Source organism: Pseudomonas sp. Marseille-Q5115, assembly GCF_916618905.1.
Lineage (GTDB): Bacteria > Pseudomonadota > Gammaproteobacteria > Pseudomonadales > Pseudomonadaceae > Aquipseudomonas > Aquipseudomonas japonica_A.
Genome location: NZ_CAKAKI010000001.1, coordinates 4,252,951 through 4,308,530 on the forward strand (window position 1 = coordinate 4,252,951; position 55,580 = coordinate 4,308,530).

57 protein-coding genes and 1 riboswitch (2 of these 58 only partly in view) are annotated in these 55,580 nt (G+C 62.5%); of the genes, 32 read left to right on the forward strand and 25 right to left on the reverse strand.

Annotated elements, in window-relative coordinates; translation table 11 throughout:
• From LG385_RS19350 to tkt, 3 genes are all read right to left on the reverse strand, one after another.
• Positions 1-167, reverse strand: partial view of a phosphoglycerate kinase gene (locus tag LG385_RS19350; protein WP_225775541.1) — the 5' end (the start) only. Its footprint begins 997 nt before the window's first position; 167 of the gene's 1,164 nt are visible here — the first part of the coding sequence; its start codon is at positions 165-167; its stop codon lies off the left edge, out of view.
• Positions 168-170: 3 nt separating this feature from the next.
• A complete protein-coding gene (gene epd / locus LG385_RS19355) occupies positions 171-1,235 on the reverse strand; it encodes an erythrose-4-phosphate dehydrogenase (protein ID WP_225775542.1) in 1,065 nt (354 codons plus the stop codon).
• Positions 1,236-1,322: 87 nt separating this feature from the next.
• Positions 1,323-3,320, reverse strand: a complete 1,998-nt coding sequence (tkt, locus tag LG385_RS19360) for a transketolase (protein ID WP_225775543.1) — start codon at positions 3,318-3,320, stop codon at positions 1,323-1,325.
• A 186-nt stretch (positions 3,321-3,506) separates the two neighbouring features.
• On the opposite strand from tkt, the gene LG385_RS19365 reads away from it, so the two are divergent.
• From LG385_RS19365 to LG385_RS19380, 4 genes are all read left to right on the forward strand, one after another.
• Positions 3,507-4,502 (forward strand): ArsR/SmtB family transcription factor, encoded by a 996-nt coding sequence (locus tag LG385_RS19365; RefSeq protein ID WP_225775544.1) that lies wholly within the window; start codon positions 3,507-3,509, stop codon positions 4,500-4,502.
• Positions 4,503-4,522: 20 nt separating this feature from the next.
• Positions 4,523-5,713, forward strand: coding sequence for a methionine adenosyltransferase (gene metK / locus LG385_RS19370; RefSeq protein WP_181113631.1), 1,191 nt, complete (start codon positions 4,523-4,525; stop codon positions 5,711-5,713).
• Between the two features lie 91 nt (positions 5,714-5,804).
• On the forward strand, positions 5,805-7,556 hold the full coding sequence (gene ligB, locus LG385_RS19375; protein ID WP_225775545.1) for an NAD-dependent DNA ligase LigB: 1,752 nt from the start codon (positions 5,805-5,807) through the stop codon (positions 7,554-7,556).
• Positions 7,553-7,948 carry a DUF1090 domain-containing protein gene (locus LG385_RS19380; RefSeq protein WP_181113635.1) on the forward strand — a complete coding sequence of 132 codons (396 nt, stop codon included), beginning with the start codon at positions 7,553-7,555 and terminating at the stop codon, positions 7,946-7,948. Before ligB ends, LG385_RS19380 begins: the two co-directional genes overlap by 4 nt.
• Positions 7,949-7,966: 18 nt before the next feature.
• Here LG385_RS19380 and LG385_RS19385 read toward each other — a convergent pair whose 3' ends face one another.
• The 3 genes from LG385_RS19385 to LG385_RS19395 are packed head-to-tail and all read right to left on the reverse strand — an operon-like array spanning position 7,967 to position 9,630.
• Complete coding sequence (locus LG385_RS19385) at positions 7,967-8,353, reverse strand: MAPEG family protein (protein ID WP_225775546.1); 387 nt, start codon at positions 8,351-8,353, stop codon at positions 7,967-7,969.
• 14 nt (positions 8,354-8,367) lie between these two features.
• On the reverse strand, positions 8,368-9,204 hold the full coding sequence (locus tag LG385_RS19390) for an EamA family transporter (protein WP_225775547.1): 837 nt from the start codon (positions 9,202-9,204) through the stop codon (positions 8,368-8,370).
• A gap of 21 nt (positions 9,205-9,225) precedes the next feature.
• Positions 9,226-9,630 carry an acyl-CoA thioesterase gene (locus LG385_RS19395; protein WP_318781407.1) on the reverse strand — a complete coding sequence of 135 codons (405 nt, stop codon included), beginning with the start codon at positions 9,628-9,630 and terminating at the stop codon, positions 9,226-9,228.
• A gap of 129 nt (positions 9,631-9,759) precedes the next feature.
• A riboswitch (S-adenosyl-L-homocysteine riboswitch) is annotated at positions 9,760-9,872 on the forward strand.
• A 22-nt stretch (positions 9,873-9,894) separates the two neighbouring features.
• Between LG385_RS19395 and ahcY the strand changes: the two genes are divergently transcribed.
• The 4 genes from ahcY (at position 9,895) to LG385_RS19415 (ending at position 15,280) form a co-directional block, all read left to right on the forward strand.
• A complete protein-coding gene (gene ahcY, locus LG385_RS19400) occupies positions 9,895-11,304 on the forward strand; it encodes an adenosylhomocysteinase (protein ID WP_225775548.1) in 1,410 nt (469 codons plus the stop codon).
• Positions 11,305-11,399: 95 nt separating this feature from the next.
• The gene (gene metF / locus LG385_RS19405) at positions 11,400-12,248 is read left to right on the forward strand and encodes a methylenetetrahydrofolate reductase [NAD(P)H] (RefSeq protein ID WP_225775549.1); all 849 of its coding nucleotides are present in this window, start codon (positions 11,400-11,402) and stop codon (positions 12,246-12,248) included.
• Between the two features lie 140 nt (positions 12,249-12,388).
• The gene (locus tag LG385_RS19410; RefSeq protein ID WP_225775550.1) at positions 12,389-13,078 is read left to right on the forward strand and encodes a substrate-binding periplasmic protein; all 690 of its coding nucleotides are present in this window, start codon (positions 12,389-12,391) and stop codon (positions 13,076-13,078) included.
• 303 nt (positions 13,079-13,381) lie between these two features.
• Positions 13,382-15,280 carry a DEAD/DEAH box helicase gene (locus LG385_RS19415; protein ID WP_225775551.1) on the forward strand — a complete coding sequence of 633 codons (1,899 nt, stop codon included), beginning with the start codon at positions 13,382-13,384 and terminating at the stop codon, positions 15,278-15,280.
• A 69-nt stretch (positions 15,281-15,349) separates the two neighbouring features.
• Here LG385_RS19415 and LG385_RS19420 read toward each other — a convergent pair whose 3' ends face one another.
• Together LG385_RS19420 and LG385_RS19425 are read right to left on the reverse strand one after the other, a co-directional pair.
• A complete protein-coding gene (locus LG385_RS19420; protein WP_181113656.1) occupies positions 15,350-15,949 on the reverse strand; it encodes a YceI family protein in 600 nt (199 codons plus the stop codon).
• A 36-nt stretch (positions 15,950-15,985) separates the two neighbouring features.
• Entirely contained in the window at positions 15,986-16,537 is a 552-nt protein-coding gene (locus tag LG385_RS19425) for a cytochrome b (protein ID WP_225775552.1), read from the reverse strand.
• 285 nt (positions 16,538-16,822) lie between these two features.
• On the opposite strand from LG385_RS19425, the gene LG385_RS19430 reads away from it, so the two are divergent.
• Both LG385_RS19430 and LG385_RS19435 read left to right on the forward strand, forming a co-directional pair.
• Positions 16,823-18,229, forward strand: coding sequence for an adenosylmethionine--8-amino-7-oxononanoate transaminase (locus tag LG385_RS19430; protein ID WP_225775553.1), 1,407 nt, complete (start codon positions 16,823-16,825; stop codon positions 18,227-18,229).
• A gap of 45 nt (positions 18,230-18,274) precedes the next feature.
• Positions 18,275-19,003 carry a 16S rRNA (uracil(1498)-N(3))-methyltransferase gene (locus LG385_RS19435; RefSeq protein ID WP_225775554.1) on the forward strand — a complete coding sequence of 243 codons (729 nt, stop codon included), beginning with the start codon at positions 18,275-18,277 and terminating at the stop codon, positions 19,001-19,003.
• Here LG385_RS19435 and LG385_RS19440 read toward each other — a convergent pair.
• The 6 genes from LG385_RS19440 to LG385_RS19465 are packed head-to-tail and all read right to left on the reverse strand — an operon-like array spanning position 18,990 to position 27,732.
• Positions 18,990-19,454, reverse strand: a complete 465-nt coding sequence (locus LG385_RS19440; protein WP_181113664.1) for a chemotaxis protein CheW — start codon at positions 19,452-19,454, stop codon at positions 18,990-18,992. The two genes, LG385_RS19435 and LG385_RS19440, sit on opposite strands and share 14 nt — an antisense overlap.
• Positions 19,447-24,267, reverse strand: coding sequence for an Hpt domain-containing protein (locus tag LG385_RS19445; protein WP_225775555.1), 4,821 nt, complete (start codon positions 24,265-24,267; stop codon positions 19,447-19,449). The genes LG385_RS19440 and LG385_RS19445 overlap by 8 nt, the downstream gene beginning before the upstream one ends.
• A 10-nt stretch (positions 24,268-24,277) precedes the next feature.
• Positions 24,278-26,362: a methyl-accepting chemotaxis protein gene (locus tag LG385_RS19450; RefSeq protein WP_225775556.1), complete on the reverse strand. Its 2,085-nt coding sequence runs from the start codon at positions 26,360-26,362 to the stop codon at positions 24,278-24,280.
• Entirely contained in the window at positions 26,349-26,888 is a 540-nt protein-coding gene (locus LG385_RS19455) for a chemotaxis protein CheW (RefSeq protein ID WP_225775557.1), read from the reverse strand. Before LG385_RS19455 ends, LG385_RS19450 begins: the two co-directional genes overlap by 14 nt.
• Before the next feature lie 8 nt (positions 26,889-26,896).
• Positions 26,897-27,262: a twitching motility response regulator PilH gene (gene pilH / locus LG385_RS19460; protein WP_181113672.1), complete on the reverse strand. Its 366-nt coding sequence runs from the start codon at positions 27,260-27,262 to the stop codon at positions 26,897-26,899.
• Positions 27,263-27,318: 56 nt separating this feature from the next.
• Positions 27,319-27,732 (reverse strand): response regulator, encoded by a 414-nt coding sequence (locus tag LG385_RS19465; RefSeq protein ID WP_181113674.1) that lies wholly within the window; start codon positions 27,730-27,732, stop codon positions 27,319-27,321.
• A 206-nt stretch (positions 27,733-27,938) separates the two neighbouring features.
• Between LG385_RS19465 and gshB the strand changes: the two genes are divergently transcribed.
• From gshB to LG385_RS19505, 8 genes are all read left to right on the forward strand, one after another.
• Positions 27,939-28,892 carry a glutathione synthase gene (gshB, locus tag LG385_RS19470; protein WP_225775558.1) on the forward strand — a complete coding sequence of 318 codons (954 nt, stop codon included), beginning with the start codon at positions 27,939-27,941 and terminating at the stop codon, positions 28,890-28,892.
• Between the two features lie 101 nt (positions 28,893-28,993).
• Positions 28,994-29,896, forward strand: a complete 903-nt coding sequence (locus LG385_RS19475) for an energy transducer TonB (protein WP_225775559.1) — start codon at positions 28,994-28,996, stop codon at positions 29,894-29,896.
• A gap of 49 nt (positions 29,897-29,945) precedes the next feature.
• Positions 29,946-30,515, forward strand: coding sequence for a YqgE/AlgH family protein (locus LG385_RS19480; protein WP_225775560.1), 570 nt, complete (start codon positions 29,946-29,948; stop codon positions 30,513-30,515).
• Positions 30,515-30,955 carry a Holliday junction resolvase RuvX gene (gene ruvX / locus LG385_RS19485; protein ID WP_181113682.1) on the forward strand — a complete coding sequence of 147 codons (441 nt, stop codon included), beginning with the start codon at positions 30,515-30,517 and terminating at the stop codon, positions 30,953-30,955. The genes LG385_RS19480 and ruvX overlap by 1 nt, the downstream gene beginning before the upstream one ends.
• Positions 30,956-30,994: 39 nt before the next feature.
• Positions 30,995-31,528, forward strand: coding sequence for a bifunctional pyr operon transcriptional regulator/uracil phosphoribosyltransferase PyrR (gene pyrR / locus LG385_RS19490; RefSeq protein WP_225775561.1), 534 nt, complete (start codon positions 30,995-30,997; stop codon positions 31,526-31,528).
• Positions 31,525-32,529, forward strand: coding sequence for an aspartate carbamoyltransferase catalytic subunit (locus tag LG385_RS19495; RefSeq protein WP_181113686.1), 1,005 nt, complete (start codon positions 31,525-31,527; stop codon positions 32,527-32,529). The genes pyrR and LG385_RS19495 overlap by 4 nt, the downstream gene beginning before the upstream one ends.
• Positions 32,526-33,797 carry a dihydroorotase gene (locus LG385_RS19500; RefSeq protein WP_225775562.1) on the forward strand — a complete coding sequence of 424 codons (1,272 nt, stop codon included), beginning with the start codon at positions 32,526-32,528 and terminating at the stop codon, positions 33,795-33,797. The genes LG385_RS19495 and LG385_RS19500 overlap by 4 nt, the downstream gene beginning before the upstream one ends.
• A gap of 338 nt (positions 33,798-34,135) precedes the next feature.
• On the forward strand, positions 34,136-34,840 hold the full coding sequence (locus tag LG385_RS19505; protein ID WP_225775563.1) for a lipopolysaccharide biosynthesis protein: 705 nt from the start codon (positions 34,136-34,138) through the stop codon (positions 34,838-34,840).
• Here LG385_RS19505 and LG385_RS19510 read toward each other — a convergent pair.
• Positions 34,765-35,748, reverse strand: coding sequence for a hypothetical protein (locus LG385_RS19510; protein ID WP_225775564.1), 984 nt, complete (start codon positions 35,746-35,748; stop codon positions 34,765-34,767). The genes LG385_RS19505 and LG385_RS19510 overlap by 76 nt on opposite strands.
• Before the next feature lie 74 nt (positions 35,749-35,822).
• Positions 35,823-36,248 (reverse strand): TM2 domain-containing protein, encoded by a 426-nt coding sequence (locus tag LG385_RS19515; RefSeq protein WP_225775565.1) that lies wholly within the window; start codon positions 36,246-36,248, stop codon positions 35,823-35,825.
• Positions 36,249-36,495: 247 nt separating this feature from the next.
• Between LG385_RS19515 and LG385_RS19520 the strand changes: the two genes are divergently transcribed.
• The gene (locus LG385_RS19520) at positions 36,496-37,134 is read left to right on the forward strand and encodes a C40 family peptidase (RefSeq protein ID WP_225775566.1); all 639 of its coding nucleotides are present in this window, start codon (positions 36,496-36,498) and stop codon (positions 37,132-37,134) included.
• A 27-nt stretch (positions 37,135-37,161) separates the two neighbouring features.
• Here the strand turns inward: LG385_RS19520 and LG385_RS19525 are convergent, their stop codons facing one another.
• Positions 37,162-38,196 carry a type IV pilus twitching motility protein PilT gene (locus tag LG385_RS19525; protein WP_181113700.1) on the reverse strand — a complete coding sequence of 345 codons (1,035 nt, stop codon included), beginning with the start codon at positions 38,194-38,196 and terminating at the stop codon, positions 37,162-37,164.
• 67 nt (positions 38,197-38,263) lie between these two features.
• On the opposite strand from LG385_RS19525, the gene LG385_RS19530 reads away from it, so the two are divergent.
• From LG385_RS19530 to LG385_RS19565, 8 genes are all read left to right on the forward strand, one after another.
• Positions 38,264-38,962 carry a YggS family pyridoxal phosphate-dependent enzyme gene (locus LG385_RS19530; protein ID WP_225775567.1) on the forward strand — a complete coding sequence of 233 codons (699 nt, stop codon included), beginning with the start codon at positions 38,264-38,266 and terminating at the stop codon, positions 38,960-38,962.
• 22 nt (positions 38,963-38,984) lie between these two features.
• The gene (proC, locus tag LG385_RS19535; RefSeq protein WP_225775568.1) at positions 38,985-39,803 is read left to right on the forward strand and encodes a pyrroline-5-carboxylate reductase; all 819 of its coding nucleotides are present in this window, start codon (positions 38,985-38,987) and stop codon (positions 39,801-39,803) included.
• A gap of 10 nt (positions 39,804-39,813) precedes the next feature.
• Positions 39,814-40,404: a YggT family protein gene (locus tag LG385_RS19540; RefSeq protein ID WP_181113706.1), complete on the forward strand. Its 591-nt coding sequence runs from the start codon at positions 39,814-39,816 to the stop codon at positions 40,402-40,404.
• Between the two features lie 116 nt (positions 40,405-40,520).
• Complete coding sequence (gene metX, locus LG385_RS19545; protein ID WP_225775569.1) at positions 40,521-41,660, forward strand: homoserine O-succinyltransferase MetX; 1,140 nt, start codon at positions 40,521-40,523, stop codon at positions 41,658-41,660.
• A 7-nt stretch (positions 41,661-41,667) separates the two neighbouring features.
• Complete coding sequence (gene metW / locus LG385_RS19550; RefSeq protein ID WP_225775570.1) at positions 41,668-42,288, forward strand: methionine biosynthesis protein MetW; 621 nt, start codon at positions 41,668-41,670, stop codon at positions 42,286-42,288.
• A 99-nt stretch (positions 42,289-42,387) separates the two neighbouring features.
• Complete coding sequence (rdgB, locus tag LG385_RS19555) at positions 42,388-42,984, forward strand: RdgB/HAM1 family non-canonical purine NTP pyrophosphatase (protein WP_225775571.1); 597 nt, start codon at positions 42,388-42,390, stop codon at positions 42,982-42,984.
• Positions 42,985-42,989: 5 nt separating this feature from the next.
• Positions 42,990-44,129, forward strand: a complete 1,140-nt coding sequence (gene hemW, locus LG385_RS19560; RefSeq protein WP_181113979.1) for a radical SAM family heme chaperone HemW — start codon at positions 42,990-42,992, stop codon at positions 44,127-44,129.
• Between the two features lie 9 nt (positions 44,130-44,138).
• A complete protein-coding gene (locus LG385_RS19565; RefSeq protein WP_225775572.1) occupies positions 44,139-44,462 on the forward strand; it encodes a DUF3392 family protein in 324 nt (107 codons plus the stop codon).
• 64 nt (positions 44,463-44,526) lie between these two features.
• Here LG385_RS19565 and trmB read toward each other — a convergent pair whose 3' ends face one another.
• The 4 genes from trmB to LG385_RS19585 form a co-directional block, all read right to left on the reverse strand.
• Positions 44,527-45,249 (reverse strand): tRNA (guanosine(46)-N7)-methyltransferase TrmB, encoded by a 723-nt coding sequence (gene trmB, locus LG385_RS19570; protein ID WP_225775573.1) that lies wholly within the window; start codon positions 45,247-45,249, stop codon positions 44,527-44,529.
• 8 nt (positions 45,250-45,257) lie between these two features.
• Entirely contained in the window at positions 45,258-46,052 is a 795-nt protein-coding gene (locus tag LG385_RS19575; protein WP_181113720.1) for a thiazole synthase, read from the reverse strand.
• Between the two features lie 44 nt (positions 46,053-46,096).
• Positions 46,097-46,297: a sulfur carrier protein ThiS gene (gene thiS / locus LG385_RS19580; RefSeq protein WP_181113722.1), complete on the reverse strand. Its 201-nt coding sequence runs from the start codon at positions 46,295-46,297 to the stop codon at positions 46,097-46,099.
• 78 nt (positions 46,298-46,375) lie between these two features.
• The gene (locus tag LG385_RS19585) at positions 46,376-46,747 is read right to left on the reverse strand and encodes a DUF423 domain-containing protein (RefSeq protein WP_225775574.1); all 372 of its coding nucleotides are present in this window, start codon (positions 46,745-46,747) and stop codon (positions 46,376-46,378) included.
• Between the two features lie 39 nt (positions 46,748-46,786).
• On the opposite strand from LG385_RS19585, the gene mtgA reads away from it, so the two are divergent.
• Positions 46,787-47,542 (forward strand): monofunctional biosynthetic peptidoglycan transglycosylase, encoded by a 756-nt coding sequence (gene mtgA / locus LG385_RS19590; protein WP_413247336.1) that lies wholly within the window; start codon positions 46,787-46,789, stop codon positions 47,540-47,542.
• Between the two features lie 63 nt (positions 47,543-47,605).
• Here mtgA and rpoH read toward each other — a convergent pair whose 3' ends face one another.
• From rpoH to ftsY, 4 genes are all read right to left on the reverse strand, one after another.
• Positions 47,606-48,460 (reverse strand): RNA polymerase sigma factor RpoH, encoded by an 855-nt coding sequence (gene rpoH, locus LG385_RS19595; RefSeq protein WP_225775575.1) that lies wholly within the window; start codon positions 48,458-48,460, stop codon positions 47,606-47,608.
• A gap of 107 nt (positions 48,461-48,567) precedes the next feature.
• Positions 48,568-49,593, reverse strand: coding sequence for a permease-like cell division protein FtsX (gene ftsX, locus LG385_RS19600; RefSeq protein WP_225775576.1), 1,026 nt, complete (start codon positions 49,591-49,593; stop codon positions 48,568-48,570).
• Positions 49,590-50,261: a cell division ATP-binding protein FtsE gene (gene ftsE, locus LG385_RS19605; protein ID WP_181113731.1), complete on the reverse strand. Its 672-nt coding sequence runs from the start codon at positions 50,259-50,261 to the stop codon at positions 49,590-49,592. Before ftsE ends, ftsX begins: the two co-directional genes overlap by 4 nt.
• Positions 50,258-51,655 (reverse strand): signal recognition particle-docking protein FtsY, encoded by a 1,398-nt coding sequence (gene ftsY, locus LG385_RS19610; RefSeq protein WP_225775577.1) that lies wholly within the window; start codon positions 51,653-51,655, stop codon positions 50,258-50,260. Before ftsY ends, ftsE begins: the two co-directional genes overlap by 4 nt.
• Positions 51,656-51,885: 230 nt before the next feature.
• Here ftsY and LG385_RS19615 point away from each other — a divergent pair, with 230 nt between their 5' ends.
• The 4 genes in view from LG385_RS19615 to LG385_RS19630 are tightly spaced (at most 14 nt apart) and all read left to right on the forward strand, a layout consistent with a single transcriptional unit that may run on beyond the window.
• On the forward strand, positions 51,886-53,241 hold the full coding sequence (locus LG385_RS19615) for a M16 family metallopeptidase (protein WP_225775578.1): 1,356 nt from the start codon (positions 51,886-51,888) through the stop codon (positions 53,239-53,241).
• Positions 53,234-54,682, forward strand: coding sequence for a M16 family metallopeptidase (locus LG385_RS19620; protein ID WP_225775579.1), 1,449 nt, complete (start codon positions 53,234-53,236; stop codon positions 54,680-54,682). Before LG385_RS19615 ends, LG385_RS19620 begins: the two co-directional genes overlap by 8 nt.
• Positions 54,682-55,275 carry a 16S rRNA (guanine(966)-N(2))-methyltransferase RsmD gene (gene rsmD, locus LG385_RS19625; RefSeq protein ID WP_225775580.1) on the forward strand — a complete coding sequence of 198 codons (594 nt, stop codon included), beginning with the start codon at positions 54,682-54,684 and terminating at the stop codon, positions 55,273-55,275. The genes LG385_RS19620 and rsmD overlap by 1 nt, the downstream gene beginning before the upstream one ends.
• Positions 55,276-55,289: 14 nt before the next feature.
• Positions 55,290-55,580, forward strand: the beginning of a protein-coding gene (locus LG385_RS19630) for a hydrolase (RefSeq protein ID WP_225776285.1). 696 nt of this gene lie beyond the right edge of the window; 291 of the gene's 987 nt are visible here — the first part of the coding sequence; it begins with the start codon at positions 55,290-55,292; its stop codon lies off the right edge, out of view.

Consider the following 55,580-nt stretch of genomic DNA (forward strand, 5'->3'; position numbering starts at 1 on the left):
ACCATCACGGCGGCGCCTTTTTCCAGCGCCAGCTTGATGGTGGGCAGCGAAGCGACGATACGCGCGTCACTGGCTACCACGCCGTCCTTGATCGGAACGTTCAGGTCTTCGCGAATCAGCACGCGCTTGCCTTGAAGGTCCAGGTCGCTCATTTTCAACACGGTCATGTGTCAGTCCTTAGGCGTGTTCATTTTTGTGGTGGCGATGCCGAGGAAATGCCCCGCGACATCAAGCATTCGGTTGGCGAAGCCCCATTCGTTATCAAACCAGGCCAGCAGGTTGACCAGCCGCGGGCCAGACACACGCGTCTGGCTGGCGTCGACGATGGCCGAATGCGGGTCATGGTTGAAATCACAGCTGGCGTGCGGCAACTCGGTGTAGGCCAGCAGGCCTTTCAATGGCCCGCCAGACGCTGCTTCACGCAGCACTCGGTTGACCTCCTGCGCGTCAGTGTCGCGGGCAGTCTGAAGGGTGATGTCCAGGCAAGACACATTGACGGTAGGCACGCGCACTGCTTTGGCCTGAATTCGGCCTGCAAGTTCCGGAAGCAGGCGCTCTATTCCTCTCGCCAGGCCAGTAGAGACTGGAATCACCGACTGGAACGCCGAACGGGTACGGCGAAGGTCTTCATGATGGTAGGCATCGATCACTGGCTGGTCATTCATGGCCGAGTGAATCGTGGTGATGGAGGCGTACTCGATCCCGAAGGCCGCATCGAGCAGGCGCAGCAGCGGAACCGCGCAGTTGGTGGTACAGGAGGCATTGGACAGCAGCCGCTCGGCGCCACTCAGATGATGCTGGTTGATCCCATAGACCACCGTGGCATCAACGTCCGCCTCGCTGGCCATAGGCTGGGAAAACAGCATCCGGGGGGCACCTGCAGCCAGGAAACGCTCGCCATCGGCGCGGGAATGCCACGCGCCGGAGCACTCCATGACCAGGTCCAGCCCCAGGCCTGCCCAGTCCACGCCTTCAGGCGTTGCGCTGCGCAGCACCTTCAGGCGATCGCCGTTGATGCAAAGGTCTGAGCCGTCGATTCGCACATCGCCCGGAAAGCGGCCATGGGTGGAGTCGAAGCGGGTGAGGTATTCAAGGCTCGGCAGGTCCGCCAGGTCATTCAACGCGACCACTTCGATGCCTGCGTGGTCACGGCGCTCGTACAATGCCCGCAACACGCAACGGCCTATACGGCCGTAACCATTGAGGGCAACCCGATAAGGGCGGGATAGGGACATGGCGCGGTCTACACCTTGGTGAGCAGCTTGGTGAGCGGCGCCGCCGCGGAACCGCCCGTACCAGGCAGGCCGCGGCGACGGAGCGGGTCAGTCTTCGAGCAGCTCGTTGGCGATACCGACGATGTTGTCCACGGTAAAGCCGAACTCTTCGAACAGTGCCGGTGCCGGAGCAGACTCACCGAAAGTGGTCATGCCGACGATGCGGCCTTCAAGGCCTACATACTTGTACCAGAAGTCTGCGTGGGCCGCTTCGATAGCGATCCGCGCGGTCACTTCCAGCGGCAGTACCGCCTGCTTGTAGCTCGCGTCCTGCGCGTCGAACACGCTGGTGCTCGGCAAGGAAACAACACGCACCTTGCGGCCGGCCTCGGTCAGCGCATCGGCGGCCTGCACGGCAAGGCCAACCTCGGAACCCGTTGCGATCAGGATCAGATCCGGCTCGCCTGCGCAGTCCTTCAGTACATAGCCGCCCTTGGCCACATTGGCCAGTTGCTCGGCGTCACGCGGCTGGTGGGTGAGGTTCTGGCGAGAGAAGATCAGCGCCGAAGGCCCGTCGTTGCGCTCCAGCGCGTATTTCCAGGCGATGGCCGACTCGACTGCATCCGCCGGGCGCCAGGTGTCCAGGTTAGGCGTACCGCGCAGGCTTGCCAGTTGCTCGATCGGCTGGTGGGTAGGGCCGTCTTCGCCGAGGCCGATGGAATCGTGGGTGAACACATACAGCACACGCTTCTTCATCAGGGCGGACATGCGCACGGCATTGCGCGCGTATTCCATGAAGATGAGGAAGGTCGCGCCGTAAGGTACGAAGCCGCCATGCAGGGCGATGCCGTTCATGATGGCGCTCATGCCGAACTCGCGCACACCGTAGTACAGGTAGTTGCCGGCGGCGTCCTCGGCACTGATGCCCTTGCAACCCTTCCACAGGGTGAGGTTGGAGCCGGCCAGGTCGGCGGAGCCGCCCAGCAGCTCGGGCAACAGCGGGCCAAAGGCATTCAGGGTGTTCTGGCTGGCCTTGCGGCTAGCGACGGTTTCACCCTTGGCGGCCACTTCGGCGATGTAGGCGTTGGCTTGCTCGGCAAAGTCGGCTGGCAACTCACCGCTCATGCGGCGGACGAGCTCGTTGGCGAGGTCCGGATGCGCGGCGGAATAGGCGGCGAAACGCTGATCCCACTCGGCTTCGGCGGCAGTGCCCTTCTCGCGGCAGTTCCATTCCTTGTAGATATCCTCCGGAATTTCGAACGGCCCGTGGTTCCACTTGAGGTTGGCCCGGGTAAGGGCGATTTCGTCGTTGCCCAGCGGTGCGCCGTGGCACTCTTCCTTGCCTTGCTTGTTGGGCGAACCGAAGCCGATCGTTGTCTTGCAGCAGATCAGCGTGGGCTGGGCGCTTTTGCGCGCGGTTTCGATGGCAGTGGTGATTTCGTCCGAATCGTGGCCGTCCACGTTACGGATCACCTGCCAGCCGTAGGCTTCGAACCGCTTGGGCGTATCATCGTTGAACCAGCCTTCCACTTCGCCGTCGATGGAAATGCCGTTGTCGTCATAGAAGGCGATGAGCTTGCCCAGGCCCAGCGTACCGGCCAACGAGCATACTTCGTGGGAAATGCCTTCCATCATGCAGCCATCGCCCAGGAACACATAAGTGTTGTGGTTGATGATGTCGTGACCGGGGCGGTTGAACTGCGCGGCGAGTGCTTTTTCCGCGATGGCGAAGCCTACCGCGTTGGCAAGGCCCTGGCCGAGCGGGCCGGTGGTGGTTTCCACGCCCGGGGTATAGCCGTATTCGGGGTGGCCCGGGGTGCGGCTATGCAGCTGGCGGAAGTTTTTCAGGTCATCGATGGACAGGTCGTAGCCGGTAAGGTGCAGCAACGAATAGACCAGCATGGAGCCGTGCCCGTTGGACATGACAAAACGGTCACGGTCCAGGAATGCAGGGTTGGCCGGGTTGTGCTTGAGGAAATCCCGCCACAGCACTTCGGCAATGTCGGCCATTCCCATGGGGGCACCGGGGTGGCCGCTGTTGGCTTTCTGCACGGCATCCATGCTGAGGGCACGAATGGCGTTGGCACGCTCACGACGGCTGGGCATCGCTGATCTCCACTGACAATGATGAAACTGCAAAAGCGGCATTTTCGCTGATGGCCGGGTGTGCTCGCAATCGAAGATAGCCGGTGCGGCGCATTTTTCGCCCTTAAACGGTTCACTCGCCCAATATCAAAACTTTTTGATATTACCCTTGCGAGTGACCCGGGGCCGCACTAGACTCCCGGCCCTATGAGCTTGCGCGTACCTTCCATCAGCCACGAACCCGCCGACGACCTCGCCAGCCTGTGCAAGGCCGGTGGCGATCCGCTGCGCCTGAATGTGCTTCGCGCGCTGGCCTGCGATTCGTTCGGGGTACTGGAACTGGCGCAGATCTTCGATATCGGGCAGTCCGGCATGAGCCACCACTTGAAGGTGCTCGCCCAGGCTGGCCTTGTTGCTACGCGGCGCGAAGGCAACGCTATCTTCTATCGCCGCGCGTTGCCGGCTGACCACCGTATTGGTGGTCGCCTGCACGGCGCGCTGCTGGAAGAAGCCGACACGTTGGAGCTACCCGTCGACGCCCAGCGCAGAATGGCAGAGGTAGAACGCCAGCGCGCCAATGCCAGCCAGGTGTTCTTTTCCCGCGTGGCAGATCGGTTCCGCGCTCAACAGGATCTGATTGCCGGCCTGCCCCAGTATCGAGAAAGCCTGCTGGCGTTGCTTGATACCCTCCCGCCCGGCGGCAACGCGACCGCGCTGGAAGTAGGCCCGGGGGACGGTGGTTTTTTACCGGACCTGGCCCGCCGCTTCGGCCAGGTCACTGCCGTGGACAACAGCCCCGAGATGCTCGAACTGGCTCGCCAGTTGTGCCGCCGCGAAGGCATAGACAATGTGGAATTGCGGCTGGACGATGCGCTGGGTGAAACCACGCTGAGCGCCGATTGCGTGGTCGTGAACATGGTTTTGCACCATTTCAGCGACCCCGCCCATGCCATGAAACAGCTGGCTGCCCGGGTAAAGCCCGGTGGCAGTCTGCTGGTTACAGAGTTGTGTAGCCATGACCAGGATTGGGCCAGGACGGCCTGCGGAGATCTCTGGCTGGGTTTTGAACAGGAAGAACTGGCCCGCTGGGCCACCGCTGCGGGGCTTCGCCCCGGGGATGGGCTCTACGTGGGCCTTCGTAACGGTTTCCAGATACAGGTTCGCCACTTCCGGCGGCCGGCTGGCGACACTCACCATCGGTAATTTTTCAGGAAGCCGTCGAGATGAGCGAATACTCCATTTTCACCTCCGAGTCTGTGTCCGAAGGGCACCCGGACAAGATCGCCGACCAGATTTCCGATGCGGTGCTGGACGCCATCATCGCTGAAGACAAGCACGCCCGTGTTGCCTGCGAAACGCTGGTCAAGACCGGCGTTGCGATCATCGCTGGCGAAGTCACCACCTCGGCCTGGGTCGACCTCGAAGAGATCGTGCGCAAGGTCATCATCGACATCGGCTACAACAGCTCGGAAGTCGGCTTTGACGGCGCGACCTGCGCGGTCATGAACATCATTGGCAAGCAATCCGTGGACATCGCACAGGGTGTGGACCGCAGCAAGCCGGAAGACCAGGGCGCGGGCGATCAGGGCCTGATGTTCGGCTACGCCAGCAATGAAACCGACGTGCTGATGCCGGCGCCTATCCGCTTCTCGCACGCCCTGGTAGAGCGCCAGGCCGAAGCGCGCAAATCCGGGCTGCTGCCGTGGCTGCGCCCGGACGCCAAGTCTCAGGTCACCTGCCGCTATGAAAACGGCAAGGTAGTGGGTATCGATGCCGTGGTGCTGTCGACTCAGCACAACCCGGAAGTGAAATACGCCGACCTGCGTGAAGCCGTGATGGAACTGGTGGTCAAGCACTGCCTGCCTGCCGAGCTGCTGCACAAGGACACCCAGTACCACATCAACCCCACCGGCAACTTCATCATCGGTGGCCCGGTGGGCGACTGCGGCCTGACCGGTCGCAAGATCATCGTCGATACCTACGGCGGCATGGCACGTCACGGTGGCGGTGCATTCTCCGGCAAAGACCCATCCAAGGTCGACCGCTCCGCCGCCTATGCCGGCCGCTACGTGGCCAAGAACATCGTTGCCGCAGGCCTGGCCGACCGCTGCGAGATCCAGGTGTCCTACGCAATCGGCGTAGCGCAGCCTACGTCCATCTCGTTGAACACCTTCGGCACCGGCAAACTGTCGGACGACAAGATCATCCAGCTGGTACGCGAGCACTTCGACCTGCGCCCGTACGCCATCACCCGCATGCTGGACCTGCTGCACCCGATGTACCAGGCCACTGCGGCTTACGGTCACTTCGGGCGCAACCCCTATGAAATGACCGTCGGCAACGACACCTTCACGGCGTTCACCTGGGAGCGCACCGACCGCGCCGACGCGCTGCGGGCTGCCGCCAACCTCTGATCCGGGCAACATGCTGAAAAAGCCTCTCCTTCGCGAGAGGCTTTTTCGTTCTAGGCTTGGCATTCCCTCCCGATGAGCAAGGATGCTCTGTATGTGGAACCCGATTCGCTGCCTTGGCGCCCTTGCGCTGCTGGCATCCACTCCCTCCTGGGCCTGCCCTGCATGGTCACCGGAACACGCTGCCGCTCAAGTAGAGAGCCTCCAGCGCCAGCTGGATGAATGGAACCTGGCGTATCACCGCGACGGCGTGTCGAAGGTGGATGACGAACTTTATGACCAGGCCGAAACCCGCCTGCGTGCCTGGCGGCAGTGTTATCCCGCTGGCAATGCACCCGCGCCCTCGCCACTTGCCGCCAGCTCAGGCCCTGTTGCGCATCCGATCGCGCATACTGGCGTGGCCAAGCTGGTGGACGCCGATGACGCCAAGGCCTGGCTGAGCGGGCGCGAGGAAGTATGGGTGCAACCCAAAGTGGATGGCGTCGCGGTGACCATCGTTTACGAGCGGGGCCGCCTTGCCAAGGTAATCAGCCGCGGCGATGGCGTGAGCGGGCATGACTGGACCGCCAACGGTCGGCATGTTTCGGGCGTGCCACCTACCCTGCCACGCAACGTAGACCTTGAACTGCAGGGGGAACTCTTCCTTCGCCTGGAGGGGCATGTCCAGGCCCAGGCCGGAAGCCTGAACGCGCGCAGCCGCGTTGCCGGAATGATGGCGCGCCACAACCTGACCACCGCCGAGGGCCAGGCGCTTGGCTTCTTTCCCTGGGATTGGCCGAAAGGGCCCGGTACGCAGGCGGAGCGTCTGGCGCAACTGGCCGAACTGGGCTTTGCGGAACCACAGGCGTACAGCCATCGGATAAGCGACCCGGAAGACGCGCGTGGCTGGCGGGATCGCTGGTACAACGAGCCACTTCCGTTTGCCACCGACGGGATCATCCTGCGGGATAGCCAACGGCCCGCTGCGCATCGCTGGAAGGCGCAAGCGCCCTACTGGATCGCTGCCTGGAAATACCCTTGGCGCAGCGTGCTCGCCGAGGTGCACAAGGTGACCTTCGAAGTTGGCCGAACCGGTCGAATCACGCCAGTGCTGGAACTGCATCCCGTGCGCCTGGATGATCGTACCGTGAAGCGTGCCAGCCTGGGCTCGCTTCGGCGCTGGCAAACACTGGACGCAAGGCCAGGGGATCAGGTCTCGCTGGAACTTGCCGGGCTGACCATTCCGCGCGTGGGCGGTGTGATCATGCGTAGCCCTGTCCGCTACCCGGTAACTCCCCCCGAACCTTACAGCTTCAATGCGTTGACATGCTGGGTTCTCGATACAGGCTGCCGCAGCCAATACCTGGCCCGACTGCAATGGATGAGCCACCGGGATGCACTGGGCATGGCCCACGTAGGCAAGGCAACCTGGGAGCGCCTGCTGGATGCCGGGCTGTTACCCGAACTGCACAGCTGGCTGACCCTGGATGAGGCAGCGCTCGCCGCTGTCGATGGCATTGGTGAGCGCTCCGCGAAGCGAATCGCTGCGAGCTTTGAAGGTGCCCGCCAAAAACCTTTCAGAAAATGGCTTAAAGCGATGAGCGTACCGCCCTTGGGAAGCGTGCAGCTTGTGCCGCACTGGGCTCCCCTCGCGCGCCGCTCCGCGTCGGATTGGGCCAATGAAACCGGGATCGGCAGCGGCAAGGCCAGCCAACTAGTGGCCTTTTTCCATCATCCTCCCGCTTTGAAAATGGCCGCCGCGCTTCACCGTCTGGGTGTGGACGGGTTCGTTGAAGGGTTTGAACTTCCCCCGGACATCCGTTCCAATGGGCCTGAACTTACCGCTACAACCCCGGAGACCTCATGAAAGCTTTGCTTACCCTCACCCTTCTTCTTGGCGCAATGGCCCAGCCAGCCCTGGCGGCCACGCCGGATGAAAGCGCCGAGGCGAAGGGGTGTGCCGCCAAGGAACAACGCGTACAGGAGGAGATCTCTCGTGCCCGCGAAGCCGGCAACACCAGCCAGCTCGAAGGCCTGCAGATCGCCCTGGGAGAGTTGCAGGCCAACTGCACCGACGACCGCCTCAAGAAAGAGCGCGAGACCAAAGTGCTGGACGCCAAGAAAGAAGTAAGCGAGCGCCAGGCTGATCTCGACAAGGCCATGAAAAAGGGCGATCCGGACAAGATCAACAAGCGCAAGGACAAGCTCGCCGAAGCCCGCAAGGAGCTTCAGGAAGCTGTCGACGAACTGGACAAATAAACCCGTGAGCGACCCGTATCAGGCCGCTACGCAAAACAGGGCGATGATCAGCCCAAGCCCCACGAACCAGGCGATCGAGCGCAGCGGTGCCCGGTCGGCCAGATAGCACAGGATATAAGCCACCCGGCTTGCCACGAAGAGCATGGCGAGCAGGTCGATGGTGCCTTGGGTAGTACCCCCTGCGAGGTGCGCGATGATGACTGCCGCGGCGAACGCCGGGGTGATCTCGAAGCCGTTCAACTGCGCGGCATGTGCACGCTTTGATAGCCCCTGTTGCTTGTCCAGCCAGGCGCGAGGGTCACGATTGGCATTGGGGCCAAAGCGATCGCCGGCCAGTTTGGCGGTTACCGTGCAGGCATACGGCAGCAGGATCGCGACCAGTACACACCAATAAGCAGTCGTCATTGTTCTCTCGCTTGTCAGTTTATTTTCATGATCATGATGCCGGCCACCACTAACACGCAGGCCAGCAAGCGTGGCAACCCAAGGGGCTCCTTGAGGTAACGCATGCCGAAAAGCACCACCAGTATCACGCTGGTTTCACGCAAGGCGGCGGCTTCCGCCACCGAGCCCGCAGCCATGGCCCATAGCACCAGCGCATAGCTTGCAAGCACGCACACACCCACGGTGGTGCCAAGCCGCCATTGGCTACGCCAGAACTGCCTGAAGCGTTCTCGGCGATTGACCAGAGCAAGGGCCGGAAACGGCCATGCACTGATGAAGGTAAGCCAGGCCAGGTAGTCCAGCGGCCTTCCCCAGCGCTGCAGGGCCTGGCCGTCGATCCATGTGTAGCTGCCAATGCAAATGCCGATGAGCACTACAATGGGCAACACTGACCACGGCAGGCGATCGCCACCCCCGCCCTGCCATAGCAGGCAGGCCATCCCGCAGGGTATCAACAGGATGCCCAGTACCTGATTCGTGTGGAGCGGCTCATTACCCACTATCAATGTGAGGCCCAGCACTACCAGCGGAGACAAACCTCGCATCAGCGGGTAAACCAACCCCAGGTCAGCGGTTCGATAGGCCTGGATCAACAGGTAGCGATACAGCAACTCAAACAGGGCGCTGGCAATCATCCAAGGCCATATGGCTGCGGGCGGCACAGACACCAGGCACACCAGTGGCACCGCGAGCAGGAACGCAATGGCGTCCATGCTCGCAACCACCAGCAGTCGTTCGGCGCTGAACTTGACCAACGTGTTCCAGGCTGCGTGCAACACAGCCGCGAGCAGAACAAGAGTAGTGGCGAACACCCGAAATCCTTTTCGTTTGAATCAGCCGTTCAACCCTTCTTCGGCGAACTGGTCCTTGATGTAGCGGATCTCGGTCCTGCCATGGGGCGCCGGGAGGCCGTCCTCACCCAGGTTCACAAACACAAGCTTGTCCACGGTCAGGATGCTTTTGCGGGTGATCTTGTTGCGCACCTCACAGGTGAGCGTGATCGATGTTCGGCCAAACTCGGTAGCTGTGATACCCAGCTCGATGATGTCCCCCTGCCGGGAAGCACTGACGAAATTGATCTCGGAGATGTACTTGGTCACCACCCGCTGGTTACCCAGCTGCACGATGGCGTAAATCGCCGCTTCTTCGTCGATCCAGCGCAGCAGGCTGCCACCGAACAACGTGCCGTTCGGGTTGAGATCCTCTGGTTTAACCCACTTGCGGGTATGGAAATTCATGTGCACCCCCTCAATGTCTGTAGGCCAACCCTATCATGCCTGACCGCCCGGCGGATTCGACACCCTGCCCGGCCACCCTATATACTGCGCAACGTTTCACCGCCCGCGCTACGTGGGCGTTCCCGCCACCCAACCGAGGGGCGCTGCAGCAGGTCATCCTGTCAGGCTCGGTTGGGGCGTTAGCATGGCCGGCAATGACCGGCCCCGGGCCTCGCCCGAACGCACAACGGCGCCCATTCGCATACTACGAATGGAGACTCTCGAATGAGTGCTGTACTGACGCCTGCCGATTTTTCCGACTACAAGGTCGCCGATATTTCCCTGGCTGCCTGGGGCCGCCGCGAAATCATCATCGCCGAATCCGAAATGCCAGCCTTGATGGGCCTGCGCCGCAAATATGCGGGCGAGCAACCGCTCAAAGGCGCCAGGATTCTCGGGTGCATCCACATGACCATTCAGACCGCCGTGCTGATCGAAACCCTGGTTGCCCTGGGTGCCGAAGTGCGCTGGTCGTCCTGCAACATCTTCTCCACCCAGGATCAGGCCGCCGCCGCCATTGCCGCCGCGGGCATTCCGGTATTTGCCTGGAAAGGCGAAACCGAAGCCGAATACGAGTGGTGCATCGAGCAGACCATCCTCAAGGATGGCCAGCCATGGGACGCCAACATGGTGCTGGACGACGGCGGTGACCTCACCGAAATCCTCCACAACAAATATCCGGCGATGCTCGAGCGCATCCATGGTGTTACCGAAGAAACCACCACCGGCGTACACCGCCTGCTGGACATGCTCGCCAAGGGTACCCTCAAGGTGCCGGCGATCAACGTGAACGACTCGGTGACCAAGAGCAAGAACGACAACAAATACGGTTGCCGTCACAGCCTCAACGACGCCATCAAGCGTGGTACCGACCACTTGCTGTCCGGCAAGCAAGCGCTGGTGATTGGCTACGGTGACGTAGGCAAGGGCTCGGCCCAGTCGCTGCGTCAGGAAGGCATGATCGTGAAGGTCAGCGAAGTGGACCCGATCTGCGCCATGCAGGCTTGCATGGATGGCTTCGAGTTGGTCTCCCCTTACAAGGACGGTATCAACGACGGCACCGAAGGTTCCGTGGACGCCGCCTTGCTGGGCAAGATCGACCTGATCGTAACCACCACCGGCAACGTCAACGTGTGCGATGCCAACATGCTGCGTGCTTTGAAAAAACGCGCCGTGGTGTGCAACATCGGCCACTTCGACAACGAGATCGACACCGCCTTCATGCGCAAGAACTGGGCATGGGAAGAGGTCAAGCCGCAGGTGCACAAAGTCCACCGTACCGGCGCCGGTAGCTTTGACGCACAGAACGACGACTATCTGATCCTTCTGGCCGAAGGCCGCCTGGTGAACCTGGGCAACGCCACTGGCCACCCAAGCCGGATCATGGATGGCTCCTTCGCCAACCAGGTGCTCGCACAGATCCACCTGTATGCGCAGAAGTTCGCGGACCTGCCGGCAGCGGCCAAGGCTGAACGCCTTACCGTTGAAGTACTGCCCAAGAAGCTGGACGAAGAAGTGGCACTGGAAATGGTGCGTGGCTTTGGCGGCGTAGTGACTCAGCTCACGCCCAAGCAGGCTGAATACATCGGCGTAACCGTCGAAGGCCCATTCAAGCCAGACACCTACCGTTATTAATAGCTGCAAGAGGTAAGCGGCAAGCGGCAAGCTCAAACCGGGCTTGCCGCATGTAGCTTGCTGCTTGCGGCTCTTCTTCGAAGAGCTGCCCTGAAATGTCTTTTGCCAATAAAAGCTTCAGCTTCGAGTTTTTCCCGACGAAAACCGACGCCGGCCACGAAAAGCTCATGAACGTGGCGCGCCAGCTGGCCGCCTACAAGCCCGAATTCTTCTCCTGCACCTATGGCGCGGGTGGGTCTACGCGCGACCGCACATTCGACACCGTGATGCAGCTGGAGCGTGAAGTACAGGTTCCAGCCGCCCCGCATCTTTCGTGCGTAGGTGACAGCAAGGCTGAACTGCGAGACCTGCTTGTGCAGTACCGCGACGCCGGCATCAAGCGCATTGTCGCGCTGCGTGGCGACCTGCCTTCGGGTATGGGGATGGCCTCCAGTGAGCTGCGCCACGCCAACGACCTGGTGGAATTCATTCGCGCCGAGACGGGCGATCATTTCCACATCGAAGTCGCCGCCTACCCGGAAATGCACCCGCAGGCGCGCAACTTCGAGGACGACCTGGCGAACTTCGCACGCAAGGCGCGGGCGGGGGCCGATAGCGCGATTACCCAGTACTTCTTCAACGCTGATAGTTACTTCTATTTCGTTGACCGGGTACGCAAACTGGGCGTGGATTTGCCTATCGTGCCGGGCATCATGCCTATCACCAACTACAGCAAGCTGGCTCGGTTTTCCGAAGCCTGCGGCGCGGAGATCCCTCGCTGGGTTCGCAAGCAGCTGGAAGCTTATGGCGATGACGCCAACAGCATCCAGGCGTTCGGGGAAGAAATGATCACGCGTATGTGTGAACAGTTGCTGGAAGGTGGCGCTCCAGGCCTGCACTTCTATACGTTGAACCAGGCCCAGGCCAGCCTGGCCATCTGGCACAACCTCGGCTTGCCCCGCTAAACCTTGCGGGCCCGGCGTTATTCAGCGCCGGGCCTTCATCGTGCCATTAGGGGAAAGCCTGACTAGTCAGCTTCACCCCCTGCGCTTACTCTGCGCCCATGCGCGCCCTCGTCTGTCTTTTTATTTTCGTTCTTGCCCTGGTGTCGCCGATATTTACATCGGCGCAGCCGCTGCGCATCGTCACCGAGCCCTGGGGACCCTACGTTTATCAGGACGGCACGGCGCTGACAGGTATCGACTACGAAATCGCCAACGAAGTCTTCAACAGGCTGGGTATACAGGTGCAGTGGCAGTTCCTGCCATGGAAGCGCTGCTTGATGATGATCGAGGAAGGCCAGGCTGACGCCGTGCTCGACATTTTCCGTACACCCACCCGGGAACGGCAGTTGATCTATGCCAACGAGGCGCTGTCCTCGGTTGAGTTCGTGCTGTACGAAGCAAACGAACGCCCTCAGCCCGCCGCTCGCCTGAAGAGCCTCCAAGGCTTGCGCGTAGGCACAGCGCCGGGCTTCCTCTATGGGCCCGTGTTCGAAGGTTCACAGGCACAGAAGGAGCCAGCGCCCAACCTGGAGGCCAACTTTGGCAAACTTTTGCTTGGCCGTGTGGACCTGGTAATTGGCGATCGCCGCCAAGGCCGGTTCGCTTTGCGGCAAACAGGCCTTGAGGGCCGTATCAGAGAAATCCCTGGCACCTTGCACAGCGACGTGCTGTATCTGGCGCTGCGCCGCACGGGTGAGCTCGCAGAGCTGGCCGAGCGTTTCGCCAGCACCTTGCAAGCCTTCAAACGTGAGCCCGCCTACCGGGAACTGCTCAAGCGCTACGACCACTGACCGTTACGCATGCCTGATTAACGGCGGCAAACCCGTTCCCCCTATAAAAAACCGGCCATCGGGCAGTGAAATCTCAGCGTCATGCCAACGCTCTGTTATACTCCGGCGTTCCCGCCAGGCTTACGCCCGGACGCCGGACCTCGCATTCCCTCTTCGCATGCCCGCGCCATGGCCCAGCCTCGGCAGCCCGCTGCGGACCCTCCGCGAGCGCCAGCAGTACCGGACGCGGTTGCGTCGATATCCGCCCCCGCGCCAGGCAAACGTTCCCTCGGGCCCAAGCCCTCACAATGAACAGGATTGCCCATGTCCTTTGCTTCCCTCGGTCTCTCCGAGGCTCTAGTCAGTGCTATCGAAGCCGCTGGCTACACGCAGCCTACCCCCGTGCAACAGCGGGCAATCCCCGCCGTGTTGCAGGGCCGCGACCTGATGGTTGCCGCCCAGACTGGTACTGGCAAGACCGCCGGTTTCGCCCTGCCGATCCTGGAACGCTTGTTCCCAGCCGGCCACCCGGACAAATCCCAGCGTCACGGCCCTCGTCAGCCCCGGGTACTGGTGCTCACGCCTACCCGCGAACTGGCTGCACAGGTCCATGACAGCTTCCGTATCTATGCCCGCGACCTGAAATTCGTCAGCGCCTGCGTATTCGGTGGCGTAGGCGTGAACCCACAGGTACAGGCCCTGGCCAAGGGTGTGGACGTGCTGGTCGCCTGCCCTGGCCGCCTGCTCGACCTGGCTGGCCAAGGCAGCGTCGACCTGACTCACGTCGAAATCCTCGTGCTGGACGAAGCCGACCGCATGCTCGACATGGGTTTCATCCATGACGTGAAGAAGGTGTTGGCACGGTTGCCAGAGAAGCGCCAGAACCTGCTGTTCTCCGCAACCTTCTCCAAAGACATCACCGACCTCGCCGGCAAGCTGCTGCACAACCCGGAGCGGATCGAAGTCACCCCGCCCAATACCACGGTCGAGCGAATCGAACAGCGCGTATACCGCATCGGCGCCAGCCACAAGCGCGCCCTGTTGGCACACTTGATCACCCAAGGCGCGTGGGAACAGGTGCTGGTGTTCACCCGTACCAAGCACGGCGCCAACCGCCTTGCCGAATACCTCGAAAAACACGGCCTTACCGCCGCCGCGATTCATGGCAACAAAAGCCAGAACGCGCGCACCAAGGCTTTGGCTGACTTCAAGGCCAATACTGTGCGTGTGCTGGTGGCCACCGACATCGCGGCCCGCGGCCTGGATATCGACCAACTGCCCCACGTTGTAAACTTCGAACTGCCCAATGTCGAGGAAGACTACGTGCACCGGATCGGCCGTACTGGCCGTGCCGGGCGCAACGGCGAAGCGATCTCGCTGGTTGCTCCAGATGAAGAAAAGCTGCTCAAGAGCATCGAGCGCATGACCCGGCAGAAGATCGCCGATGGCGAGCTGATGGGCTTCGACGCTAGCACCATCGAGGCCGAAAAGCCCGAAACCCGCGAACGTCCTCCGGCTAACAAGCCGCGCGGCCGTGAGCCCCGTGGGGACAAACCTGCCTCGGGCGGGCGCAAGGATAAAGGCAAGGACAAAGGGAAAGACAAGCCCCGCGAGAAAGCGGCCGATAGCCGCTCTGGCGAACAACGCGGCGCCGAGCGTACCGAAGGCCGTCAGCCCAGGGCACGTGGCCCCCGCCAACCCCAGCGCCCGGCACAATCGGCTGGCGCGCCAGCGGTCGAACCCGGCAACCGGGACCCTGAAGCGTTCCTGGACGACGAAGTCGATAACTTTGGCAACCGGGCCGATTACGTCAGCCCCTACCAGAACCAGAAAGGTCAGGGCCGCAACCGTCGCCCTAATGCCCCTGCAAGTGCTGGCGTGAGCCAGGCTCCTGCGGCTGCCAAGGCCCCTGGCCAAGGCGCGCGTCGTAGCCAGCCTGCCGGGCCGCGTTCGGCCGCCGACGGTGGCGCCAAGCGCCCGCGTAACAATGCCGGCCAAGGTGCCGGTGCGGGGCAGAACCGCCGTGATAACCCACGCAACCGTCGCCCTCGCGAGGAAGGTGCAGTGCCGGCAGTCACCGAAGGCCGTCGCGAAGCGCCAAAGCCAAAGATCATCATGAAAGAATCCAAGCTGGACCGCACCCTGACGGCCGAGCAGCTCGATGATCTGCAGAACCGCGCCAAGACCGGCGAGAAACCAGCCTTGCTGACCCGCAAGAACTGATTTTCACCGGCAATGAAAAACGCCGCGCTCCCTGACAGGGGCGCGGCGTTTTTTTATGCTCGTAAAGGCTTACTTCTTCTGCACGCCTTCGAACACGAAGTACAGCTCAACGGTATCGGACTGCGGGCCAAGGTCCATGGACTTGGGCGCGAAATCCTTGCGGTTGATGCTGGTGGTGCCTTCGAAGCCGGCGCGGTAGCCGCCCCATGGGTCTTTGCCTTCGCCCAGGAAGGTGGCCTTGATGACCACAGGCTTGGTCACGCCGTGAAGGGTAAGGTCACCGGTCACATCAGCTGTGGTTTTGCCATCGGCGTTCTTGCCGGTTGGCTTGACGCTGGTGGACTTGAAGGTCGCTTCAGGGTAGTTGGCAACGTCCAGGAAGTCTTTGCTGCTGATGTGTTTGTCGCGCTCGGCCTGGTTGGTGAACACGCTGGCAGTCTTCAGGGTTACGTCGATCTTGCTGTCTTCAGGCTTGGCGGCGTCGAAGCTGAAAGTGCCGTCGAAGTCCTTGAACGTACCGGTGATGAAGCTGTAGCCCAGGTGGCTGATCTTGAAGTTGACGAAAGCGTGCTGGCCTTCCTTGTCGATATGGTAATCAGCCGCCATGGCCTGGCCAGCGGTGAGTGCGGCAGTGCCGAGCGCAAGCGCGGCCAGAGTGTGTTTAAGCATTTTCCATTTCCTTTGCGGTACGTGCATTAATAAAGGTCAAGCTCGGCGGCCCAGCATGCGCACGAGGGTGGCATCCCGGTCGACGAAGTGATGTTTGAGGGCGGCAAGCCCGTGCAGTACGGAGAACACCACCAATACCCAGGCGAGGTACAGGTGAATGTCCCCGGCGCGCTCCGCCTGGTTTTCAATACCGCTGAACGCGGCAGGTACTTCGAACAGCCCGAAAACCGAGATCCCTACCCCGTCGGCCGTGGAAATGAGGTAACCCGTAACCATGACCAGGAAGATGTCCAGGTAGAGAAACATGTGCACAGTCACTGCGGCTATCCGAGTAGGCCGGCCCTGGTTAGGCGTAGGCGGCGGCGGTGGGCTTACCACTCGCCACACCATGCGCAACACCATGAACAGGAACAGCACCAGGCCGATGCTTTTGTGCAGTTCCGGCGCTGCCTTGCGCCAAGGATCGTAATAGCCCAGGCCAACCATCCATAGCCCAAGGGCGAACATGCCGAACACCGCCAGGGCGACGCCCCAATGCAGGAACAGGCTGACAGCCCCGTAGCGAGAAGGTGAGTTTCGAAGCTGCATCACAGCGCCCTCTGATTTCGTGGAGGAAGATTAACCGCTTACCTATCGAAAAAAAGCGAAAAATTTAGCTTTTATTAATCGAATATCGCGATATGAATTATGTTCGTGGTCCGTTAAGGCAAGGTTAATCCAGCATTCGTTGTTCGCCACAGGCGTGCACGCTGGGATCATTCCCGGATGTAACGCACAACCGACCATACATTGCGGGTTGTCTGCGGGCAGCGCATTGCATAGGCTTGCCATCTTTTTTCACCGGCCCCTTCTCGGCGCCAATGGAGCTTGATCATGAGCCTCAACCAGCACTGGATGGACCGCGACCTGGCGGTGTTATGGCACCCCTGTACGCAGATGAAAGATCACGAACGCCTACCATTGATCCCGATCAAGCGTGGCGACGGCGTGTGGCTGGAAGACTTCGATGGCAAGCGCTATCTCGACGCCGTGAGCTCCTGGTGGGTGAACGTGTTCGGCCACGCCAACCCGCGTATCAACCAGCGCATCAAGGATCAGGTCGACCAACTGGAGCACGTGATCCTCGCGGGCTTCAGCCACGCCCCGGTTATCGAGCTGTCAGAGCGCCTGGTGCGGATCACGCCTGAAGGCCTGGATCGAGTGTTCTATGCGGACAACGGCTCGTCCTGCATCGAAGTGGCGCTCAAGATGAGCTTCCACTACTGGCTCAACCGCGGCCAGCCAGAGAAGAAGCGCTTCGTTACCCTTACCAACAGCTACCATGGCGAGACCATCGCCGCGATGTCTGTAGGGGACGTGCCTTTGTTTACCGAAACCTACAAGGCGCTTTTGCTCGACACACTCAAAGTACCTAGCCCGGATTGCTACCTGCGCCCGGAAGGCGTGAGCTGGGAAGCGCATTCGCGCACGATGTTCGCCGCCATGGAGCAAACGCTCGCGGAGCACCATGACACCATCGCCGCAGTCATCATCGAGCCCCTGATCCAGGGCGCCGGCGGCATGCGCATGTACCATCCGGTTTACCTGAAGTTGCTGCGCGAAGCTTGCGACCGCTACGGCGTGCACCTTATCCACGATGAAATCGCCGTAGGCTTTGGCCGTACCGGTACGATGTTCGCCTGCGAACAAGCCGGCATTCGCCCTGATTTCCTCTGCCTGTCCAAGGCGCTGACCGGGGGCTACCTGCCACTGGCCGCCTGCCTGACCACCGATGAGGTGTACCAGGCCTTCTACGACGACTACTCCACCCTTCGAGCGTTCCTGCATTCTCACAGCTACACCGGTAACCCACTGGCCTGCGCGGCGGCCCTGGCCACGCTCGACATCTTCGAGCAGGACCGGGTGATCGAACGCAACCAGGGCCTGGCGCAGCGCATGGCCAGCGCCACCGCGCACCTGGCCGACCATCCTCACGTTGCCGAAGTACGACAAACCGGCATGGTGCTGGCCATTGAAATGGTGCGCGACAAGGCCAGCCGCGAGGCCTACCCATGGCAGGAGCGGCGCGGCCTCAAAGTGTTCGAACACGCGCTGGAGCGTGGGGCGTTACTGCGGCCACTGGGCAGCGTGGTGTACTTCCTGCCGCCCTATGTGATTACGCCCGAGCAGATCGACTTCCTCGCGCAGGTAGCTACCGAAGGCATTGATATCGCCACCCGCGATGGCACCCCCGTAAGCGTAGCCACCGGGCTGCACCCAAACTTCCGCGACCCGGGCTGACGCCCGCCGCTTCATTACCTTTATCTGTGGGACGATTGTGGCCTCATGAGACTTTCCCGTTTTTATGTCGACCTGCCGCTGGCCGTGGGTGAGCACCAGCTCCCCGAGGCGCAGGCCCATTACATCGGTCGCGTACTGCGGCTGGCCGAGGGAGACCGCGTTCAACTGTTCGACGGCAGGGGCCATGAGTACCTCGCAACCCTGCTGCAGGTTGGCAAGAAGACAGTGAGCGTACAAGTTGACGAAGTGATGCCGGGCTTGCCGGAATCCCGGCTGCATGTGCACCTCGGGCAAGGCCTGAGCCGTGGCGAACGCATGGACTGGGCCATCCAGAAGGCCACAGAGCTGGGGGTGAATGAGCTCACGCCAGTGGTCAGCGAACGCTGCGAAGTTCGCCTCAAGGACGAGCGCGCCGACAAACGCCTGGCTCATTGGCGCCAGGTAGCTATCAGCGCCTGTGAACAAAGCGGCCGCTCTACGGTGCCGGTGATTCACCCGCCCCTCACATTGGCCGAATGGCTGGCAGCGTGCGAAGCGGATCTCAAGCTGGTGCTGCACCCGGTGTCCGCCCCCCTCAGCAGCCACGCAACGCCCGCCTCGCTGGCGTTCCTGATCGGCCCGGAAGGCGGCTTGAGCGAAGTGGAAGTGGAGCAGGCCCAGGCTGCGGGCTTTCATCCGGCACGGCTGGGCCCGAGAGTGTTGCGTACGGAAACCGCCCCGGTAGTCGCGCTTGCCTTGGCACAGCAGCTGTGGGGGGACTTCAGCCCGCAGTGAGGCGGCCTTGAAGAATGACCCCGGCGAGGGCGTCGAGGTCCGGCACCCGGGCAACGTCATTGCCGGCGAGCACCGCCGCCAGTTCCAGCGAGGCCAGCGGAACGTCGATGTAGCTCAGTTGGCTGTCTGCCTTGAAGATGCGGGGAATGCCTTGCACCAATAGCCCGAAGAACGGCAATCGTGGCCCTATCCCGTGCATCACGGCAATACGCACACGCTCGCCGCTGGGGAGGGGCTGCCCGCAAGCCGCTTCGAAACTCACCAACGGCAACGGACGCCCTCGCCAGGTGATATTGCCCAGGTCCCAAGCCGCCACCGAGCCTGCAGGTACACCGGGCCGGTAGCCGATCAGTTCGGCGACTGCCACGTCCGGAACGATCAGCTGGCGCTCGGCCAGTGGCAGCAACAACGTGCTCAGCGTGTCACGTCGAGAAAAGGCCCGCTCAGGCATGCTTGCTGCTCCAGAAACGTATCAGGTGCAGCAGTTGGGATTCCTGATAGGGCTTGCCGAGGAACTCGCTCACGCCCAACGCCATGGCGCGTTGGCGGTGCTTTTCCCCGGTTCGGGAAGTAATCATGATCACCGGGATAGTAGCCAGCCTTGGCTCGGCGCGCAGCCTGCTCACCAGTTCGAAGCCGTCCATCCGTGGCATTTCGATGTCTACCAGCAGCACGTCGGGCGGCTGCTCGGCCAGCAGTTGCAATGCTTCAACGCCATCCCGGGCGGTGAGTACACGTATTCCGTGCCGCTCCAGCAGGCGGCTGGTGACCTTGCGCACGGTTACGGAGTCGTCCACCACCAAGGCAAGCAAGGGCTTGGTGGGTGGTGACACGTAACGGGCGGTGGGAATGGCCGTCGGGCCAGGGCGAAGGTGGGCGGCACGGATCTGCGCCAGCGGGTCGAGAATAAGCACCACGCGGCCGTCGCCCAGGATGGTAGCGCCACTGAGCCCAGGGACCGCCGCGAATTGCGGCCCGAGGCTTTTCACCACGATTTCACGCGACCCCGCGAGCGCATCCACATGCAAGGCCACCTGGTGATCCGGGGCGCGTACCAGCAGCAACGGTTGCGGAAAACCGCCTTCCAGCGCCGCGGGCCGGGGGGTAACACCGAGTACGTCGCCCAGGTAGCGCAGGTCGTAAGACAGCTGCGCATAACGATAACGCGGCACGCGCGTGGCATAAGCTGCGGCCAGTTCCTCCGGCGCTACCCGCACGATGCCTTCGATGCTGTTCAGAGGTACCGCGAACAGTTGTTCGCCGCACTGCACCATCAGCGCTCGGTTGATGGACACACTGAACGGCAAGTGAATCACGAAGCGCGCACCACTGCCGGCCTGGCTGTCGATGATCATGTTGCCGCCCAGCTGCTTTACCTCTTCGTGCACCACATCCATGCCCAGGCCACGGCCGGAGATCTGGGTGATCTTCTGTGCCGTGGAAAAACCCGGCTGCAGAATGAACTGCAATACGTCGTGGTCACGCAAATCGCTGTCAGGGCTGAGTAAGCCTCGCTTGATGGCCTTGTCGCGTACGGCCTGAAGGGGAATGCCGGCACCGTCATCGCTCATTTCGATCACGATTTCGCCGCCTTCGTGGGCGACCCGCAAAGTTATCCGCCCCTGCTCTGGCTTGCCCGCGGCCAACCGTGCCGGCGCGCTTTCCAGGCCATGATCGATGGCGTTGCGCAGCATGTGTTCCAAGGGGGCGATCATGCGCTCGAGCACGGTGCGGTCCATCTCGACTTCAGTGTCCAGTGTCTCGAACTCAACGTCCTTGCCCAGCTCTTCGGCTACCTGCCGCACGATACGCTGCAGCCGTGGCAATACCCGGGCAAACGGGACCATCCGCGTGCGCATCAGCCCTTCCTGCAAACTGGAACAGATCCGCGCCTGCTGCGCGAGCAGCGCCTGTGCCTCCAGATTGCGCGCAGCCAAGGTATCTTTCAGATCGGAAAGGTCGGATACCGCTTCCAGCAGGGCGCGGCCAAGCTCGCGCAGATGGGTCTGACGTTCGAGCTCAAGCGGATCGAAAGCGTCATGGGCCCCAGCGGGCGAAGCGCGGCCGCCTGGCGGCTGCACGGTTTCGTTGTCCAGCTGCAGCAACTGATCACGCATGCGGGCAAGGGTGGTTTCCATTTCCAGCATGGCCATGTGGCCATCGTTGACCTGCTGCTCCACCCGGCCTCGCGTAATAGAGGCTTCTCCAGCCAGGTTGGCAAGGCCTTCCAGGGTTTGCGCGGCCACCTTGATCTGGTCGGCGCCGCCGCGCTCGGCCATGGGCGCCTGATCTGCCACGGCAGGCCGTGCAGGTTCGCGGGGCGGGGGCAGGATCCGGCTGCCGTAGCCCTGCACCGCATCGAGCAGGGTGAAATCCACGGGCGCCGCATCGCCCGCGCGAACCGTATCGAGCATCAAGGCCAAACGGTCATGGCCCTTGTGCAGCAGTTTGAACAGGGCCGGGGCGGGCTCCAGCTCCCCGGCCGACACCCGCTCGTAGAGGGTTTCCAGCTCATGAGCCAGGTCGCCAACGGGGCCCACCTCCGCCATGCGGGCACCGCCCTTGAGGGTATGCAGGTCACGCAGAAGGTTCTCTACCTCCAGCGCGTTGCTCGGCTCGGCCTGCCATCGAGCCAATGCCGCGCCCGCGCTTTCAATCAGGTCGGCGCCCTCCTCGAGAAACACCTGCAGCAGCTCGCGCTCGGTAGCCTGCGCGTCGTTCTCCTCAGCGCCAGACGTATCCTCGCCCGCTAATGGCAGTGCCGCATTTACATCCTCCAGCCACACGGATAACCAAGGTGCTTCTTGCGGGCCGTCCGGGCCGGCTTCGGCCATCCGCCTCAGCCATTCGTGCAGGCGTTCGTGCGCCTGGCGTGCCCGTGCTTCGCCATCCATAGTGGCCGCATCGTGCAAACGGCCATACAACCCGGCAACTGCTCTGGCATAGCTTGCAAAAGGCTCAAGCCCCGCCAGTGTGGCGCCCCCTGCCAGGGTGTGCAGGTCGCGCTCCAGGGCAACCAGCGCGCTATCCCGCTGAGGATCTTGAAGCCACACCCGTAGCGCCTCGTCGGCGCTTTCAAGTAGGTCGGCGGCCTCGTCCAGGAAGAACGCCAGCCATTCACTATGCGGCGCACCTGCACCGGGCGGCCCGGAAGGCAAGGCTTCAGGCAGTCGCAGTGTCGCTGCTTGACCTACCGCGCCCAAGGCGTCAGGGGCGAGGGCGTTTTCAATCCAGTACCGCAGCCGACGAAGGTGCATCGGACGCGCAGCCACGGGCTGACCCGCCGCCAATTCGTCAAACATGTCGTAGAGGGCGTCGTGAGCTTGCGCCGCTGCCTGGAGCACAGCGGCGGAGGCGGCCAGGCTGGCTTCATCGATAGCGCCATAGAGGTCCAGCAGGGCCTCGCATAGCGCATCCATGGCCGGCAATTCGGCCAGGTGCGTCATCTCGCCAAGGCGGTCCAATGCCTCGATCAGCGGGGGCAGGTCCGAAAATGGCCCCGGCTGACGCTGCCAGTCGGTCAGGTATTCCTGAGCTTCGTCCAGATATTCAATGCCCTGGGTAAGCAATTGACCGCGCTGATCGCGAACGCCCGATTCGGCTGGGCCGCTGTTCATATTGGCAGGCGTGCGCGCCAGCAGCGCTTCGGCCTGTTCTGCAAGGCGATGGTCTTGCGTAATGGCCTGCGGTGTGTGGCGGGCAACCTCCTCCAGGCTTTGCTCCAGGAAGGTCAGTGCTTCGCGCAACAAGCCGAGTTCCGGGTTGCCCAGGGGCCGCTGTCGGGTGTGAAATTCCCTGCACAGTCTATAAACCGGGGCTGCCATCTCGCCCATGCGAACTACACCAGCCATGAATGCGCTGCCCTTGAGCGTATGCAGTGCCCTCAGCAATGCCTCGGTTACTGCCGCTGGCGCAACGGCTTTTCGCAGGTAACCACGAAGTATTTCCAGATAAGTGCGGGCTTCATGATGGAAGATATCCAGCAACTGGGTATCGAGAGGCTCTTCTCCCGGCTCACCCTCCGGCGATACCGGCGCGGGTAGCGGTGATGCCGTGGCCTGCGGTAGTTTGCCTGCCCACAGCCCCGCCAGCGCATGCCCGGCGCTGGCCAGCAAGGCTTCTTCCGCTTCCCTGGGATCGACCATCCAACGCCGCAGCATCCATTCGATGGCACATAATGCGTCAGCGAGGGTTTCCAGCACGCCCGCCGCTGGTGGCTGTCTGGCGGGCAGCAGGCGGTCGTGGACATAGGTTTCGAGCGCGTCGAGCAGTGACAGCAAGGCTTCGGGACGCACCATCGCCAACGCCCCCCTCAGTTCCAGCAGCTGAGCCGGGATCCCCGCCAGGTGGTCGGCGGCCCAGCCGCCATCCGCACATTCGCTGATCGATTGCTCTATGCGCTCCAGCGCGGTAAGCGCCTCCTCGATCGCCAGGTGATGGATACGCTCCAGTTCCGTAGGCGGTATTTGTGCGGCACCGGGTACAAGATCCTCAGGGCCAACCATGCCGGCCAGGGTGCTTTCCACGTACAGCAGCGCGCCGCCGGCGTCCATGATGCTGGCGTCGTCCACCGGGTGGGCGCCGTTGGCAAGGTTTTGGATGATCCCCATCTGGTCGAGGATGGCCCGCCGCGGCTGCTGAAACCCCAACACCGCCAACGCATCGGCAATGCGCCTCAGCGAGGGGGCAATCGCCACCAGTTCAGCCGGGTTACGCCGGCCATCGAGCAGGTATTGATCCAGCCGGGCCTTGTTGCGTGACAACTCTTCGCACAAAGCGGCAACCAAGGGGCCCAGCCCGGCACGGTCCGGGGTTACAGCCGGCATGCTGCGAACCGGTTCATCGGCAACCGGCCGGCCTACCAGGTCCGCCATATCGGCATTGGAGAGCGGTGTTTCACCAAGGGTGGCGCGGATTTCATTGAGCCAAGGCTGCAACAGCAGCGGCAGGTCATGGCGGGCTGTGGCAACGCGCTCCAGGTAACCGGGCAACCGGTCGATCAGGTGGCGCAGCGCGTCTACCGCGGCTGCCGTGGGATGGGGCAGCGTAGCCAGGCGCTCCAGGTCACGAGCCAGGCGACTCGCCCCGGGGAAATTCACAAAACCCAGCGTGGCGACCACGGCGTGCAAGGCACGGGCGCATTCGGGCAGGCCATCGGTCCCGGCATCCAGTGCATGACGCGCCTGGGCCAGGGTCACAGCCAACTCTGGTTTGAGCCACTGCAGCCCAACCACATCGGCACGCCCTTCTCTGTCGAATTTCATGCTGCCCTGTTCATGGCTTCACGGCCTCGGCCGGCGGCAAAGTAAACCCGGACACCGAGCGGCGCATGTCACTGGCCATTTGCGCCAGGTTACTCATGCTTTCTGCTGCGGCGGTGGAGTCCGAAGACGTTTGCGTGGTGATTTCCTGGATAACCGCCATGGTGTGGGAGATCTGCCCTGCCGAGGATGTTTGCTGCTGCGCCGCATTGGAGATGCGCTGGATCAGCGCGGCCAGGTCCTGGGACACGCTTTCGATTTCTTCCAGCGCTACGCCAGCGTCCTGGGCCAGCGACGCCCCGCGCACCACTTCGTAGGTAGTCTGCTCCATGGACATGACCGCTTCGTTGGTGTCGGCCTGAATGGCGCGAACCAGCATTTCAATCTGCCGCGTGGCGGCCGAGGAGCGCTCGGCAAGGCGCTGTACTTCATCAGCCACCACGGCAAAGCCGCGCCCCGCCTCGCCCGCCATGGAGGCTTGAATCGCCGCATTGAGGGCAAGGATGTTGGTTTGCTCGGCAATGTCATCAATAAGGCCAACGATGTCGCCGATCTCCTGGGACGACTCGCCTAGGCGCTTGATGCGCTTGGAGGTGTCCTGGATCTGGAAGCGGATCACGTCCATGCCCTGGATGGTGTTGTGTACGACTTCGCTGCCCTTGTTGGCAATGTTCACCGAGCGCTCGGCGACCTTGGCCGATTCGTACGCGTTACTCGACACATGGTCGATGGATTGGGCCATGTCGCTGATGGCGCGCGAAGCTTCGCTGATCTGCTGAGCCTGATGCTCGGATGCCTTGGCCAGTTGGCGAGCCGTGCCTTGGGTATCTTGAACCGCGCTTGCCACCCGCTCGGCGGCGCGGTTGATGGTGGCGACCAGGTCCCGTAGTTGGTCGATGGAATAGTTGATCGAGTCGGCAATGGTGCCGGTGAAGTCCTCCGTCACCGAAGCAGTGACCGTGAGGTCGCCAGCGGCCAGGCCCTCGATCTCGTCCAGCAAACGCATGATGGCGTGCTGGCTGCGCTCATTCTTTTCTGCGGTTTCGCGCAGCCGCCGGTTGGTTTCACGGACCATGATGGTTGCCATTAGGATGATGCACGCCAGCGCCAGCAGGCCGAGCACGTACCCGCCGACCACATCCAGGGTACGCCCGCCGGCGCGGTCCTCGAACCCGTCGGCCAGGCGCGAGGCTTCGTCCAGCAGGGTCTGGGACAAATTGAAAATATCCGTGGCGGCGGCGCGTACCCTGAACAGCTCTGGGGAAGTTTCCAGGATTTCACCCACCGAGCCGGAGACAAACGCGAACAGCTCGGCGATTTCCTGCAGGCGGGCACGGGCCTGGAGGTCGTCCACCTGGCGGATGCCCTGGGTGCTGCTGCCATTGAGCATGCCGTTGAGCACCACGCCAAAGCGATTGGCGTCACGGCCAAAGGCTTCGGCCGCCCGTGCCGCGTTTTCATCGCCCGCCAGCACGATATTGACCGATCCAAGAATGCGCTCCGCCAGCAGCGACTGGCGCTGGGCGACGGCCACTTGTTCCGCTGGCGCGCCACGGCGCAGCAGGCTATCAACGACCTTTTCGGACTCCAGTTGTAGCTGCGGCACGGTTTCGGCGAGGGTGGCGGCCACCTGGTGCAGCGACAGCACAGTCTGCTCACTGGCCAGGATGGTATCGGCGCTTTTGCGCAGGCGATCCCAATCCCGCTGCACCGCAACCATTTGTTCATGCACGGTATGCGGAGCCGGGGGCAGGCCGGTGTGAGCATCGCCCTCGGTAAGGTAGCGCCAGCGGCGGTCGAATTCGTTACGCGCCGCGGTCAGTTCGCGGAAGGCCTCTGCCTTGCCCGTGACGGCTTCGGTTGCATTTTTGGCAATGCGTTGCGATACCACGCGCAGCTCACCGGCATGGCCAATGTACTGCTTGTCATGATTGCCCTGGGTATTGAGGTAAGCGAAATTGGCAAACAGCAGCATGATCAGGATCACCAGGGCCACGAACAGGCCGGCGATCTGAGCCGTGCTGCGCGAGCCCTGCCGGGTCGCACCCGCGCCCTGACTGCTCGATGCGCGCGCCCCGCCAGTGTCATGCCGCCGCATTCAGAAACTCCGCTGCCGTGACCAACGAGAACGGGCTGAACACTGCCCATTCCCGCTCATGAAAGAAGTAGCCCTTGACGAAGGGGGACAGCGCTTCGTCGAGGCTTTCGGGGCGCACCGTTGCCATATCCGTGGCGGGAAAATGCTGCAGGCCCGGCGCCTCGTCTACCAGCAGGCCAGTGAACACTTCTTCGTGGTCGATCACCAGTACGCGGCGCTGCCGTCGGTGGCTGGACAGCGCCGCGCCGAAATATCCGGAAAGGTTCATCACCGGGAGAAGGCGCCCGCGCAGGTTCGCTACACCCAGTACCCAAGGCTTTACCCCCGGAATACGGGTCATGCGAGGCTCGGGCAGCACTTCGGCCACCTCGCTCATGGGGGCCACATACCAGCCGTTGCCCATGCGAAAGCTGATGCCGCTCCAGGGCCGCTCGCCCTCCAGCTCCACCGGCAGCCCGGCGGCCCGGGCGCGGCAGCGTTGATCAATGGCCAGCAACAGTTCGAAAGCGGTATACGAAGCGTTCATGCGCTCAGTCAGTTCGCCAGCACATCGCCAAGGGCAGACACCAGCTCGCTCTCCTCGAAAGGCTTGGTCAAGTAGGCCCGCGCGCCCTGACGCGCGCCCCACACCTTGTCGGTTTCCTGGTCCTTGCTAGTGATGATGATGATGGGAATGCTGGCAGTCGACTCGTCCTTGGTGAGCTGACGGGTAGCCTGGAACCCGTTCATGCCCGGCATCACGATATCCATCAGCACCGCGTCGGGTTTTTCCTGGCGGGCCAATGCAACGCCATCGCCCCCATTGGCGGCCTTGAGCACCTGGTGCCCTTGCCGCTCGAGCATGCCGGTCAGTTTCTGCAATTCGGTCGGCGAGTCATCGATGATCAGGATTCGAGCCATGCTGGTCCTCGTTCGGTTATGAATTGACGTCTGCATCAACGCTTTCGCGCTCGCCGTCAGGTTGGCAAAGGCTGGAACTCCGGCACCTGGGCATGGATAGCTTCAAGCAGCGAGGCCCGGTCGAACGGCTTGGTGAGGAACCGGTCGGCGCCAACGGCGCGCGCACGGGCCCGGTCAAACAGACCTTCGCGAGACGACAGCATTATTACTGAAGTTCCAGAGAAGCGGGGGTTCTGTTTGATGAGTTGGCAGGCCTGATAGCCATCGAGACGAGGCATCATCACGTCGATGAAGACTATTCTGGGAGCGTGATCGGCCAACTGCGCCAGAGCATCGAAACCGTCCACGGCGGTGACGACCTCGCACCCCACCTGCTCGAGCAGTGTCTCAGCGGTGTGGCGGATGGTCTTGGAATCATCGACCACCATGACCTTCAAGTTCCGCGAATACGTTCGCGAATGCTGTTCCATGATCGCTCGTTCGGTTTCGTCGGCGGGTGGCCCATGCGCCGCTGCGGTGCGTCACGCGCGGGCCTCGGAGCTTTTTAGCACAGTCTTGAGGCGGCTTCCATGCCGCGCCTCTGCAGGCGCCCTTGCAGGCGCCCTTGACCATCACGGTTGAGCGGGCCACCCTGACGGCCATCAAAGCCTGCCATTCTGCCTGGAGACACACCACCATGCCCATTCGCGTCGGCATCGTCATGGACCCCATTTCGCGTATCAACTACAAGAAAGACACGTCGCTGGCGCTCTTGCTCGCCGCCCAGGCGCGTGGCTGGGAGCTGACCTACATGGAGCTGCCAGACCTGTACCAGGCCAACGGGCAGCCACGGGCCAAGGCCTCGAGCTTGAAAGTGTTCGCCGACCCGGAGCATTGGTACGAACTGGAAGCCCCTCAGGACATCGCGCTGCAAGACCTGGACGTGATCCTGATGCGCAAGGACCCGCCGTTCAACATCGAGTTCGTGTACGCCACTTACTTCCTGGAACAAGCGGAGCGGGCCGGCGTGCTGGTGGTCAACAAGCCGCAAAGCCTGCGCGATTGCAACGAAAAGCTGTTCGCCACCCAGTTCCCGCAGTGCAACCCGCCAACATTGGTAAGCCGCCGCCAAGACATCATCCGCGAATTCGTGGCCGAACACGGCGACGTGATTCTCAAGCCCCTGGATGAAATGGGCGGTGCGTCCATTTTCCGCCACCGCCAGGGTGATCCCAATCTTTCGGTGATCCTCGAAACGCTGACGGTTCATGGCACCCACCAGACCATGGCGCAGAAGTACATCCCGGCCATCACCGAGGGCGACAAGCGCATCCTGATGATCGACGGGGAGCCTGTGGATTATTGCCTGGCCCGGATCCCTGCCGCAGGGGAAACCCGAGGCAACCTGGCCGCAGGCGGCCGCGGTGAAGCGCGCCCACTCTCGGACCGTGACCGCTGGATCGCCGCCCAGGTAGGGCCCAGCCTGCGGGAAAGAGGGTTGTTGTTCGTGGGCCTGGACGTAATCGGCGACTACCTGACCGAAATCAACGTGACCAGCCCTACCTGCGCCCGTGAAATCGACGCAGCCTACGGCACGGATATCGGCGGCCTGCTGATAGACGCCATAGAGCGCAAGCTGCAAAGCCGCTGATGCATCCTGCCGCCCGCCTACCAGCGGCGGCACCGAAGCGGGGCATTTGCGGTATGATGCTCCGCCATTCGACTCCCAGCGGTGTGGGCTCCATATAGCCGATGACCAGCTTTACCGACATTTCCTCAAAGCTTGCGCCCAAGGCGGCCGGCCCGGCAGACCGCCTGGGCTTCGCCCTGTTCGTCGCCGCTTTGTTGCACCTGGCGGTGATTCTCGGCGTCAGTTTCAGCCTGGAGCCCCCTGCCCAGATCAGTAAAACGCTGGAAATCACCCTGTCGACCTTCAAGAGCGACAAGGCGCCCGAAAAAGCGGACTTCCTGGCCCAGGACAATCAGCAGGGCAGCGGCACGCTCGAACACAATGCAGTGCCCAAAACTACCGAGGTCGCGCCCTTCCAGAGCGAACAGATCAACAAGGTCACGCCACCACCGGCACCGCGCCCCGTACGCGAGCAGGCGCCGCAGAAAACCAAGGCCGTGGCCACCACCACCGTGCAACCACGCAAGGTCGAAGCGCGCCCACAGCAGCAACCCGCGGACGAAAAACCGAAGGTCACCACGCCCGATTTCGACAGCTCGCAGCTGTCCAGCGAGATCGCCAGCCTTGAAGCAGAGTTGTCGAACGAGCAGCAGGCCTACGCCAAACGCCCTCGCATCTATCGCTTGAGTGCAGCCTCGACCATGCGTGACAAGGGCGCCTGGTACAAGGAAGACTGGCGCAAGAAGGTCGAACGGGTCGGCAACCTGAACTACCCCGAACGGGCACGCCAGCAGCAGATCTACGGCAGCTTGCGCATGCTGGTGTCGATCAACCGCGACGGCTCGCTGTACGAAGTGCTGATACTCGAATCCTCCGGACAGCCCCTGCTGGACGAAGCCGCACAACGTATCGTGCGCCTGGCGGCGCCATTCGCACCGTTCACCGGGGACCTTTCGGACATCGATCGGCTCGAAATCATCAGGACATGGCGGTTCGCCAAGGGCGACCGGTTGTCCAGCAACTAGTGACAGTCCATCGCTTGTAAGCACATCGAGGCAGCGCCACACTACGCCTATGAAAACCCTTGAAACCAGCTACCTCAAGCATCAGTTCCTGATCGCCATGCCGCACATGGCCGATCCGAACTTCGCCCAGACCCTCACGTACATTGTGGAGCACACTGACCATGGCGCCATGGGGCTGGTGGTGAACCGGCCGCAGGAGCTGAACCTGGCGGATATTCTCGAACAGCTCCGGCCAGAGGCCACGCCACCGCTTTCGGCACAGCTGGTGCCCGTGTATGGCGGCGGGCCGGTGCAGATGGACCGCGGCTTCGTATTGCACACCAGTGGCCCGGTATACGACGCCACCGTGGACCTGGGCGGGATTTCCCTCTCCACGTCCCAGGACGTACTGTTCGCGATCGCCGATGGCAGCGGCCCGGCCAACAGCCTGATTACCTTGGGCTATGCCGGTTGGGAAGCCGGTCAGCTGGAAAGCGAAATGGCCGAAAACGCCTGGCTGACCTGCCCGTTCGATCCCGACATCCTGTTTTCCGTGGCCAGCGAGCAGCGGCTCACCGCAGCCGCCGCGCGCCTGGGTGTGAACCTGAGCCTGCTCACCAGCCAGGCGGGGCACGCCTGATGGCCGTGCGCCTGCTTCTGGGGTTCGACTACGGCAGCAAGCAGATCGGCCTCGCCGTGGGCCAGGTAATCACCGGCCAGGCCCGTGAGCTGTGCGTACTCAAGGCACAAAACGGCGTGCCGGACTGGCTCAAGGTGGAAGCCCTGATCAAGGAATGGAAACCCGATGCGCTGGTAGTGGGGCTGCCACTGAACATGGATGGCAGCCCAAGCGACATGAGCGCCCGTGCGGAACGCTTCGCCCGCCAGCTCAATGGCCGTTTCAACCTGCCGGTACACACCCATGACGAGCGCCTGACCACCTTCGAAGCGAAAGGCGAGCGCATGGCCCGGGGTCAACGCACCCACAGCTACCGAGACAACCCAGTGGACGCCATCGCTGCGCGGCTGCTGCTGGAGGGCTGGCTGGAAGCCAACGCCGCGCAACTCTCTGATTTCTGACCCCTGCCGGGCCGCTGGCCGCGGCCGATTGGAGCCTGCATGACCTTACCCAACCCCGCGGACCTCATCCGCCAAATGGCCATCGACCTGCGCACACGCCTTCAGGCCCGTGGCATCGACGCACCACGTTTCATCGGCATACGAACTGGCGGGGTCTGGGTAACCCAGGCGTTGCTTCAGGAAATGGGTATTGCCGCTGCATTTGGCACCCTCGATGTGTCCTTTTATCGGGATGATTTCAGCCAGAACGGCCTGCACCCTCAAGTGCGCCCGTCGGACCTGCCGTTCGAAATCGAAGGCCAGCACCTCATTCTCGTTGACGACGTACTGATGAGCGGCCGGACCATCAGGGCTGCCCTGAACGAGCTGTTCGATTACGGCCGGCCAGCCAGCGTAACGCTGGTCAGCCTGGTAGATTTGGACGCTGCCGAGTTGCCCATCCGCCCGGACATTGCCGGGGTAACCCTGTCGCTGGCCCCGAACGAACGGGTAAAATTGCTCGGCCCTTCCCCGCTTTCCCTGGAGCAGCAAGTTGTAGAGCCTGCCTCCGGCCTTCAAGAGTCTCCTCGATGAACCCGACCCACGCCAAGCGCCCTTTGCAACTGAACGATCAGGGCCAACTGCGGCACTTCCTGTCTCTGGACGGATTGCCCCGGGAATTGCTGACCGAGATCCTGGACACCGCCGACTCGTTTCTCGAGGTAGGCGCCCGGGCGGTCAAAAAGGTCCCCTTGCTGCGCGGCAAGACCGTTTGCAACGTATTCTTCGAGAACTCCACACGCACCCGCACCACGTTCGAACTGGCGGCGCAACGGCTGTCCGCGGACGTAATTACCCTGAACGTGTCCACGTCCTCCACCAGCAAGGGCGAAACGCTGTTCGATACCTTGCGCAACCTGGAGGCGATGGCCGCCGACATGTTCGTGGTTCGCCACGCTGACTCCGGCGCGGCTCATTACATCGCTGAACACGTGTCGCCTGATGTCGCCGTGATCAACGGGGGCGATGGCCGCCATGCGCACCCTACCCAGGGCATGCTCGACATGCTCACCATTCGCCGGCACAAGGGCGGGTTCGAAAACCTATCAGTGGCGATCGTGGGCGATATCCTCCACTCGCGGGTGGCGCGCTCCAACATGATCGCGCTGAAAACCCTGGGGTGCCCCGACATCCGCGTGATCGGCCCGAAAACGCTGCTGCCGGTCGGCGTGGAGCAGTATGGCGTGAAGGTCTATACCGACCTTGCCCAGGGGCTCAAGGACGTGGACGTAGTGATCATGTTGCGGCTGCAACGTGAGCGCATGCAAGGCGGGTTGCTGCCCAGCGAGGGCGAATTCTATCGGCTGTTCGGCTTGACCACTCAGCGCCTGGCACTGGCGCGGCCCGATGCGATCGTGATGCACCCAGGGCCCATCAACCGCGGCGTAGAGATTGAGTCAGCAGTGGCCGACGGCCCCCAATCAGTCATTCTCAATCAGGTCACCTACGGCATCGCCGTGCGTATGGCCGTGCTGTCCATGGCCATGAGCGGCCAGGCAGCCCAACGGCAGTTCGAGCAGGAGAACGTGCAGTGAGTTTAAGCATTATCGGCGCCCGGCTCATCGACCCGGCGTCGGGCCTGGATCAGCTGTCCGACCTCCATGTGGAAAACGGCAAGGTAGTGGCCATTGGCGCAGCCCCCGCCGGCTTTACGCCGGCGCGGCAGATCACCGCTCAAGGGCTGATAGCCGCGCCGGGGCTGGTAGACCTCAACGTGGCCCTGCGCGAGCCCGGCTATAGCCGCAAGGGCAGCATCGCCAGCGAAACCCGGGCTGCGGCCGCAGGGGGTGTGACCTCGTTGTGCTGCCCCCCGCTGACCCGCCCAGTGCTGGACACCTCCGCCGTGGCCGAGCTGATCCTGGACCGCGCCCGCGACGCCGGCCACTGCAAGGTGTACCCCATAGGGGCGCTGAGCAAAGGCCTGGAAGGTGAGCAACTGGCCGAGCTGGTTGCGCTGCGAGATGTAGGCTGCGTCGCCTTCGGCAACGGCCTGAACAGCTTCAGCAACACGCGCACGCTGTGCCGGGCGCTGGAATACGCCGCTACGTTCGACCTGACCGTCGTCTTCCACTCTCAGGATCGGGACCTGGCGGCCGGTGGCTTGGCGCACGAAGGCCCCACGGCAAGCTTCCTGGGCTTGTCGGGGATACCGGAAACGGCCGAAACCGTCGCGCTGGCGCGAGACTTGTTACTTGTGGAGCAAAGCGGTGTACGGGCTCACTTCAGCCAGTTGACCACGGCCCGTGGGGCCGAAATGATCGCCCAGGCCCAGGCACGTGGCTTGCCCGTTACCGCAGATGTGGCGCTGTACCAGCTGATTCTCACCGACGAAGCGTTGACCGGCTTCTCCAGCCTGTACCACGTGCAGCCACCACTACGCACCCGGGCCGACCGCGACGGGCTGCGTGAAGCGGTGAAAGCCGGTGTCATCCAGGCAATCTCCAGCCATCATCAACCGCATGAACGCGACGCCAAGCAGGCGCCGTTCGGAGCGACCGAGCCAGGCATCAGCAGCGTGGAGCTACTGCTGCCGCTTGGGCTGACACTGGTAGAAGAAGGGGTGCTGGACTTGCCTACGCTGCTGGCTCGCCTCACCGCCGGCCCGGCCCAGGCGCTGCGCCTGCCTGCCGGGGAAGTGAAAGTGGGTGGCATGGCAGACCTGATGCTGTTCGACCCCACCGCCAGCACCCTGGCAGGCGAGCGCTGGCATTCGCGTGGGGAAAACAACCCATTCCTCGGGCACTGCCTGCCTGGCAAGGTGCGCTATACAGTCGCCGACGGTCACCTGACCCACGAGGCGTAAGGCCCTGCACGCAAGGGGTACGGCCGTGACCGTACCCGCTTGCGCACAAGGCAGACACATTCAGTTTATACTTTTGGTTTTCAATGGAAGGGCAGGCTCCGGTAGCGTTACTCACTACGCCTTCCTTCCTCATCAGGCACGTATGCGGGTAAGTTTATCGACCCAATGTGCCCTGATCTTGTATCGGTGTGCCGTTTCTCATGTTGCAGCCAGTTCTCTCCAGCCGCTGTTTTTCAGCGTGTAGAAATACCATGCGCGGGTCGGTGATTGTCCTCGCTTCCGGCCCCTCAACCCAGGATTTCCCGGTGCAGGAGTTTTCGACCGTTCCGATCATTACAATGAACGGTGCGATTTCCCACCTCCTTGACACTGCTATCAGGCCACTGTTCTACGTATGTACCGACCGCGGTTTCCCGCGCGAACAACCGGAGCTGTATCAGGCTGCCTTGGCGCGAGCGGATAACCTTGCCCTGTGGCCCGACGAAATCGCCCGGCTAGCGCCCGAACAGAAAGCCATTGCCTACCCTTTACGTAAAGCACCCACTACCGGATTCAAGCACCTGCTGGGCCACGACCGTGATCGCGCGACGCGTTCGCGCAACATATTGAGCAAGCGGTCACGCAGCATTGGTTTCAGCAAGGATATGAGCTACGGGTTTTTCGACGCGCGCACGGTGGCCTACGTCTGTCTGCAACTGGCTTATCACCTGGGTTTCGACAAGGTATTCATGGTTGGCGTAGACCTCAATGGCTCGGCGCAACGGTTCTATGACGACCGCATAGGCAAGCGATCGCCCTGCGGGCTTAATGATTACTTTGATGTACGCATCCTGCCCAGCTTCCGCGTGCTCAAGCGTGCCTTCGATGGCACGGGCAGGCAGGTGCTGAACCTTTCTACACACAGCCGGTTACCCACCTCGGTGGTTGAGCGGGCAGATCTGCAAACGCTGCGAAAGAGCTTGGTGCATCAGCACGCGACTGGGTTGGACCCTGCCGCCCGAGCATCGGCCAGCAACTGCTCGAGCATGAAGTCCGGGGAGTAGCGATAGAGCACGTTGTCAGGCAAGGCCACCAGCGGCGCCCGCAGAAACGCCCGCAACTGTTGCGGATCGGCATTGCCATCGTCACTCAGCACGTAGACGTTGCTCGGATGGTAGAGCGGGAGGCTTTTCACCGCACCGTTATTGGTGATCAGCTTCTTACCAAAATAAGCAGCCTCCAAGGTGCGCAAGGTTACCCCGGCCTGGCCTGGCTGGTTGATCTCAACCAGCACGTCGGCTTGCTGCGCATGGGCAAGGTTCTGTTCATAGTCCATCACATCGGCCACGTGGTAAGGCGTGACCATATTCGTGGTTTCGTCTCGCACGATGTAGAAGTCCGGCTCGCAGTCACTGGCCCGCAGGCTCTGCGCGAGCGCTTCGAGCATGGCTGCTCTTCCTTTATCTCGGCCCAGGAAAAAGCACTTCATGACGTGCCCCGTTACGGTCGACCTTGCCACGTCGCGCCCGGTTTCGGTAAAGCCAAGCGGAAAGAACTGGTTGAGGGGGCGCATTCCAAGCGCTTCGCACTGCTGCTGATCGAAACTGTAGATGGCGTCAAACAGCGGGCGAACCTCGCTCAGAAACGCGGCGTCCACCAGATCTCGGACCAACAGCACCTTGCGGCCTGGAAACGCCCGAACGATGGCCGGATTCACATTGCGACGTACCTGCCCTTCGTTGCACACAAGCAGATCAGCCGGGCCTGCATTGCGCAGGCGGCAAACCACCCGCCCCAGCCAGCCATCACTCACTCGAACGCCCCCCAGGCGCTTGTTCAGCGACTGGATCTTGCGCTGAACGCGCTGGGCCAGCCTGGGGGGGGCCAATACTTCTACAGGCTGGGAGATGGCCAAATAGGCGATGAAGCGCCGCTCGTATTGCGCCGTCCAGCCGAGAAAATATGCCTTCAACCTGTACCCTGCCCTGTGTGCGCTCAGACTACCCGAGCGAGCAGCAGATTATCGCAGTCGGCTTATGGCACGCGCTACCCGCGATACGCTTCGCGGTTCTTCAAGGAGATCTGCTCGTTGAGCGTCCAGAAGTCGTAAAGGATCCCCACCACGAACAGCCCCCCGGTAAAGAAGTACAGCACCGCGGTGATCCATTTGCGCTGGTAAAGGCGGTGTACCCCGAACAGCCCCAGAAAGGTCAACAGCAACCAGGCGATATTGTAGTCCAGCGGGCCGCTATGAAAGCGCAGGTCCGCCTGGCGATCCATGGCCGGGATCAGGAACAGGTCGATCAACCAGCCGATGCCTAGCAAGCCGAGCGTGAGCAGCCAGATCGTGCCGGTCACCGGCTTGCCGTAGTAAAAGCGGTGAGCCCCTGTAAAGCCAAAAATCCACAAGGCATAGCCGAACACAATGCTGTGCGTGTCTTGAAGCCCGGGCTCGGGTTGATAGGTATTCATAGAGGCTGACTTCGCTCTCGATTATTAAAATTTGTGGAAGAAAGTGTGACTTTCCGGCGGTTACCCGACAAGCGGTAACCCAGTATAAAGCGAGAGCGAAACCGGCTAAACCGGGGGCTGGGTGGATGTCATAGACATAAAACCCTATTCAGGGTTCGCGATGGCGCGGTCCCGGATCGACCAGCGGGTCAAAAACAGGCAAAAAAGCTGTTATAAAGTTGCGCGCCACATCATCGAGCCCTGCCTAATGCACCTACTAATCAAGACATGGCTGACAGTTTGCCTTTTATGTCCCCTGGCCGCTTACGCCTCCAACCGTGAGCAACCGCTGCCTTCAAGTTTTTCGGGTTACACCGCTCAGGCTGGCGAAGCCGAATCCGCGCCCCGCGCGCCCCGCCATGCTCCGCGCAAGGCTGGTATCCATTCCGCTCAGGTAGCGGCTGCCCAGATGTCCGCCCGGCAGAACAGCCAGAGCAATGCCGTGCTCAGCCGCGCGGTTCAGGTATTGGGTACCCCTTACAAATGGGGAGGCAGCAGCCCAAGCAAGGGCTTCGACTGCAGCGGGCTGGTGAAATACGCCTTCAATGACGTAAAAGCCATTGACCTGCCCAGAACTTCTAACGCCATGGCCGACGGCCATGGGGTGAAGGTTGCCCGGGAAGACCTCAAGCCCGGCGACCTGCTGTTTTTCAACATCAAGGGCCGCCAGGTGAACCACGTCGCGATCTACCTGGGCGACGACAAGTTCATCCATGCCCCGCGCCGTGGCAAGGCGGTGTCTATCGACACCTTGAACAAGCCGTACTGGAAAGCTCATTACGTAGTGGCCAAGCGGGTGTTGCCGAAGCAGCCCGCCGCCTCCACCTTGCGTATCACCCAACGCTGAAGCCCGCCCCCTTACCGAGGGCACGGTTTACAGGCTTTCTGGGTTCTTGGCTTTTTCCCGGGCCGCGTCCTTGGCAATCAGGCCCTTGGACAACAGGTCCTTGAGGCAGGCGTCCAGCGTCTGCATGCCAAGCGATCCGCCCGTCTGGATGGCCGAATACATCTGGGCAACCTTGTCCTCCCGGATGAGGTTACGGATGGCAGGCGTGCCGATCATGATCTCGTGGGCCGCCACTCGCCCTCCGCCGATCTTGCGCAGCAGGGTTTGAGAGATCACCGCCTGCAGTGATTCTGACAACATCGAGCGCACCATAGACTTCTCTTCGGCCGGGAACACATCCACCACGCGGTCGATGGTCTTGGCGGCCGAGGTGGTGTGCAGGGTGCCGAACACCAGGTGGCCGGTTTCCGCGGCCGTCAACGCCAGCCGAATGGTTTCCAGGTCCCGCATCTCCCCTACCAGGATCACGTCCGGGTCTTCCCGCAGCGCCGAGCGCAGCGCATGGGAGAAGCCGAGCGTATCGCGATGCACCTCACGCTGGTTCACCAGGCACTTCTTGGATTCGTGAACGAATTCGATGGGGTCTTCGATCGTAAGAATATGGTGATGCTTGTTGTTGTTCAGGTAGTCGATCATTGCCGCCAAGGTGGTGGACTTCCCTGACCCGGTGGGCCCGGTGACCAGCACCAGCCCCCGCGGCACATCGGTGATGCGCCGGAACACATCCCCCATGCCCAGGTCGTCCATGCTCAGCACTTTCGAGGGGATGGTCCGAAACACCGCGCCGGCGCCACGGTTCTGGTTGAACGCGTTCACCCGGAAGCGCGCAACCCCCGGCACTTCGAATGAAAAGTCGGTTTCCAGGAACTCTTCGAAATCCTGGCGCTGCTTGTCATTCATGATGTCGTAGATCAAGGCCTGCACGGCCTTATGGTCCAGCGGCGGCAGATTGATGCGGCGAACGTCGCCATCCACGCGAATCATGGGCGGCAGCCCGGCGGAAAGGTGTAAATCCGAGGCACCTTGCTTCGCGCTGAAGGCCAACAACTCAGTAATGTCCATGAGACTCCCCAAATACAGACAAGCAGGTAGAATGCCGCAGACCCCTAAAGCCGCTGGCGCCAAGTTAATGTCCACCATAGCAGACAACCTTTCCTCGGTGATCGCGCGAATCGGTGCCGCTACTCAGGCCGCAGGGAGGGCGCCTGGCAGCGTGAACCTGCTGGCGGTCAGCAAGACCAAGCCGGCCCAGGCCGTGCGCGAAGCTCATGCCGCAGGGCAGCGGCATTTCGGCGAAAACTACCTTCAGGAGGCGCTGGCCAAGCAAGCCGAACTGGCGGACCTGGACCTTACCTGGCATTTCATCGGGCCTATCCAGTCCAACAAGACCAAGGCCATTGCCGAGCACTTTGACTGGGTGCATTCGGTAGACCGGCTGAAAGTTGCCCAACGCCTGGCCGAACAACGGCCTGCCCATCTCCCGCCCCTTAACGTGTGCCTGCAGGTGAACATAAGCGGCGAGGCCAGCAAGGCCGGGTGTGAACCCGCCGAGCTTGCCGCCCTGGCCGCTGCGGTTGGCGCCCTTCCAGGCCTGTGCCTGCGAGGCTTGATGGCCATTCCCGAGCCCGGCATGAGCATTGACGAACAGAACGTTACCTTCGCCCGCGTGCGGGCCCTGCGCGACGGCCTGGATGGCGCGCTGGATAGCCTGTCCATGGGCATGAGCGATGACCTCGAGGCCGCGATCAGCCAAGGCGCGACCTGGGTTCGCATTGGTACCGCACTGTTCGGCGCCCGCGATTACAGCAAGCCTGAACCTACCGCCTGACTACCCGATCACAGGAATTTTCATGAGCACACCACGTATCGCCTTCATCGGCGCCGGCAACATGGCAGCGAGCTTGATCGGTGGCCTGCGCGCCGAGGGCGTCGAGGCCAGCCGGCTCACGGCCAGCGATCCAGGCCAGGACACCCGCGAACGCATCGCCGCAGCCTATGGCATCGCCACGTTCGAAGATAACGCCGCGGCAGCGAACAATGCCGACATCGTGGTACTCGCCGTCAAACCCCAGGCCATGAAGGCCGTGTGCGAGGCATTGCGCCCCGCACTGCGCCCGGGCCAACTGGTTGTGTCGATTGCCGCGGGCATTACCTGCGCCAGCCTGCACGCCTGGCTCGGTGAGTGCCCCATCGTGCGCTGCATGCCCAATACCCCTGCGCTGGTACGCGAAGGGGCCAGCGGCCTGTATGCCACGGCTCAGGTCAGCGAAGAACAAAAGCGTGACGCACAGCAGCTGCTCGGCGCCGTGGGCCTGGCACTGTGGCTGGAAAGCGAACAGCAACTGGACGCCGTAACGGCGGTATCCGGCAGCGGCCCGGCGGATTTTTTCCTCTTGATCGAAGCCATGACCCAAGCCGGGGAAGCCCTAGGCCTGCCCCGCGAAACCGCCGCCAGGCTCACCCTGCAAACAGCCGTTGGTGCTGCGCGCATGGCCGCCGACAGCGATGTGGATGCCGCTGAGCTGCGCCGTCGGGTAACCTCTCCGGCAGGCACCACCGAAGCGGCGATCAAGGCCTTCCAGGCTGGCGGCTTCGAGGCATTGGTGGAACAGGCTCTGGGTGCGGCAGCCCATCGCTCGAAAGAACTGGCAGAACAACTCGCCCACTAAGGAGCGTTAGATGATTGGATTGAACACTGCACTGATTTACGTGCTGCAAACCCTGGGCAGCCTTTACCTGCTGATCGTTCTGCTGCGCTTCGTGCTGCAACTGGTACGGGCGGATTTCTACAACCCGCTGAGCCAGTTCGCCGTGCGCGCCACGCAGCCACTGCTGCGTCCACTACGCCGGATCGTGCCCAGCCTGTTCGGGCTGGACATGTCCTCCCTGCTATTGGCGATCATCATCCAGATGGCAATCATGGCCCTCACCCTGCTGCTGGCCTATGGCACAACGGGCAACCCGTTGCAGCTGCTGATCTGGTCGATCATTGGCGTGACGGCGCTGTTTTTGAATATCTTCTTCTTCGCCATGATCATCAGCGTGATCCTGTCGTGGGTGGCCCCTGCCAGCCATAACCCGGGCGCGGAGCTGGTCAATCAGATCTGCGAACCGGTGCTGGCACCCTTCCGCCGCATGCTGCCTAACCTCGGCGGCCTGGATATTTCTCCGATCCTGGCATTCATGGTGCTCAAGCTGCTGGACATGTTGGTGATCAACAACCTGGCCGCTATGACGGGCATGCCGCAGATTCTCCGTACGCTCATCTGATAACGTACCCACGCCGCTCGCCGCAGCACGCTACCAGTAAGCGCCGCGGCGAAGGCGCTTGCCCCCTCTGCCCCCCCTCCTTATCCTTACGCCTCATTTGAGTGAGAGCAGGGTCGATGTCCACAGTCTTCCCCGAAGATTCCGTCGGTTTGGTCACACCGCAGCTAGCGACGTTCAGCGAGCCACTGCCGTTGGCATGTGGGCGCTCGCTGGCGGCCTACGAGCTGATTTACGAAACCTACGGCCAGCTCAACAGCGACGCCAGTAACGCCGTACTGATCTGCCACGCCCTTTCCGGGCATCACCACGCCGCGGGCTACCATAGCGAAGCGGACCGAAAACCCGGCTGGTGGGACAGCGCCATCGGCCCGGGCAAGCCCATCGATACCCGCCGCTTCTTTGTAGTGGCGCTAAACAACCTCGGTGGCTGCAACGGCTCTACCGGCCCGAGCAGTATCGATCCTGCTACCGGCAAGCCGTTCGGCGCCAACTTCCCGGTGCTTACCGTGGAAGACTGGGTGAACAGCCAGGCGCGCCTCGCCGACCTGCTGGGCATCCGCCAATGGGCCGCCGTGGTGGGCGGCAGCCTGGGTGGCATGCAGGCGTTGCAATGGTCGATCAGCTACCCGCAGCGGCTGCGACACTGTGTGGCCATTGCCTCGGCGCCTAAACTCTCTGCCCAGAACATCGCGTTCAACGAAGTGGCCCGGCAGGCCATTTTGTCCGACCCCGAATTCCATGGTGGTGATTTCCAGGCCGAAGGCGTGATCCCCAAGCGCGGGCTGATGCTGGCGCGCATGGTCGGCCACATCACCTATCTGTCGGATGATTCCATGGGCGAGAAATTCGGCCGTGAGCTCAAGCACGACCAACTGGCCTACGATTTCCACAGCGTTGCCTTCCAGGTGGAAAGCTACCTGCGGTATCAGGGCGAAGAGTTCTCGGGGCGCTTCGACGCCAACACCTACCTGCTGATGACCAAGGCCCTGGATTACTTCGACCCTGCCGCTGCGCACGGCGATGACCTGGCCAAAACCCTGGCCAATGCGAGTGCCGACTTCTGCATCATGTCGTTCACCACGGACTGGCGGTTCTCGCCGGCACGCTCGCGTGAGATCGTCGATGCCCTGATGGCGGCGCGCAAGAACGTGTCCTACCTCGAAATCGACGCGCCCCAGGGCCACGATGCGTTCCTGATTCCTATCCCGCGCTATCTGCAGGCGTTTTCCAGCTACATGAACCGTATTGTGATTTGAGGTGCCCATGAGAGCCGATCTGGAAATCATCCAGGAATGGATACCGGCCGGCAGCCGGGTACTCGACCTGGGCTGCGGCAACGGGGAGTTGCTCGCATGGTTACGCGACCACAAGGGCGTGACCGGCTACGGCCTGGAAATCGACCCGGGCAACATCAATGAATGCGTGCGCAAGGGCGTGAACGTTGTCGAGCAGAACGTGGACAAGGGGCTGGGCAACTTCGCCAGCAACAGTTTCGATGTGGTGGTGATGACGCAAGCCTTGCAGGCGGTCGAGTACCCCGACCGTATCCTTGAAGAAATGCTGCGGGTTGGCCGGCAATGCATCATCACGTTCCCTAATTTCGGCCACTGGCGGTGCCGCTGGTACCTGGCCACCAAAGGCCGCATGCCGGTGTCGGAGTTCCTGCCCTACACGTGGTACAACACTCCGAACATCCACTTCTGCACCTTCGAAGACTTCGAGAACTTGTGCCGCGAGCGCGACGCACAGGTGCTCGACCGCCTGGCCGTCGACCGCCTGCACCGCCATGGCTGGGCCAGCCGCCTGTGGCCCAACTTGCTGGGCGAGATCGGTATCTATCGTGTCAGCAGCCCTCAGCTGCGCCCGGAACACATGGCCGTGTGACCGCCCGGCCGATGCGCTTGCCGCCACGGCCACCCCGGGGCATGCTCCCGCTATTTCCGGCGCTTGGGCGCCGGCCGCTTATCAAGCAGCTATCTATTTATGATGAACATCACTCAGTTGGTACTTGCCAGCCACAACGCCGGCAAACTCAAAGAACTTCAGGCCATGTTGGGTAGCAGCGTTCAGCTGCGCTCGGTAGGCGAATTCAGCCAGGTCGAACCGGAAGAAACCGGGCTGTCCTTTGTCGAGAACGCGATTCTAAAGGCTCGCAATGCGTCGCGTCTTTCAGGGCTGCCCGCTTTGGCGGACGACTCCGGGCTGGCGGTAGATTACCTCGGCGGCGCGCCAGGCATTTATTCAGCGCGGTATGCCGATGGCCAAGGCGATGCGGCGAACAACGCCAAGTTGCTGTCTGCCCTTGAAGGGGTACCTGAAGCCGAGCGTGGCGCGCAGTTCGTGTGCGTGCTGGCCCTGGTGCGTCATGCCGATGACCCACTGCCTATCCTTTGCGAAGGCCTGTGGCAGGGGCGCATTCTGCCTACCGCCAGCGGTGCCAACGGCTTCGGTTACGACCCTCTGTTCTGGGTACCGGAGCGCGACTGCTCCAGCGCCGAACTTTCGCCTGAAGAGAAAAACCGGATCAGCCACCGCGCCCGGGCGATGGCCCTGCTTCGCCAGCGCCTGGGCCTTGCGTGAAACCCATGATCGAGCTGCCACCGCTGGCGCTGTATATCCACATCCCGTGGTGCGTACGCAAATGCCCTTACTGCGATTTCAATTCGCACGCAGCCGGGCCAGAGCTGCCCGAGGACGCCTACGTCAGCGCGCTGCTGGACGACTTCGACCGCGACCTGCCCGCTGCGCTGGGGCGCCCCCTGACTTCCATCTTCTTCGGTGGCGGCACGCCCAGCCTGTTTAGTGCGGCGGCGCTCGGGCGATTGCTGGAAGGCTTGCGCGCCCGGATCCCGATGGCGCCGGACGTGGAAATCACCCTGGAGGCGAATCCCGGCACGTTCGAGCAGGATAAATTCGTTGCCTACCGCAAACTGGGCATCAATCGCCTGTCGATCGGCATTCAAAGCTTCCAGGCTGACAAGCTCGAGGCGCTGGGCCGTATACATAGCGGAGATGAAGCACTGCGGGCCGCCGAGATGGCGCGCCGGGCCGGCTTTGATAACTTCAACCTGGACCTGATGCACGGCTTGCCCGGCCAGAGCCAGGAGGAAGCATTGGACGATTTGCGCCAAGCCATCGCTTTGGCGCCCACGCACTTGTCCTGGTATCAGCTCACGCTCGAACCCAACACGGTGTTCTGGAATCAGCCGCCACAGCTGCCCGAAGACGACATTCTCTGGGACATCCAGGAGGCCGGCCAGGCGTTGCTGGCCAGCGCAGGCTTTGCTCAATACGAAGTCTCGGCCTACGCTCGCCCCGGGCGCCCCGCACGGCACAACCTCAATTACTGGAGCTTCGGTGACTTCATCGGCATCGGCGCTGGCGCCCATGGCAAGCTCACCGGCGCGGACGGCAGTGTGCGACGCACCTGGAAAACCCGGTTGCCCAAGGACTACCTGAACCTTGCCAAGCCGTATCTGGCGGGCGAAAAGGTTTTGGCACCCGAAGAGTTGCCGTTCGAATTTCTGATGAATGCCCTGCGGTTGACCGAGGGCGTACCTGCGGCGCTCTTTCCCGAGCGCACCGGGTTGCCGCTGGCTGCGCTGGAAGAAGGCCGCCGCGCCGCCGAACAAAAAGGCCTGTTACGCGTCGAACCGGAGCGGCTGGCGGCGACGGAACGGGGCCAGCTGTTCCTGAATGATCTTCTGCAACTGTTTTTGACTTGAGGACCCCGGATGGACATGCTTCTGGATCTGCTTTCAACGATGTCACGCTGGTGCCGAGGCAACCTCTCGGAAATCGCCCTGGCCCTGGTCGGCTGCGTGCTCGTGCTGTTCGGCGCCCAGGTAAAGGCCTGGGGCGAACAGAAAGTCGGCAGCATGGGCGGGATATTGCGCATACCGGCCATGGCATTGGCCTGCATGGTAGGCAGCGGCGCGGCGCTCATCTATGTCACGCCGTGGGTGCTCAAGGGGCTGCAGCAGTTCAACAACTACAGCCTGGCACCCGTGCTGCTTGTGGTGCTGGTGTTGATTGGCGTGGTAGCCGACAAAAAGTAGCAGCAGGTACTGTGGGGCCAAGCCAGTTCGGGGTCTTCGACCCCTCCTACAGTGACTCGAAGGGTTATTCCACCCGCTCGAACTTCAGGTCCCACACGCCATGGCCCAGCCGTTCGCCGCGGCGTTCGAACTTGGTCACCGGGCGCTCGCCCGGGCGCTCTACCCAGCGGCCGTCGCTGGCCTGGTTGCGGTAGCCGGGCGCTGCGTTCATCACCTCAAGCATGTGGTCGGCATAGGCTTCCCAATCCGTCGCCATATGCAGCACGCCGCCGAGCTTGAGCTTGCTGCGCACCAGCTCGGCGAAAGCCGGCTGCACGATTCGGCGCTTGTGGTGGCGGCTTTTGTGCCAAGGGTCGGGGAAGAACAACAGCAGGCGATCGAGGCTGGCATCGGCCACGCAGCGCTTGAGCACCTCGATCGCGTCGCAGTCGAATACCCGAACGTTGCTCAGCCCCTGGCCCAGCACACCATTGAGCAGCGCACCCACGCCCGGGCGGTGAACCTCGACGCCGATGAAGTCCTGCTCAGGCGCTGCTGCGGCCATCTCCAGCAAGGAATGGCCCATGCCGAAACCGATCTCCAGCGTACGCGGCGCAACACGGCCGAATACCTTGTCGAAGTCGACCGCAGCGTCAGCCAGCGGCAGGATGAACAGCGGCCCGCCTTGGTCGAGGCCACGCTGCTGCCCTTCGGTCATGCGCCCGGCACGCATCACGAAGCTTTTGATGGTGCGGTGGTGCGCCGGGGTGCCCTCGGCATCAGCCGGGGTAGTGTTCGAATCAGTCATGAAGGCTCTTACTTGATCAGGCCATCCAGCGGCGAAGAGGCGCTGGCATAGAGTTTTTTCGGCATGCGACCGGCCAGCCAGGCCAAGCGGCCGGCGATGATCGCGTGTTTCATGGCTTCCGCCATTTGTACGGGGTGCTGTGCATGGGCAATCGCCGAATTCATCAGCACGGCTTCACAGCCCAGCTCCATGGCAATGGTGGCGTCCGAGGCTGTGCCCACACCCGCGTCGACCAACACTGGTACCTTGGCCTCTTCCAGGATGATCTGCAGGTTGTACGGGTTGCAGATGCCCAGGCCAGTACCGATCAAGCCTGCGAGCGGCATCACTGCAATGCAGCCGATTTCAGCCAGCTGGCGGGCGATGATCGGGTCATCACTGGTGTACACCATCACGTCAAAACCTTCCTTGACCAGCACTTCAGCGGCCTTGAGGGTTTCAATCACGTTGGGGAAAAGGGTTTTCTGGTCGGCCAGCACTTCGAGCTTCACCAACTTATGGCCATCGAGCAGTTCCCGCGCCAGGCGGCAGGTGCGCACAGCTTCGGTGGCATCGTAGCAACCGGCGGTGTTCGGCAGGATGGTGTAGCGATCCGGCGGCAGTACGTCCAGTAGGTTGGGTTCGCCCGGGTTCTGGCCGATATTGGTACGCCGAACCGCTACCGTGACGATCTCGGCGCCAGAGGCTTCGATGGCCAGCCGGGTTTCTTCCAGGTCACGGTATTTACCGGTACCTACCAGCAGGCGGGACTGATAGGTACGGCCTGCCAGAACGAACGGCTTGTCGCTGCGGGATGTGCTCATGGGTGATCCTCGTAGATGGTAGACGCGCTGCAGGTACGGGGCGCCTAACCGCCGCCGATGGCCTGCACCACTTCTACCTGGTCGCCTTCTTTAAGCGGCGTGCTGGCATGCTCGCCACGGGGGACGATGTCCAGGTTCAGTTCGACCGCGACACGACGCCCGGCCAGTTCCATGCGAGCCAGCAGGCCAGCGACGGTTTCGCCGTCAGGCAGCTCGAAGGTGTCTCCGTTCAACTGAATGCGCATGTGGGGCGCCATCGAAAAGTGGGGCGTGCATTCTAGCCCGATCACGCACGCCGACCAAGGCGCCTGCGACCGCGCGCGTCAGCCCAGGCGCCAAGCGGCAAGCCCCAGGCACGCCCAGCCCGCCAGGAATGCCAGGCCACCGAAGGGCGTAATGATGCCCAGGCGCGCTACACCGCTGAGGGTGAGCGCGTAAAGGCTCCCCGAAAACAATACGATGCCGAGGCAAAACAGCAGCCCTGCCCAGGCGACAAGGCGCCCCGGCAACAGGTTTGCGAGCACGGCAACGCCCAGCAGCGCCAACGCATGGACCAGTTGATATTGCACCCCGGTCTGGAAGATAGCCATGTAGTCCGGGGAAAGCCTGCCCTTGAGACCGTGGGCGGCGAATGCGCCAAGGGCTACGCCAGTGAAGCCAAAGAATGCGGCTAGCATCAGGAAACTGCGCAACATGAAAGCTCCGTCCGGATCGACAGCGTCAGGGCCTGTATAATGGCCCGCTCTCACGGCCGGGCCAAGCTCACTATGCTAGGTACTCTACTGCAGCGCATTCGGCGCTTCCTGATGTGGTTCGCCATTGGCAGCGCGGCATTGGTGCTGGTGTTGCGCTGGGTACCACCACCGGGTACCGCGTTGATGGTGGAGCGCAAGGTGCAATCCTGGGTCGATGGGCAACCGATTGACCTGCAACGCTCCTGGCGCGGCTGGGACGCCTTGCCAGACGACCTCAAGGTGGCGGTCATTGCCGGCGAGGATCAGAAGTTTCCATTCCATTGGGGGTTCGACCTCCCCGCGATCCGCGCTGCGTTCACTCATAACGAACGGGGCGGTTCGCTCCGCGGCGCCAGTACGCTCAGCCAGCAGGTGTCCAAGAACCTCTTTCTGTGGTCGGGGCGCAGCTATTTGCGCAAGGGCCTGGAAGCCTGGTTTACCGTGCTGATCGAAGTACTTTGGCCCAAGCAACGGATACTTGAGGTATACCTCAACAGCGCCGAATGGGATGACGGGGTATTCGGCGCGGAAGCAGCGGCGCGGCACCATTTCAATACCAGTGCTGCCAATCTATCCCGGCAACAGGCCAGCCTGCTGGCGGCGGTATTGCCCGCACCCCGGGAATGGAGCGCGGCACGCCCTAGCCCCTATGTGCTGAGAAGGGCAGCGTGGATTCGCCAGCAGATGAGCCAATTGGGTGGGAGCGATTACCTGGCGAACCTGAGCAAAGCCCGGTCGGCGCCGTGGGCGGATTGACATCGACTGACGCTATCAGAGGATGGCCGACCCCGCCTGACGTGGCGGGGCCAGGCCCGGGCATCAAGCGGCGATAGCGCCCTTGAGCTTGGTCATCGCGTTCTTTTCCAGCTGCCGAATACGTTCGGCCGACACGTTGTACTTGGCGGCAAGCTCGTGCAGCGTGGCTTTCTCTTCAGCCAGCCAACGCTGGTAAAGGATGTCGCGGCTGCGCTCATCCAGTACTTCCAGCGCCTCATGCAGGTTGCTGGTGGAACTGTCCGCCCAGTCTGCGTCTTCGAGCTGACGCGCTGGATCGTAACGGTGATCTTCAAGGTAATTGGCAGGCGAATGGAACGCGCTGTCGTCATCCGCCTCCGCCGCCGGATCGAACGCCATGTCCTGCCCGGTCAGGCGGCTTTCCATTTCCCGCACTTCGCGTGGCTCAACGCCCAGGCTCTCGGCCACACGGTGTACTTCGTCGTTGTTGAGCCAGGCCAGGCGTTTTTTCTGGCTGCGCAAGTTGAAGAACAGTTTGCGCTGCGCCTTGGTGGTAGCCACCTTGACGATGCGCCAGTTGCGCAGGATGAATTCGTGAATCTCCGCCTTGATCCAGTGCACGGCAAAGGACACGAGGCGCACGCCCATTTCAGGGTTGAAGCGCTTGACGGCCTTCATCAGGCCAACGTTACCTTCCTGGATGAGGTCGGCCTGGGCCAACCCGTAGCCGGAATAGCTGCGTGCGATGTGCACCACGAAGCGCAGGTGGGCAAGTACCATCTCCCGCGCTGCGTCGAGATCCTGATCGTAGTAGAGCTTTTCGGCCAGTTCGCGCTCCCGCTCCGGTGTCAGCAGCGAGATGCTGTTCACCGCATGTACGTAGGCCTCGAGGTTTGCCCCCGGGACCAGCGTATACGCAGGTTGCAATGAAGTGGTCATTCAAAAACCTCCGACAAACAGATGTGCGCCTTGTGAGCGCCGACCCCAATAGACCGCACTGCCCGGGATGAGTTCCGGGTGCGCGTTCCCTGGCGCCAAAAATGTGGTTATCGTGGCGCCAGCTCCCTGAGGTGCCTCGCCACTGCAATCCACGCACCGATATACCCTAACAATACCGCTCCAAGCAAGAGGGACAAACCGTCCGAGCCCGGGACCCCGCCCAGTGCGAAATCGCTACCATAGAGCCCCGCAAGGTTGACCACCGCGCCGTTGAGCCAATCCAGGCCGAAGGCTAGTACCGCCCAGGCCAGCACACCCGCGCCCAAGCCATAGAGGGCACCCATATAAAGGAAGGGGCGACGCACATAGGCATCGGTGCCACCGACCAGCTTTATGACCTCGATCTCGTTCCGGCGGTTCTCGATATGCAACCGAATGGTATTGCCGATCACCAGCAGCAACGCCGAGATCAACAGCACTGCCAGGCCGAAGACGAAACGGTCCCCCAGTTTGAGAATGGCCGCGAGGCGTTCGACCCATACCAGATCCAGCTGCGCCTGCTCCACGTTGGGCAACTGTGACAACTGCTCGCGCAGCGCTTCCAGGGCCGGTTTGTCGACTTCTCGCGGGGTTACCACCACAACGCCCGGCAGCGGGTTGTCCGGAAGCTCCCTGATGGCTTCACCCAGGCCTGACTGCTGCTGGAAGGCATCCAGGCCCTTCTCGCGACTGATGAATTCGGCTTCCGCTACGCCGGCCAGCGCCTTAGCCTGTTCGACCAACGCGTCGCCTTCCCGGCTGCCGGCTTCCATGCGCATATACAGAGAAATCTGCGCCGCGCGCTGCCATGAGCCGCCCAGGCGCTCCACATTCTTGAGCAGCAAGGACAAGCCCATAGGCAGGCTGAGCGCTACAGCCATCACCAGGCAGGTGAACAGGCTGCCGATCGGGTGCCGGCCCAGGCGCTTCAGGCTATCAGCCAAGCTGGCGCGATGGCTTTCAAGCCACGCCCGGAACAGGGTGCTGAAGTCCGGCCCATCGTCATCGTCGTTGCGCCGCGGTTTTTTAGGTGCCGCCTCTGCAGGCTTTGGTGCCACTCGATCGGACACCTTCGGGCTACGTGTCGCACTCATTGGCCAGCCTCCCCGTCACCGATCAACCGGCCACGCTGCAGTGTAAGCATGCGATGACGCATGCGAGCGATAAGCGCAAGGTCATGGCTGGCAATAAGCACGCTGGTGCCCAGCCGATTGATGTCTTCGAACACGCCCATGATTTCCGCCGCCAGCCGTGGGTCGAGGTTACCCGTGGGCTCGTCCGCCAGTAGCAGGGCTGGCTTGTGAACGATCGCCCGGGCAATACCCACTCGCTGTTGCTGGCCCGTGGACAGGTCGCCGGGATACAGATCACCCTTGTCGCCAAGCGATACGCGATCCAGGGCGGCATCCACCCGCTTGGCGATCTCGGCCTTGGACAGCCCCAGAATCTGCAACGGAAGGGCGATGTTGTTGAACACCGTACGATCGAACAGCAGCTGGTGGTTCTGGAATACCACGCCGATCTGCCGACGCAGGAACGGGATCTGGGCATTGCTTATCTGGCCGAGGTCCTGCCCGGCCAACAGCAGCTTGCCGCTGGTGGGGCGCTCCATGGCCAGCAGCAAACGCAAAAGCGTGCTTTTACCCGCACCGGAGTGCCCCGTGACGAAAAGAAACTCGCCGCGCCGCACGCGAAAGCTCAGCTCATGCAGGCCTACGTGGCCATTCGCATAGCGCTTGCCGACCTGTTCGAAGCGGATCATGAGTGGTCACGCTCGGCAAACAGGGCTTGAACGAACGGTTCGGCTTCGAACGCACGCAGGTCGTCGATGCCCTCGCCTACGCCGATGTAGCGAATGGGCAAGGCGAATTGCTTGGCCAGCGCGAAGATGACACCGCCCTTGGCTGTACCGTCCAGCTTGGTCAGCGCCAGGCCGGTAAGCGCCACCGACTGGTTGAAGTGCTTGGCCTGGTTGATCGCGTTCTGCCCGGTACCGGCATCGAGCACCAGCAACACTTCATGAGGAGCGGCTTCGTCCAGCTTGCCGATCACACGGCGTACCTTTTTCAGCTCCTCCATGAGGTTGTCCTTGGTGTGCAGCCGCCCTGCGGTGTCGGCGATCAGCACGTCGATGCCGCGGGCCTTTGCCGCCTGGACCGCGTCGAAGATCACAGAGGCGGAATCGGCGCCCGTGTGCTGCGCGATAACCGGCACGTTGTTGCGATCACCCCACACCTGCAGCTGCTCTACAGCGGCAGCGCGGAAGGTATCGCCCGCTGCCAGCATCACCTTTTTACCTTCGCGCTGGAAGCGCGCGGCAAGCTTGCCGATGGTAGTGGTCTTGCCCGCGCCGTTCACACCCACCACCAGGATAACGAAGGGTGACTGCTGCTTGTCGATCACCAGTGGCTGCTCCACAGGGCGAAGCATGTCGGCAAGTTCGCCCTGCAACGACTTGTACAGCGCCTGGGCATCGGTCAGCTGCTTGCGGGCAACCTTCTGGGTGAGGTTGCGGATGATCACCGATGTCGCTTCTACGCCTACGTCGGCCGTAAGCAAGCGGGTTTCGATCTCATCGAGCAGGTCGTCGTCGATGGCTTTCTTGCCCAGGAACAGGCTGGCCATCCCCTCGCCGATGCTGGCGCTGGTCTTGCTCAACCCCTGCTTGAGGCGCGCAAAGAAGCCGGCCTTTGCAACAGGCTCAGTCACTTGAGCCGGAACGGCGGGCTCGGCCTCCGGCGCGGCTACCGTAACGGGCTCTTCCACCGGAGCGGGCTCGTTGGCAGCCACGGCGTGAGCCGCCTGAACGGCTTGCGCAGCGGTAGGTGGCGGCAGCGGAGCCGGGTCGGGCTCCGGCCGGATGCCAACGGGCTCCTCGGGCACCGGCAGCTCCAGCGCCGGCGGTGGCGCCAGGCTGGGCTCGGGCTCGCGCTCGGGTGCAGGCTCCGGTGCCAACACCGGCTCAGGCGCCAGCTCTACAGCGCGCTCGGCGGTAGTTTCTGCAGCGGTGGGCGCGGGAGCGGGAGTTTCCGGCTCGAGGGGCGCCTCAGGCTCCTGAACAGCGGGCTCCTGCGGCTTTTTCCGCAGCCAGCCGAACAGGCCTTTTTTCTCGCCGGCCGGGGCCGGGGTCTTCTTATCGTCACTGGAACCAAACATGGAAGGCGGCTATCTCAAAGTAGCGAAGCGCCAGCCGGGGCGCTTCTGGAAATCCGAAGGTCGCAGAACAGACCCTTTTTTGCCCGACGGGTTCGTGCAACATCTGGAGCCGATAACGGCTGACGAATGCGGCCACAGGCGTGGCCGTCAGCCGGGCGGATCAGTATCCTAGCACCTCCTCGCCCGCCGACGCTAAGGCAAGGGGGCATTCGTACAGGTTCCATAATCACATGACCGCTCTCTCTCGCCGCCTCGCCGGGCTCCTGGCAGGCCTGGCCTGCTACTCCATGGCCGCCACAGCGCTGGCCGCGCAACCTACCCATGAATACGTACTGGCCAATGGGCTGAAGGTGGTCGTACGCGAGGATCATCGCGCGCCGGTAGTGGTTTCCCAGCTCTGGTACAAGGTGGGCTCCAGCTACGAAGGGCCGGGCCAGACCGGCCTGTCCCACGTACTTGAGCACATGATGTTCAAGGGCAGCAGCAAACTGGGCCCGGGCGAGGCGTCGCGGGTACTGCGCGACCTCGGCGCCGAGGAAAACGCGTTCACCAGCGACGATTACACCGCTTTTTACCAGGTGCTCGCCCGTGACAGGTTGCCGGTCGCCCTGGAAATGGAAGCCGACCGCATGGCCACCCTCGCCCTGCCGGAAGCAGAGTTCACGCGGGAAATCGAAGTCATCAAGGAGGAGCGGCGGCTGCGCACCGATGACAAGCCCTCGCAGAAAGCGTTCGAGCTGTTCAAAGCCGCAGCCTACCCTTCCAGCAGTTACCGCACGCCCACCATCGGCTGGATGGCCGACCTTCAGCGTGTGACGGTTCAGGACGCGCGCGACTGGTATCACACCTGGTATGCGCCGAACAACGCCACGTTGGTGGTGGTTGGCGATGTGCAACCCGACGAGGTCAAGGCACTGGCGGAGCGTTTCTTCGGCGGCATTCCCCAGCGGCCCATCCCTGTTGCCAAGCGGCCGGTGGAGCTGGCCGAGCCCGGTGAACGAAGGCTCACGCTACCGGTACGCACTCAGTTGCCCAGCCTGCTGATGGCCTTCAACGTGCCGGGCGCGGCAACGGCGGCGGACCCGCGCAGTGTTCAGGCCTTGCGCCTGACCGTCGCCTTGCTCGACGGCGGCTACAGCGCGCGCATGGCCTCCCGGCTGGAGCGAGGCGCGGAAGTGGTGTCCGGCTCATCGGCCAGCTATGACGCTTATGAGCGCGGCGACAGCCTGTTCACCCTCTCGGCCACACCGAACGCCGAAAAACACAAAACGCTCGCGGACGCGGAAAAAGCGTTGTGGGGGCTGCTCGATGACCTCAAGCGCACACCGCCCTCCGCGGAAGAACTAGAGCGGGTACGCGCGCAATATGTCGCGGGGCTGGTTTACGACAGGGATTCGATCACTGCCCAGGCAACCGCCATCGGGCAGCTGGAAACCGTCGGCTTGCCATGGACGCTGCTCGACACCGAAATGGACGCGCTGAACCAGGTTACGCCTCAAGACATCCAGCAAGCCGCGCGCACGTACTTCACCCACAGCCGCCTTACGGTTGCCCATGTATTGCCGGAGGCAGCGCCACATGACTGACCATCGCCCGTTCGCGGCCCTTCTCATCGCGCTCTCGCTCGGCGCAAGCGCTTCGCTTCATGCCGACGAGCAACCCTCGACTGCCCCACACCTGGCCACCCTTGCCAGCGCCGAGGCCGCCACGCCGGCCTACCGGCAGCTGAACGTTCAGCGCTGGGTTACAAAAGCCGGCGCGCGCGTGCTGTTCGTTGAAGCGCACGAGCTGCCCATGTTTGACCTGAGGGTTACCTTTGCAGCCGGCAGCGCCCGGGATGAGCGCTCTCCTGGCCTGGCGCTGATGACCAACGCCATGCTCAACGAAGGGGTGGCAGGCAAGGACGTCGACGCCATCGCACGCGGCTTCGAAGGGCTGGGTGCAGACTTCGGCAATGGCTCGTATCGGGATATGGCCGTGGCGAGCCTTCGCAGCCTGGTAGAGCCGGCCAAACGCGAGCCGGCCATGGCACTGTTCAGCGAAGTGCTCGGCCATCCCACGTTCCCCGCCGCCTCCGTGGCCCGGATCAAGAATCAGCTGCTTGCCGGTTTCGAGTACCAGAAACAGAACCCGGGCCACCTGGCGAACGAGGCGTTCATGGCCGCGCTTTACGGGGCCCACCCCTACGCGCATGACAGCGAAGGCAATGCGAGTGCCATCAAGGCCATCACGGTCGAACAGATGCGTGCGTTCCACAAGCGTGCCTACGCAGCAGGGAACGCGGTGATCGCGCTGGTGGGCGACCTCGACCGTTCCCAGGCCGAAGCACTGGCCGAGCAGGTATCCCAGGCGCTACCCAAGGGCCCGGCGCTTGCCCCTGTTCAACCGGCAAAGCCACCTGCGGCAGTCACTCGCCATATCGAATTCCCTTCCAAGCAGACCCATCTGCTGATTGGGCAGCTGGGTATCGAACGCAGCGATCCCGACTACGCCGCGCTCACCATGGGCAACCAGATCCTTGGCGGCGGCGGCTTCGGCACCCGGCTGATGACCGAAGTACGGGAGCGCCGCGGCCTCTCCTACGGGGTGTACTCGGGCTTCTCGCCCATGCAGGCCAAAGGCCCGTTCACCATCGGCCTGCAAACGCGCGCCCAGGTCAGCCAGGGCACGCTGGAGCTGGTGCGCCAGGTGCTTCGCGATTACCTGCGCGACGGCCCCACCGAAGCCGAGCTCGCCGCCGCCAAGAAGGAACTTGCAGGAAGCTTCCCGTTGTCCAATGCCAGTAACGCAAGCATTGTCGGCCAGTTGGGCAGCATGGGCTTCTACGGCCTGCCCACCTCGTACCTGGAGGACTTCATGGCACAGTCCCAGCGGCTCACTACCGAGCAGGTCAGAGATGCGATGCGTCGACACCTCGATGCCGACAACATGCTTGTGATTACCGCAGGGCCAACGCTGCCACAGGATCCCCTGCCCCCTCCAACCGATCATCCCACCGAGCCTCCACTCGGTATTCCGGAGCACTGATGGCTATTCAACCTGCCAAATCCGGCCCCCATGGCGGCCAGGGTCAACTTCGCATCATCGGTGGTGAATGGCGCAGCCGTCGCGTCACCTTCCCCGACGGGCCAGGCTTGCGGCCTACACCGGACCGGGTTCGCGAAACACTATTCAACTGGCTGGCGCCGTATGTGGCCGGCGCCCGGGTGCTGGACCCATTCGCCGGCAGCGGCGCGCTGTACCTCGAAGCACTGTCCCGAGGCGCGGCCATGGGGCTGGCGCTCGATAACAACGCTGTGGCCATCGCAAGCCTTAGAGGAAACCTCGACCTACTCAAATGCCCGGTAGGGCAGCTGGTTCAGGGCGATGCCGTTCGCTATCTCGAAAACCAGCCGGCCCACCCGTTCGACCTGGTGTTCCTTGATCCGCCTTTCCACCAGAACTTGCTGCAGCCGGTGTGTGAGCTGCTCGAGGCCAAGGGTTGGCTGGCGGAGCAGGCCTGGATCTACACCGAAAGCGAAGCACCGCCTTCCACGCTCGGCTTGCCGGCAAGCTGGCACCTTCATCGCGAAAAACAGGCTGGCCAGGTGTATTACGCACTGTGGGCGAAGGGGCGATAAGCGTCATCATGGGGATGCCAGCACCTGTGTTTCGCCCTGCCAGAGGCTTGGGTAACCCGCATCTGCAAACGTTGTGGGGGCCGTTGTGGCGCAAACAGCCGCCTCTGGACCGAACCCGCGAGCGGCTATGGCTGGCCGATGGCGATTTCATCGATGTGGATTGGCATGGGCCTCACAGGGCAGACGCGCCGTTGGTGATGGTTCTGCATGGGCTTACCGGCTCCTCGCAGTCCCCTTATGTGCTCGGCCTGCAGCGCGCGTTGGCAGCACGGGGTTGGGCAAGCGTCGCGCTCAACTGGCGCGGC

Coding starts and splice junctions, on each gene's coding strand:
- LG385_RS19495 (WP_181113686.1), top strand. CDS start 31,525: ATGAACCCGACCCACGCCAAGCGCCCTTTGCAACTGAACGATCAGGGC.
- metF (WP_225775549.1), top strand. CDS start 11,400: ATGTCTTTTGCCAATAAAAGCTTCAGCTTCGAGTTTTTCCCGACGAAA.
- LG385_RS19515 (WP_225775565.1), bottom strand. CDS start 36,248: ATGAATACCTATCAACCCGAGCCCGGGCTTCAAGACACGCACAGCATT.
- ftsE (WP_181113731.1), bottom strand. CDS start 50,261: ATGATCCGCTTCGAACAGGTCGGCAAGCGCTATGCGAATGGCCACGTA.
- LG385_RS19525 (WP_181113700.1), bottom strand. CDS start 38,196: ATGGACATTACTGAGTTGTTGGCCTTCAGCGCGAAGCAAGGTGCCTCG.
- LG385_RS19440 (WP_181113664.1), bottom strand. CDS start 19,454: ATGCCTGAGCGGGCCTTTTCTCGACGTGACACGCTGAGCACGTTGTTG.
- LG385_RS19380 (WP_181113635.1), top strand. CDS start 7,553: ATGAAAGCTTTGCTTACCCTCACCCTTCTTCTTGGCGCAATGGCCCAG.
- LG385_RS19395 (WP_318781407.1), bottom strand. CDS start 9,630: ATGAATTTCCATACCCGCAAGTGGGTTAAACCAGAGGATCTCAACCCG.
- rpoH (WP_225775575.1), bottom strand. CDS start 48,460: ATGACCACTTCATTGCAACCTGCGTATACGCTGGTCCCGGGGGCAAAC.
- LG385_RS19585 (WP_225775574.1), bottom strand. CDS start 46,747: ATGTTGCGCAGTTTCCTGATGCTAGCCGCATTCTTTGGCTTCACTGGC.
- ligB (WP_225775545.1), top strand. CDS start 5,805: ATGTGGAACCCGATTCGCTGCCTTGGCGCCCTTGCGCTGCTGGCATCC.
- pilH (WP_181113672.1), bottom strand. CDS start 27,262: ATGGCTCGAATCCTGATCATCGATGACTCGCCGACCGAATTGCAGAAA.
- LG385_RS19575 (WP_181113720.1), bottom strand. CDS start 46,052: ATGAGCACATCCCGCAGCGACAAGCCGTTCGTTCTGGCAGGCCGTACC.
- LG385_RS19385 (WP_225775546.1), bottom strand. CDS start 8,353: ATGACGACTGCTTATTGGTGTGTACTGGTCGCGATCCTGCTGCCGTAT.
- rdgB (WP_225775571.1), top strand. CDS start 42,388: ATGATGAACATCACTCAGTTGGTACTTGCCAGCCACAACGCCGGCAAA.
- LG385_RS19520 (WP_225775566.1), top strand. CDS start 36,496: ATGCACCTACTAATCAAGACATGGCTGACAGTTTGCCTTTTATGTCCC.
- LG385_RS19420 (WP_181113656.1), bottom strand. CDS start 15,949: ATGCTTAAACACACTCTGGCCGCGCTTGCGCTCGGCACTGCCGCACTC.
- LG385_RS19425 (WP_225775552.1), bottom strand. CDS start 16,537: ATGCAGCTTCGAAACTCACCTTCTCGCTACGGGGCTGTCAGCCTGTTC.
- LG385_RS19445 (WP_225775555.1), bottom strand. CDS start 24,267: ATGAAATTCGACAGAGAAGGGCGTGCCGATGTGGTTGGGCTGCAGTGG.
- ftsY (WP_225775577.1), bottom strand. CDS start 51,655: ATGTTTGGTTCCAGTGACGATAAGAAGACCCCGGCCCCGGCCGGCGAG.
- LG385_RS19415 (WP_225775551.1), top strand. CDS start 13,382: ATGTCCTTTGCTTCCCTCGGTCTCTCCGAGGCTCTAGTCAGTGCTATC.
- pyrR (WP_225775561.1), top strand. CDS start 30,995: ATGACCTTACCCAACCCCGCGGACCTCATCCGCCAAATGGCCATCGAC.
- hemW (WP_181113979.1), top strand. CDS start 42,990: ATGATCGAGCTGCCACCGCTGGCGCTGTATATCCACATCCCGTGGTGC.
- rsmD (WP_225775580.1), top strand. CDS start 54,682: ATGGCTATTCAACCTGCCAAATCCGGCCCCCATGGCGGCCAGGGTCAA.
- ahcY (WP_225775548.1), top strand. CDS start 9,895: ATGAGTGCTGTACTGACGCCTGCCGATTTTTCCGACTACAAGGTCGCC.
- LG385_RS19365 (WP_225775544.1), top strand. CDS start 3,507: ATGAGCTTGCGCGTACCTTCCATCAGCCACGAACCCGCCGACGACCTC.
- thiS (WP_181113722.1), bottom strand. CDS start 46,297: ATGCGCATTCAGTTGAACGGAGACACCTTCGAGCTGCCTGACGGCGAA.
- metX (WP_225775569.1), top strand. CDS start 40,521: ATGTCCACAGTCTTCCCCGAAGATTCCGTCGGTTTGGTCACACCGCAG.
- trmB (WP_225775573.1), bottom strand. CDS start 45,249: ATGACTGATTCGAACACTACCCCGGCTGATGCCGAGGGCACCCCGGCG.
- LG385_RS19435 (WP_225775554.1), top strand. CDS start 18,275: ATGAGACTTTCCCGTTTTTATGTCGACCTGCCGCTGGCCGTGGGTGAG.
- gshB (WP_225775558.1), top strand. CDS start 27,939: ATGCCCATTCGCGTCGGCATCGTCATGGACCCCATTTCGCGTATCAAC.
- mtgA (WP_413247336.1), top strand. CDS start 46,787: ATGGCCCGCTCTCACGGCCGGGCCAAGCTCACTATGCTAGGTACTCTA.
- LG385_RS19505 (WP_225775563.1), top strand. CDS start 34,136: ATGAACGGTGCGATTTCCCACCTCCTTGACACTGCTATCAGGCCACTG.
- LG385_RS19620 (WP_225775579.1), top strand. CDS start 53,234: ATGACTGACCATCGCCCGTTCGCGGCCCTTCTCATCGCGCTCTCGCTC.
- ruvX (WP_181113682.1), top strand. CDS start 30,515: ATGGCCGTGCGCCTGCTTCTGGGGTTCGACTACGGCAGCAAGCAGATC.
- LG385_RS19455 (WP_225775557.1), bottom strand. CDS start 26,888: ATGAACGCTTCGTATACCGCTTTCGAACTGTTGCTGGCCATTGATCAA.
- metW (WP_225775570.1), top strand. CDS start 41,668: ATGAGAGCCGATCTGGAAATCATCCAGGAATGGATACCGGCCGGCAGC.
- LG385_RS19540 (WP_181113706.1), top strand. CDS start 39,814: ATGATTGGATTGAACACTGCACTGATTTACGTGCTGCAAACCCTGGGC.
- LG385_RS19430 (WP_225775553.1), top strand. CDS start 16,823: ATGAGCCTCAACCAGCACTGGATGGACCGCGACCTGGCGGTGTTATGG.
- tkt (WP_225775543.1), bottom strand. CDS start 3,320: ATGCCCAGCCGTCGTGAGCGTGCCAACGCCATTCGTGCCCTCAGCATG.
- ftsX (WP_225775576.1), bottom strand. CDS start 49,593: ATGAGTGCGACACGTAGCCCGAAGGTGTCCGATCGAGTGGCACCAAAG.
- metK (WP_181113631.1), top strand. CDS start 4,523: ATGAGCGAATACTCCATTTTCACCTCCGAGTCTGTGTCCGAAGGGCAC.
- LG385_RS19530 (WP_225775567.1), top strand. CDS start 38,264: ATGTCCACCATAGCAGACAACCTTTCCTCGGTGATCGCGCGAATCGGT.
- LG385_RS19565 (WP_225775572.1), top strand. CDS start 44,139: ATGGACATGCTTCTGGATCTGCTTTCAACGATGTCACGCTGGTGCCGA.
- LG385_RS19450 (WP_225775556.1), bottom strand. CDS start 26,362: ATGCGGCGGCATGACACTGGCGGGGCGCGCGCATCGAGCAGTCAGGGC.
- LG385_RS19465 (WP_181113674.1), bottom strand. CDS start 27,732: ATGGAACAGCATTCGCGAACGTATTCGCGGAACTTGAAGGTCATGGTG.
- LG385_RS19480 (WP_225775560.1), top strand. CDS start 29,946: ATGAAAACCCTTGAAACCAGCTACCTCAAGCATCAGTTCCTGATCGCC.
- LG385_RS19615 (WP_225775578.1), top strand. CDS start 51,886: ATGACCGCTCTCTCTCGCCGCCTCGCCGGGCTCCTGGCAGGCCTGGCC.
- proC (WP_225775568.1), top strand. CDS start 38,985: ATGAGCACACCACGTATCGCCTTCATCGGCGCCGGCAACATGGCAGCG.
- LG385_RS19475 (WP_225775559.1), top strand. CDS start 28,994: ATGACCAGCTTTACCGACATTTCCTCAAAGCTTGCGCCCAAGGCGGCC.
- epd (WP_225775542.1), bottom strand. CDS start 1,235: ATGTCCCTATCCCGCCCTTATCGGGTTGCCCTCAATGGTTACGGCCGT.